Source organism: Cellulosimicrobium cellulans, assembly GCF_006539945.1.
GTDB lineage: Bacteria > Actinomycetota > Actinomycetes > Actinomycetales > Cellulomonadaceae > Cellulosimicrobium > Cellulosimicrobium cellulans.
This window is the reverse complement of sequence record NZ_BJNZ01000036.1, coordinates 1-44,229: the sequence shown is the minus strand read 5'-3', so window position 1 is coordinate 44,229 and position 44,229 is coordinate 1. Positions and strand designations below refer to the sequence as shown.

26 protein-coding genes are annotated in these 44,229 nt (G+C 72.6%); 21 read left to right on the top strand and 5 right to left on the bottom strand.

Features of this window, described 5'->3' with window-relative positions:
* Positions 1-197: 197 nt before the first annotated feature.
* Entirely contained in the window at positions 198-779 is a 582-nt protein-coding gene (locus CCE02nite_RS18890) for a M15 family metallopeptidase (RefSeq protein WP_141391138.1), read from the top strand.
* 18 nt (positions 780-797) lie between these two features.
* Here CCE02nite_RS18890 and CCE02nite_RS18885 read toward each other — a convergent pair whose 3' ends face one another.
* Positions 798-1,751, bottom strand: coding sequence for an alpha/beta fold hydrolase (locus tag CCE02nite_RS18885; protein WP_255318978.1), 954 nt, complete (start codon positions 1,749-1,751; stop codon positions 798-800).
* Positions 1,752-1,862: 111 nt separating this feature from the next.
* Between CCE02nite_RS18885 and CCE02nite_RS18880 the strand changes: the two genes are divergently transcribed.
* Entirely contained in the window at positions 1,863-2,843 is a 981-nt protein-coding gene (locus CCE02nite_RS18880; RefSeq protein WP_141391137.1) for a helix-turn-helix transcriptional regulator, read from the top strand.
* A 74-nt stretch (positions 2,844-2,917) separates the two neighbouring features.
* Positions 2,918-5,341 carry an NAD-dependent DNA ligase LigA gene (ligA, locus tag CCE02nite_RS18875; protein ID WP_371861944.1) on the top strand — a complete coding sequence of 808 codons (2,424 nt, stop codon included), beginning with the start codon at positions 2,918-2,920 and terminating at the stop codon, positions 5,339-5,341.
* 34 nt (positions 5,342-5,375) lie between these two features.
* Here ligA and CCE02nite_RS18870 read toward each other — a convergent pair whose 3' ends face one another.
* The 3 genes from CCE02nite_RS18870 to CCE02nite_RS18860 all read right to left on the bottom strand — a co-directional run bounded on the left by CCE02nite_RS18870 (position 5,376) and on the right by CCE02nite_RS18860 (position 8,239).
* Complete coding sequence (locus CCE02nite_RS18870; RefSeq protein ID WP_141391136.1) at positions 5,376-6,281, bottom strand: dihydrodipicolinate synthase family protein; 906 nt, start codon at positions 6,279-6,281, stop codon at positions 5,376-5,378.
* Between the two features lie 40 nt (positions 6,282-6,321).
* Complete coding sequence (locus tag CCE02nite_RS18865) at positions 6,322-6,987, bottom strand: ThuA domain-containing protein (RefSeq protein WP_141391135.1); 666 nt, start codon at positions 6,985-6,987, stop codon at positions 6,322-6,324.
* Positions 6,988-7,057: 70 nt separating this feature from the next.
* Positions 7,058-8,239: an ROK family transcriptional regulator gene (locus CCE02nite_RS18860; protein ID WP_141391134.1), complete on the bottom strand. Its 1,182-nt coding sequence runs from the start codon at positions 8,237-8,239 to the stop codon at positions 7,058-7,060.
* Positions 8,240-8,647: 408 nt separating this feature from the next.
* On the opposite strand from CCE02nite_RS18860, the gene CCE02nite_RS18855 reads away from it, so the two are divergent.
* The 16 genes from CCE02nite_RS18855 (at position 8,648) to CCE02nite_RS18780 (ending at position 40,650) form a co-directional block, all read left to right on the top strand.
* Entirely contained in the window at positions 8,648-10,168 is a 1,521-nt protein-coding gene (locus tag CCE02nite_RS18855) for a sugar ABC transporter ATP-binding protein (RefSeq protein WP_174774937.1), read from the top strand.
* Positions 10,165-11,205: an ABC transporter permease gene (locus CCE02nite_RS18850; protein ID WP_371861943.1), complete on the top strand. Its 1,041-nt coding sequence runs from the start codon at positions 10,165-10,167 to the stop codon at positions 11,203-11,205. The genes CCE02nite_RS18855 and CCE02nite_RS18850 overlap by 4 nt, the downstream gene beginning before the upstream one ends.
* Before the next feature lie 104 nt (positions 11,206-11,309).
* The gene (locus CCE02nite_RS18845) at positions 11,310-12,377 is read left to right on the top strand and encodes a substrate-binding domain-containing protein (protein WP_141391133.1); all 1,068 of its coding nucleotides are present in this window, start codon (positions 11,310-11,312) and stop codon (positions 12,375-12,377) included.
* A gap of 134 nt (positions 12,378-12,511) precedes the next feature.
* Positions 12,512-13,684 carry a Gfo/Idh/MocA family protein gene (locus tag CCE02nite_RS18840; RefSeq protein ID WP_141391132.1) on the top strand — a complete coding sequence of 391 codons (1,173 nt, stop codon included), beginning with the start codon at positions 12,512-12,514 and terminating at the stop codon, positions 13,682-13,684.
* A gap of 280 nt (positions 13,685-13,964) precedes the next feature.
* Positions 13,965-18,947, top strand: a complete 4,983-nt coding sequence (locus CCE02nite_RS18835; protein ID WP_141391131.1) for a ThuA domain-containing protein — start codon at positions 13,965-13,967, stop codon at positions 18,945-18,947.
* Between the two features lie 254 nt (positions 18,948-19,201).
* Positions 19,202-19,930 carry an LPXTG cell wall anchor domain-containing protein gene (locus CCE02nite_RS18830; RefSeq protein WP_170227381.1) on the top strand — a complete coding sequence of 243 codons (729 nt, stop codon included), beginning with the start codon at positions 19,202-19,204 and terminating at the stop codon, positions 19,928-19,930.
* 40 nt (positions 19,931-19,970) lie between these two features.
* On the top strand, positions 19,971-20,972 hold the full coding sequence (locus tag CCE02nite_RS18825; RefSeq protein WP_053369958.1) for a sugar phosphate isomerase/epimerase family protein: 1,002 nt from the start codon (positions 19,971-19,973) through the stop codon (positions 20,970-20,972).
* A gap of 270 nt (positions 20,973-21,242) precedes the next feature.
* Positions 21,243-22,490 carry a Gfo/Idh/MocA family protein gene (locus CCE02nite_RS18820; protein WP_141391130.1) on the top strand — a complete coding sequence of 416 codons (1,248 nt, stop codon included), beginning with the start codon at positions 21,243-21,245 and terminating at the stop codon, positions 22,488-22,490.
* Positions 22,487-24,160 (top strand): sugar ABC transporter ATP-binding protein, encoded by a 1,674-nt coding sequence (locus CCE02nite_RS18815; RefSeq protein WP_141391129.1) that lies wholly within the window; start codon positions 22,487-22,489, stop codon positions 24,158-24,160. The genes CCE02nite_RS18820 and CCE02nite_RS18815 overlap by 4 nt, the downstream gene beginning before the upstream one ends.
* The gene (locus CCE02nite_RS18810; protein ID WP_047234093.1) at positions 24,157-25,203 is read left to right on the top strand and encodes an ABC transporter permease; all 1,047 of its coding nucleotides are present in this window, start codon (positions 24,157-24,159) and stop codon (positions 25,201-25,203) included. The genes CCE02nite_RS18815 and CCE02nite_RS18810 overlap by 4 nt, the downstream gene beginning before the upstream one ends.
* Positions 25,200-26,282, top strand: coding sequence for an ABC transporter permease (locus CCE02nite_RS18805; RefSeq protein ID WP_141391128.1), 1,083 nt, complete (start codon positions 25,200-25,202; stop codon positions 26,280-26,282). Before CCE02nite_RS18810 ends, CCE02nite_RS18805 begins: the two co-directional genes overlap by 4 nt.
* 129 nt (positions 26,283-26,411) lie before the next feature.
* A complete protein-coding gene (locus CCE02nite_RS18800) occupies positions 26,412-27,641 on the top strand; it encodes a substrate-binding domain-containing protein (protein WP_141391127.1) in 1,230 nt (409 codons plus the stop codon).
* A 226-nt stretch (positions 27,642-27,867) separates the two neighbouring features.
* Positions 27,868-28,767 (top strand): sugar phosphate isomerase/epimerase family protein, encoded by a 900-nt coding sequence (locus CCE02nite_RS18795; RefSeq protein WP_255318977.1) that lies wholly within the window; start codon positions 27,868-27,870, stop codon positions 28,765-28,767.
* 106 nt (positions 28,768-28,873) lie between these two features.
* Complete coding sequence (locus CCE02nite_RS18790; RefSeq protein ID WP_170227380.1) at positions 28,874-34,456, top strand: ThuA domain-containing protein; 5,583 nt, start codon at positions 28,874-28,876, stop codon at positions 34,454-34,456.
* A gap of 320 nt (positions 34,457-34,776) precedes the next feature.
* Positions 34,777-35,457, top strand: a complete 681-nt coding sequence (locus CCE02nite_RS18785; RefSeq protein ID WP_141391125.1) for a hypothetical protein — start codon at positions 34,777-34,779, stop codon at positions 35,455-35,457.
* Between the two features lie 201 nt (positions 35,458-35,658).
* The gene (locus CCE02nite_RS18780; protein WP_141391124.1) at positions 35,659-40,650 is read left to right on the top strand and encodes a ThuA domain-containing protein; all 4,992 of its coding nucleotides are present in this window, start codon (positions 35,659-35,661) and stop codon (positions 40,648-40,650) included.
* 81 nt (positions 40,651-40,731) lie between these two features.
* Here the strand turns inward: CCE02nite_RS18780 and CCE02nite_RS18775 are convergent, their stop codons facing one another.
* On the bottom strand, positions 40,732-41,337 hold the full coding sequence (locus tag CCE02nite_RS18775) for a GNAT family N-acetyltransferase (protein WP_141391123.1): 606 nt from the start codon (positions 41,335-41,337) through the stop codon (positions 40,732-40,734).
* An 82-nt stretch (positions 41,338-41,419) separates the two neighbouring features.
* Between CCE02nite_RS18775 and CCE02nite_RS18770 the strand changes: the two genes are divergently transcribed.
* Both CCE02nite_RS18770 and CCE02nite_RS18765 read left to right on the top strand, forming a co-directional pair.
* The gene (locus tag CCE02nite_RS18770) at positions 41,420-42,220 is read left to right on the top strand and encodes a LamB/YcsF family protein (protein WP_218027165.1); all 801 of its coding nucleotides are present in this window, start codon (positions 41,420-41,422) and stop codon (positions 42,218-42,220) included.
* Entirely contained in the window at positions 42,217-43,887 is a 1,671-nt protein-coding gene (locus tag CCE02nite_RS18765; protein WP_255318976.1) for a 5-oxoprolinase subunit B/C family protein, read from the top strand. Before CCE02nite_RS18770 ends, CCE02nite_RS18765 begins: the two co-directional genes overlap by 4 nt.
* Positions 43,888-44,229: the final 342 nt, after the last annotated feature.

The window sequence follows — 44,229 nt, the reverse complement described above, 5'->3', positions numbered from 1 at the left end:
CCCGACCACGGTAGCCGGGGCCCGACCCGCGCGGCACCGCCCGGGGTGGGAGGGCCCGCCGCGGGCCCTCCGCCCTGGGGCGGAACGGCGTCGGGCCGGGGGCGGACCCCGCGCCGCGCGAGTGCGCCGGACGGCGGGGCCGAGGAGTCGCCGTCGGGCCGATGTGACGACGGCCCGCGGCGGGCGAGCCTCGGAGCATGACCACGACACCCCTGCGTCCCGCCCGCCCCGCCCGCCACGTCCCGGGTCGCCCCGGTCCCCGCCGCGTCGCCCGCGCCGTGGTCGGCGTCCTCGTCGTCGGCGCGCTCGGCGCGGTGGGGGCGTTCACGTATCTCACCGTGACGACGCGCGACGGCGGCGCCGTCGCCGACCCGTCGCCCACGCTGCGCCCGCAGACCGCGACCGGCCTCGACCCGGAGCTCGAGCGCCGCTTCGACGCGGCACGCGCCGCCGCGGACGCCGACGGCGTCGAGCTCACCCTCACGTCCGGGTGGCGCACCGCGGCCGAGCAGCAGGAGCTCGTGGACGCGGCGCTGGACCGCTACGGCTCGGCCGAGGAGGCGCACCGGTGGGTGCTCCCGCCCGAGTCGTCCGAGCACGTCGCGGGCCTCGCGATCGACGTCGGGCCGACCGACGGCGCGCTGTGGCTCGAGCAGCACGGCGCGGAGTTCGGGCTGTGCCGCACGTACGCGAACGAGCTGTGGCACTTCGAGGCGGCGACCGAGCCCGGCGGCGCCTGCCCGCCGATGCACGACGACGCGTCCCACGGCTGGGGGTGACCGCCCGTCGGCCGGGTGTCACGACCTGACTGCGGCCTCCTGTCGATGGAGCCAGGCGAGGACGAGGCGGCTGGTCTCCTCCGGGAGCTCCTGCTGGATCCAGTGGCCGCAGTCGAGCTCCACGACCTCGACGTGCGGGACGAACGCCTCGAGGTTCGGCGCCCTCATGACCGTGTCCCGGGCGCCGTAGACCATCAGGGCGTCCTGGCGGACGATCGGGTCGACCTCCTTCATCAGCTCCCAGTTGCGGTCCACGTTGCGGTACCAGTTCACGCTCGGGGTGAAGCCCGACGCCTCGAAAGCGTCGACGAACACCGCCAGCTCGGCGTCGCTCAGCACCGGCTCGCCGCGCGGCGTCTCGGCGTGGGCGAGGTCGAGGAGCCACGTCCCCGACGCCGGCTCGGCCGCGGGCTCGTCCTTGCGGTACAGGTTGCGCAGGAACCGGCGGGCGTTCGCGTCGAACAGGGCGTCCGCCACGCCGTGCCGGCGGTTGAAGTGGACGAAGTACGAGTCGCTGCCGACCACCGCCTCGATGAACGCGAGGGGCGGCACCTCGCCGCGCTCCATGTACGGCACGCTGAGCGCGACCACCTGGTGCACGCGGGTCGGGTGCAGCACGGCAGCGCTCCACACCACGTTCGCGCCCCAGTCGTGGCCCACGAACGTCGCGTCCTCGTACCCGTAGTGGTCCAGGAGCCCGACGAGGTCGCCGGTCAGGTGCACGACGTCGTAGTCGGAGACCTCGGCGGGGCGGGACGACCTGCCGAAGCCGCGCTGGTTGGGGGCGATGACGTGGTAGCCCGCGGCGGCGAGCGCGGCCATCTGGTGGCGCCACGAGAAGGCCAGCTCCGGCCAGCCGTGGCACAGGACGACGGGTCGGCCGGCGTTCTCCTGCCCTGCCTCGAAGACCTCGAGCTCGATCCCGTTGACGGCGACCATGCTCGGCTCGGGAAAGTCGGTGGCGTGTGACACGGTGTTGTCCTCTCAGCGACGTGCCGATGCGCGCGGGTCGGCGATCGGTCGACGCGACCGTAGAGACCGTCGCGGACAGGAGATGTCCTCGATGCGCGGGAGGCTGGGGCCATGTCGACGGATCCCACCGGGCGTGCGCTCACGCTGCTCTCGCTGCTCCAGACCCACCGGTTCTGGCCCTGCGGGGAGCTCGCCGGGCGGCTCGACGTGACCGAGCGGACGGTGCGCCGCGACGTGGACCGTCTCCGGGGGCTCGGCTATCCGGTCGCCGCCACCTCGGGCAGGTACGGCGGCTATCGCCTCGAGTCCGGCGCGCACCTGCCGCCGCTCGTGGTCGACGACGACGAGGCCGTGGCACTCGCCGTCGGGCTCGGCTGTGCGGCTGCCGCCGCCGTCGACGGCATGGAGGAGACGTCGCTGCGTGCCTTCGCCAAGGTTGAGAGCCTGCTGCCGCACCGGCTGCGCAGGCGGGTGGCGGCGCTGCACTCCAGCGTCAGGCCCGTCTCGTCGCCGACCGACCAGGACCTGGTCGACCCGGAGTCGCTCAGCGTGCTCGCGGCCGCGTGCCGCGACCATGAGCTCGTGCGGTTCCCCTACCGCGCCGGCGACGGCACCCTCACCCGGCGCCTGGTCGAGCCGCACCAGCTCGTCGCCGCCGACCGCCGCTGGTACCTCGTCGCGTGGGACCGGGGGCGCGACGACTGGCGGACCTTCCGGCTCGACCGGCTCGACCGGCCTGCACGTCCGCAGGCGACCGGGGGCCGCTTCGCGCCCCGCGCGATCCCCCGTGGTGGCGCAGCGGCGTTCGTCGCGGACGTGATCGGGGCGGGCCCGCGCGGGCGGGTCGCCACCGTCGTCCTCGACGCCGGACTCGACGACCTCGCCGGGGTGCTCCGGTGGGTGGACCACGACGTGGTCGACGCCGCGTCGGGGGCCGTGGTGGTCCGGATCCGTGGCGAGGACGTCGGGCGGCTGGCCATGACGGTCGCACGGTTGGCTCTCAGCGCGCCCGTGCGCGTCGTCGAGCCCGACGACGTCGCGGACGCCGTCGAGCGCCTCGGGGCCCACCTCGCACATCGACGTCGGCCCTGAGCACGACGCCCTCGCGGTCGCCGCGCCCGTCGGCGGGGGCGGCGGATGTCGGCGGTCCGCGCGATGATGTGCGGGTGAGCGAGAGCACCCCCGCGACGTCCGCCCCGACCACCCCGACCGTGACGGACCAGGAGGTCCCCACGGCCACGTCCGCCGCCGCGCTCGACGAGGCCGCCGCGCAGCGGCGGTGGGCCGAGCTCGTCGCCCAGGTCGAGGCCGACCAGCGCGCGTACTACGAGGAGGACCAGCCCGTCTCCTCGGACGCCGAGTACGACGCCCGGATGCACGAGCTCCAGGCGCTCGAGGCCGCGCACCCCGCGCTCCAGTCGCCCGAGTCGCCGACGCAGCGCGTCGGGGGCCGGGCCGCGGCGGGCTTCGCGACGGTCCAGCACCTCGAGCCGATGCTGTCGCTCGACAACGCGTTCAGCGAGGAGGACCTCGCGGCGTGGGCCGCGCGCGTGCACCGCGACCTCGGGGTCTCCGCCGACGCGGAGGTGGACTACCTGTGCGAGGTGAAGATCGACGGCCTCGCGATCGCGCTGCTCTACGAGAAGGGCCGGCTCGTCCGGGCGGCCACGCGCGGGGACGGGCGCACCGGCGAGGACGTGTCCGCCAACGTGCGGACGATCGTGAGCATCCCGCAGCGCCTCGGCGGCGACCCGGCGACCCACCCCGACGTCATCGAGATCCGCGGCGAGGTCTTCATGGGCGTCGCCGACTTCGCGGCGCTCAACGAGAAGCTCGTCGCCGCCGGGCAGGACCCGTACGCCAACCCGCGCAACACCGCGGCCGGGTCGCTGCGGCAGAAGGACCCCGCGGTCACGGCGAGCCGCAACCTGCGCATGTACGCGCACGGCGTCGGCGCGCTCCAGTGGGAGGCGGGTGAGCACGCCGAGCTCGCGCGGCAGTCCGACGCGTACGCCCTGTTCGAGCAGTGGGGCGTGCCCGTCTCGCCGCACAACCGGGTGGTGCGCGGCCTCGACGAGGTCATGGACCGCATCGCGTACTTCGGCGAGCACCGCCACGACATCGAGCACGAGCTCGACGGGATCGTCGTCAAGGTCGACGAGCTCGCCCTCCAGCGTCGACTCGGTGCCACGAGCCGCGCGCCCCGGTGGGCCATCGCCTACAAGTACCCGCCCGAGGAGGTCAACACGCGCCTGCTCGCGATCCAGGTCGGGGTGGGGCGCACGGGCCGCGCGACCCCGTACGCCGTCATGGAGCCCGTCAAGGTCGCCGGCAGCACGGTGCGCCAGGCGACCCTGCACAACCAGGACGTGGTCCGCGCCAAGGGCGTGCGCATCGGCGACATGGTGGTGCTGCGCAAGGCCGGCGACGTCATCCCCGAGATCCTCGGCCCCGTCGCGGCGCTCGCGGACGACGGATACCCGCGCGAGGACTTCGTCATGCCGGCCGAGTGCCCCGAGTGCGGCACGCCCCTGCGCCCCATGAAGGAGGGCGACGTCGACCTGCGCTGCCCCAACGCCGAGTCGTGCCCGGCGCAGGTACGCGGCCGCGTCGAGCACGTCGGCTCGCGCGGGGGGCTGGACGTCGAGGTGCTGGGCGAGGTCACGGCGGCCGCGCTCACGCAGCCGCTCGAGCCCGCCGAGCCACCGCTGCGGACCGAGGCCGGGCTGTTCGACCTGAGCGTCGAGCAGCTCGTCCCGATCCGCGTCGTCGTGCGGGACTCCGAGACGGGCCTGCCGCGCGAGTACGACGGCACGGGCGAGCCCGCCGAGATCACGATGCCGGACGGCTCGACCGCGACCGTGAAGTCCGTGTGGCCGTTCCGGAAGAAGCGCAAGCTCTCGAAGGCCGCCGAGCGCGAGGCGATCGAGGCGGGCGAGCCGCTCTTCGAGGCGTCGACGAACGCGACGAAGCTCGTGGAGGAGCTCGAGCTCGCCAAGACGAAGGACCTCTGGCGCATCCTCGTGAGCCTCAACATCCGGCACGTCGGACCGGTCGCGGCCCGTGCCCTGGCGGACTGGTTCGGCTCGCTCGACGCGATCCGGGCCGCGTCGCGCGACGAGCTCGCGGCGGTCGAGGGCGTGGGCCCGGTGATCGCGGACCAGGTCGTCGAGTGGTTCACGGTCGGCTGGCACGTCGAGATCGTCGACCGCTGGCGTGCCGCGGGCGTACGGTTCGACATCCCCGGCCACCCAGGACCCGGCGCGCGCCAGGAGCCGACGGGCCCGCTCGCGGGCCTGACCGTCGTCGTCACGGGCTCGCTCGAGGGCTTCAGCCGCGACGGCGCCAAGGAGGCGGTGATCGCCGCGGGCGGCAAGGCGTCGGGCTCGGTATCCAAGAAGACCGACTTCGTGGTCGTCGGCGCGAACGCGGGCTCGAAGGAGACGAAGGCTCGTGACCTCGGCCTCCCGATCCTCGACGAGGAGGGTTTCGTCGCGCTGCTCGCCGGTGGCCCGGACGCCGTGGCCGACCGGGTCGGTGACGACGTGCCCGGCGCGGACGACCACGCGGAGTCCGGCGCGGACGACTGAGTCGTCCGACACGTCACAGCGCCGCGGGAAGGGGTCAGGGCGTCGGCGCGCGTCGCGCCACGACCTCGCGCAGCCGCGCGACGCCGTCGGGCGGGACGGGCAGGGACGGGCCGCGCGGGGGAGCGGTCGGTACGCCGAGCAGGTTCGCGAGCGCGTGGAACCCGCTCACCGGCCGCAGTCCGGCGAGGACCTCCGTGAGGTCACGCAGCCAGGTGACGACGTGCGCGCCGGGCTCTGCCCCTGAGGCTCGGGCGCGTCGGAGCGCCACGTACTCCTCGGGGACGAGCGCGGCGAGCCCCGTGTGCCAGGCGTCGGCCGCCTCCGCGCCGCCGACGATCGCCGGGTCGCCGCTGAGCCCGACGCTCACGCCGAGCCCCTCGGTCGCCGCCCGGAGCGCGGCGACCCGGCCCGCCGGCCGCGCGGGCGTCGACGCCGGGTCCTTGACGGCCGCGACGGTCGTGGTGCGCGCGAGTCGGGCGAGCGCCCCGGGCGTGACGTCGTACGCGGTCTGCACGCTCCGGTTGTAGTAGCAGACCGGCAGGTCGACGGCCGACGCGACGGCCTCGAACACCGCCACGACCTCGTCCTCGTCGAGCGGGAGGTAGGAGAACGGCGCGAGCACGAGCCCGTCCGCCCCGGCGTCCCGCGCCGCGCGGGCGCGCGCGACGACCTCGCGCGTGGACGTGCCGCTCACGGCGACGTGCACGGGGACGCGCGGCGCACCGGCCGCGGGGCCTCCCGCGACGGCGGCACGCACGACGGCGTCGCGCTCGTCGGGCGCGAGCGTCACCCCCGCACCCGACGACGCGAGGACGACGACGCCGTCGACCCCTGCGCGCGCGGCACCGCCCACGAGGGCGGCCAGCACGTCGAGGTCGGGTGCGTCGGCGGGGGTGAGCGGCGTGATCGGGTAGGCGAGGAGGCCGTGGAACGAGGTCACGCGCCGAGTGTAGGGAACGGGGTGCGGCGCGCGCCGTGGGTCAGCGGCTCGCCCAGAGGATCCCGCGCTCCACGATCGTGCGGACGGGCGGGACCTCGAGGTCGGCGAGCTGGTGGCCCGCCGCGCACACGAAGATGCGGCCGGCGCCCCAGCGGCGCGTCCACACGGCGGGGGAGATCACGGGCTCGTGCCACGGGTCGCCGTCACGCGGGACGATCGTCGTCGTCGCGAGGACCTCGTTATACGAGTCGGCGAGCACCCAGTACTGCTCGGAGTGCAGCGCGATGGAGTCGATGCCCGCGACGATCGGGTGGTCCGCGTGCTCGGGGGCGATGTCGATGGTGTGGTCGATGAGGTCGTGCGCATGCGCCGCGAACTGCCCGCCCACCATCTGCAGGTAGTCGGTTGCGAGCCGGAACGAGTCCACGATCCCGCCGTGCCAGCCGGCGAACCCGGTGCCGTTCGCGATCGCGGTGCGCAGCCCGCGCATCTCGTCCGGGAGGATCTCGCCCATCGTCCAGCACTGCACGACGAGGTCCAGGCTCGCCATGAACTCTTCGTCGGCGTACGACTCCAACGATCCCTCGAGCGTCACGTCGTAGCCGGACGCCTCCAGGAACGGGACGAACAGCTCCGCCGCCTCCTCGGGTGCGTGCCCGGGCCAACCGCCCCGGACCACGAGCGCTCGACGGTCCCGCTCGGTCATGACTCCTCCTCGTGCCTCGTCACACTCGTCGCGCCCGCATCTCGCGGGCAGCGGCCCCCGGCGACCGCGCTCAGGCGATGAGCGCGTCGATCGCTGCGGGCGAGAGTACGTGATCCACGGCCATGGCGCTCGCACCGAGCACGCCGGCCTGGCCCCGTGCCTGCGAGGTGACGATGCGCAGGTGCTGCGTCGCGAGGGGGAGCGACCGCTGGTACACGATCTCGCGGATGCCCGCGATGAGGTGCTCGCCCGCCTCGGCGACGATGCCGCCGATGACGATGAGCGAGGGGTTGAGCAAGCTCACGCACGCCGCGAGCACGGAGCCGATGTCGCGTCCGGCCTGGCGCACGGCCTGGCTCGCGGCGAGGTCGCCGCCGCGCACGAGCGCGACGACGTCGGAGCTGTTCGTCGCGTCGAGACCCGCGGCGGCGAGCGCGGCGGCGACCGCCTGGCCGCTCGCGACGGCCTCGAGGCACCCGACGTTCCCGCAGCGGCACGGGACGTCGGCCGCGCTCGGGACGGCGACGTGGCCGATGTCGCCGGCGGCGCCCTGCGCGCCGCGCCGCAGCTCGCCGTCGGCGATGATGCCGGAGCCGATGCCGGTGGCGACCTTGACGAACAGCATGTCGGTGACGGCGGGCCACGCGGTACGGTGCTCGCCGAGCGCCATGATGTTCACGTCGTTGTCCACCAGGACGGACGCGTTGAACCGCTTCTGGAGGATCCCCGGAACGTCGACGTCGTCCCATGCGGGCATGATCGGCGGGTTGATGGGGCGGCCCGACGAGTGCTCGACGGGACCGGGCAGGCCGACGCCGACGCTCACGAGGTCGTCGAGGCTGCGCCCCGTCGTCGCGACGAGTTTCTCGCCCATGTCCGCGACCCACGACAGCACGACCTCCGGCCCGTCCGCGATCGCGAGCGCGGCGTCGGTCTCGGCGAGCACGTTGGACGCGAGGTCGGTCACGGCCAGGCGCGCGTGCGTCGCGCCGAGGTCGACGGCGAGGACGATGCGTGCCTCAGGGCTGAAGGCGAAGGTCACGGGCGGTCGCCCGCCGGTCGAGCTCGCCTCTCCCGCGGGGGCGATGAGGCCCGCCGACATGAGGAGGTCGATCCGGGCGGCGATGGTGGATCGCGCCTGCCCCGTGATCGCTGCGAGGTCCGCGCGCGTGCGCGGCTGACCGTCCCGGAGCAGCTGGAACATGTCGCCGGCGCCGGTCGGGCGCGGCGCGAACTTCAGCAGTTCCTCCATGGGCACAGTGAATCACGGAGCCTCTCGTCGGTCGTCCGTACGTGGCGGACGAGTCATCGGCTTTTGCTTGACGATCGCCAAAAGGTACCCTACTGTCCCCTCCCAAGGCGACACGGACGTCGTCGGAAGTTGTGGAGACCCGAGGACGGGCCTCCCGTCCGGGCGAAACTGCCCCACGCGCTCGCGCAGACCCCCGCACCCAGGCCGACATCCCGGTGGTTCGGCTCGTCAGCCGGCCATCGTCCCCCGTGTCCACCTGCCGGAGGAATCACGGTCCGCCCGTCGCGTGGGAGCGTTCCCTCGCCCCCACACCGCGTGTCCACTTTTGCTGGTAACGAAGTTGTAACAGCGGCAAAAGACCGCGATCTTATGATTGACCGTCGTCAAAAGGTCCGCTAGGTTCACCGCATGGTCACCGCAGACCCTCCCCAGCCGCTCCTGCAGATGCAGGGCATCGTCAAGGTCTTCCCGGGGGCTCGAGCGCTCGACGGCGTCGATCTCGAGATCCTCCCCGGTGAGGTCCACTGTCTCCTCGGGCAGAACGGCGCCGGCAAGTCCACCCTCATCAAGGTGCTCGCCGGTGCTCACCAGCCGACGGAAGGGCAGATCCTGCTCGACGGCGAGCCCATCACCATCTCCGACCCCGTCGCCGCGCTGCGGCACGGCGTCGCGACCATGTACCAGGAGCTCGACGTCGTCGACGGCCTGACCGTCGCGGAGAACGTCTACCTCGGGCACGAGCTCTCGACGCTCGGGTTCTCTCAGCGCCGCGAGGCCGTCCGCAAGACGCGAGAGCTGCTCAAGCGGCTCGGCCACGCGGAGATCTCGCCGACCAAGGAGGTCGAGCACCTCTCAGCGGCGGGCAAGCAGATCGTCTCCATGGCGCGGGCGCTCTCGCACGACGCGCGCGTCATCATCATGGACGAGCCATCGGCGGTCCTCGACTCCGAGGAGGTCGCCAACCTCTTCCGCGTGGTCAAGGAGCTCACCCGGGCCGGGGTCGCGGTGGTCTACATCTCGCACCGGCTCGAGGAGATCCGCGAGATCGGCGACCGCATCACCGTCCTCAAGGACGGTCGGACCGTCGCGCAGAACCTTGCGGTCTCCGAGACGCCGACGGCGCAGCTCATCACGCTCATGACCGGGCGCTCCGTCGAGTACGTGTTCCCCGTCACGGACGGGCCGGCGGACGACGCCCCGGTCGTGCTCGACGTCGCGGGCCTCGGCCTGCGCGGCGTGTTCGAGGACGTGTCGCTCCAGGTGCGCGCCGGAGAGATCGTCGGCCTCGCCGGTCTCGTGGGCGCGGGCCGCTCGGAGATCATCGAGACGATCTACGGCGCGCGTCGAGCGACCGCGGGCTCGGTGACGGTGGACTCCAAGAAGCTCCGCGCCGGCTCCGTGGCCGCCGCGGTGGACGCCGGTATCGGTCTCGCGCCCGAGGAGCGCAAGAGCCAGGGACTGCTGCTCGACGAGCCGGTCTACCGCAACGTCACGCTGTCGACGTTCGCCCGCTTCGCGCGTGGCGGCTTCCTCGACGAGCGGGCCGAGCGCCGCGCCGCCAAGGAGCAGGCCGACTCGCTCGAGCTGCGCCCCGCGGGCGTCGACCGCGCGATCCGTACCCTCTCGGGCGGCAACCAGCAGAAGGCGATGCTCGCCCGCTGGCTCGTCCACGGCTGCCGCGTCCTGCTCCTCGACGAGCCGACGCGCGGCGTCGACGTCGGCGCGCGCGCCGAGATCTACGCCCTCATCCGCAGGCTCGCCGACGAGGGCGCCGCCGTCGTCGTCGTGTCCAGCGAGATCCCCGAAGTCCTCGGCCTCGCCGACCGCGTCCTCGTCGTCTCCGAGGGTCGTGTCGTCCACGAGGGGCCCTCGAGCTCCATCGACGAGCACCAGGTGCTCGACATGGTCATGGAAGGAAGTGTCGCGTGAGCGAGCAGCAGGTGTCGGCGTCGGTGCCGATGAAGAAGCCGGGCGCCGACGAGTCGTCCCGAGTCGAGAACGCCGCGAGCGAACGCCGTAAGGGTGGGTTCATGTCCGGCCCCGCAGGCCGGAACATCGGCCTCGTCGTCGCTCTGCTCCTCCTGTGCGTCGTGGGCTTCGCGACGGGCGGCGAGCGGTTCGCGAGCGTCAGCAACCTCATGACCATCCTCAGCCTGGGCGCGGTCCTCGGGGTGGTGAGCATCGGCATGACGTTCGTCATCACGACGGGCGGCATCGACCTGTCCGTGGGTTCCGTGCTCGGGCTGGCCTCGGTCTGGGCGACGACGCTGGCGACGCAGTCCTACGGCTGGGCCGTCATGGTGATCTGCGCGCTCGCCGTCGGCGTGGGTGCCGGTCTCATCAACGGCCTCATCATCGCCTACGGCAAGGTCGTGGCGTTCATCGCGACCCTCGCGATGCTGGTCGCCGCACGTGGCCTCGCCGAGCTCATCGCCCAGAAGCGCACCCAGGTCGTCAAGGACTCCGCGTTCCTCGACCTGTTCAAGGGCAACCTCCTCGGCGTCCCGAAGATCGTCTGGATCTTCGCCATCGTCGCCGTGCTCGGCTGGTTCCTCCTCAACCGCACGACGTTCGGGCGCCGCACGGTGGCCGTCGGCGGCAACCCCGAGGCGGCCCGCCTGGCCGGCATCAAGGTGCAGCGGCACCTCGTGTACGTGTACGCGTTGTCCGGCCTCACCGCCGGCATCGCGGCCATCATGATCCTCGCCCGCACCAGCGCTGGCTCCTCGACCAACGGCACGCTCCTCGAGCTCGACGCGATCGCCGCGGTCGTCGTCGGTGGCACGCTCCTCGCCGGCGGTCGCGGCACGATCGTCGGCACCGTCCTGGGCGTCCTCATCTTCACGACGCTCACCAACGTCTTCATCATCAACAACGTCGACAGCTCGGTCCAGGCCATCGCCAAGGGCGTGATCATCGTCGGCGCGGTGCTGCTCCAGCAGCGCCTGGCGCGGCGGACCACATAGCCGCGCGACCCCAGCACCCCGGTCCCACCGCAGCTCCGCACCATCCGGAGCAGCACCCCATCCCCCCGCAGTTCCTCCCGCAGGACAGCATCGAAGGAGATCCCATGTCCGCACGCACCACCCTCCGTCGTCGGTTCGCGATCGCGACCGTCTCCGCCGCGTCGATCGCCCTGATCGCCACGGCTTGCACGTCGAACACCCCAACCACCGAGAACACCGCGGAGGGCGACGGCGGAGGCAGCAGCAACGAGGCCGTCTCCGACAACGACGCCCCCGGCGACCCGATCGTGATCGGCTTCTCAGCCCCCGCCGCCGACCACGGCTGGATGGGCGCCATCACGAGCGCGGCGGAGGCCGAGGCCGGGAAGTACGAGGACGTCGAGCTCCGTGTCGCCGACGGCACGAACGACGTGAACGTCCAGATCAGCCAGATCGAGGGCTTCATCAACGACGGCGTCGACGCGATCGTGCTGCTGCCGTTCGACGGTGCCGCGCTCACCGACGTCGCGACGCAGGCCATGGAGGCCGGGATCCCGGTCATCAACGTCGACCGTGAGTTCTCCAGCCCCTTCGCCGCCCGCACGACGGTGCTCGGCGACAACTACGGCATGGGCGTGAGCGCCGGTCAGTACATCTGCGAGCAGCTGGGCGACAACCCGGACGCCGTGGTCGCCGAGATCGCCGGCATCGACTCGCTGCCCCTCACGCAGGACCGCAGCCAGGGCTTCGCGGACGCGCTGTCCGACTGCGGCCTCGACGTCGACAACCGCGTCGCCGCGGACTTCACCGTCCAGGGCGGCGAGGCCGCGACGGCGAACCTCCTCCAGGCCGCGCCGCAGATCGACGCGATCTGGAACCACGACGACGACCAGGGCGTCGGCGTCCTCTCCGCGATCGAGAACGCGGGCCGCGACGAGTTCTTCATGGTCGGTGGCGCCGGCTCGGCGAACGTGATGGAGCACATCAAGGCCGGTGACTCGGTCCTCCAGGCGACGGTCATCTACCCGTCGACCCAGGCCGCGGACGGCATCAAGCTCGCCCGCCTCGTCGCGCACGAGAAGAACATGAGCGACCTCGCGTCGTCCGGCGTGCCGCGTACCGTCCAGCTGTTCGCGCCGGTCGTGACGAAGGACAACGTCGACCAGTACCTGCCCACGGCGTTCCAGTCCTGACGGACCGCTGACGCCCGTCGTCAGCACGCAGCAGGAAAGCACGCGGACCACGCCCACGGTCCGCCCGGGAGATCCCGGCCGGACCGTGGGCGTGCTCACGTCACGCGCACAAGAAGGCGCACGGAAGGAACGTCATGGCAGGAAACGACGGCGCGCAGCTCGGCGTCGGCATGGTCGGGTACTCGTTCATGGGGGCAGCGCACTCGCAGGCATGGCGGACCGCCCCCCGGTTCTTCGACCTCCCCCTCGACCCGCGCATGCGGGTGCTCGGCGGCCGCAACCCGGAGGCGCTGGCCGCCGCCGCCCAGCGGCTCGGCTGGGAGTCCACGGAGACGAGCTGGCAGGCGCTCGTCGCGCGGGACGACGTCGACCTCGTCGACGTGTGCACGCCCGGCGACACGCATGCGGAGATCGCGATCGCGGCGCTCGAGGCCGGCAAGCACGTGCTGTGCGAGAAGCCGCTCGCGAACACGGTCGCCGAGGCCGAGAAGATGGTCGCGGTCGCCGAGGCCGCGGCCGCACGCGGCCAGGTCGCGATGGTGGGCTTCACCTACCGCCGCGTGCCGGCCATCCAGCTCGCGCGCCAGCTCGTCGCCGACGGGCGCATCGGGACCGTTCGCCACGTCCGCGCGCAGTACCTCCAGGACTGGATCGCGGACGAGAACGCGCCGCTGTCGTGGCGGCTCGACAAGTCGAAGGCCGGCAGTGGGGCGCTCGGCGACATCGGCGCCCACGTCATCGACCTCGCGCAGTTCATCACCGGCGAGAAGATCACGAGCGTCTCGGGGCTCCTCGAGACCTTCGTGACGGAGCGTCCGGTCGCGACGGAGTTCGCGGGGCTGTCCGGCCAGGGCGGTACCGAGCGCGGGCCCGTCACCGTGGACGACGCGGCGGTGTTCCTCGCCCGGCTGTCCGGCGGGGGCATCGGGACGTTCGAGGCGACGCGCTTCGCCTACGGCCGCAAGAACGCGATCCGCCTCGAGATCAACGGATCCAAGGGCTCGGTCGCGTTCGACTTCGAGGACATGAACGTCCTGCACTTCTTCGACGCCGCGGACGACGCGGTCGTCGCCGGCTTCCGGCGCATCGTCGTGACGGAGCCGGAGCACGCGTACGTCGCGCACTGGTGGCCCGCGGGCCACGGGCTCGGGTACGAGCACGCGTTCACGCACCAGGCGGTCGACCTCGTGGAGGGGATCGCCGCCGGGACGCACCCGGCACCGACCTTCGCGGACGGCCTCGTGGTGCAGCGCGTGCTCGACGCGGTCGAGCGGAGCGCGGCATCCGGAGGCTGGGTTCAGCCGTAGTATCGAGTCCGGGTCGGCCCGTGGGGCGGAGGGTCGACCCGGACACCGGACCGACGGTGTCGGCCGTCGCAGCGCAGCGCGGCCGACCGGAACCGGCTCGGAAGGAAAGGAGGATGGGCGCGCAACGATGGCGCACATTTAGTACGACGGGCAATCAAAATTGTCGGTCGAAGATCCCGGGACGGCGGCCGGCCGATGGCGGCACCCGGCGGAGCGCAGCACTGATTCCCCATCTCGACGAGGAGACCTTGTGAGAAACGTGCTAGGAGGATCGCTCGCCATGAGGCGGACGGTCGCGGCGGCTGCCGCGGCAGCGGTCGCTCTCCCCCTGACCATGGCGGCGGCGACGTCGGCGACGGCCGCAACGGTGCCCACGGGCGTCGCGGCGGCGCCCATCGTCACGGCCGCTGACGCCGTCCCGTTCGACGTGCTCGTCTTCAGCAAGACCGGTGGCTTCCGCCACGGGTCGATCCCCGCGGGCATCGCGGCGATCCAGCAGCTCGGGGAAGAGAACGACTTCACGGTGACTGCCACCGAGGACGCGGGAGCGTTCACGGACGACAACCTCGCGCAGTACGAAGCCGTCGTGTGGCTGTCCACGACCGGCGACGTCCTCAACGACGACCAGCAGGCCGCGTTCGAGCGCTACATCCAGAACGGGGGCGGGTACGCGGGCATCCACGCGGCGTCCGACACCGAGTACGACTGGCCCTGGTACGGCGGGCTGGTCGGCGCGTACTTCAGCGCTCACCCCCAGAACCAGGACGCGACCGTCAAGGTCGAGGACCACGTCCACGAGTCGACGGCGCACCTGCCCTCGCGGTGGGAGCGGTTCGACGAGTGGTACAACTTCCGCACCAACCCCCGCGACACGGTGCACGTGCTCGCGAGCCTCGACGAGACCACGTACAACGCGGGCAGCGGCGCGATGGGCGCCGAGCACCCGACCGCATGGTGCCAGGTCTACGAAGGCGGCCGGTCCTGGTACACCGGCGGTGGCCACACCGACGAGTCGTACGCCGACCCGGACTTCCTCCAGCACCTGCTGGGCGGCATCCAGACGGCCGCGGGCGCCGTGGCGTCGGACTGCGCCGCGACGCAGTCCGCGAGCTACGAGCAGATCGCGCTCGACGAAGAGACGCGCAACCCGATGGTCCTGGACGTCGCGGCCGACGGCACGGTGTTCTACGCCGAGCGTGACGGCCGCGTGCAGGTCATCGACCCGTCGACCAACACGACGCACACCGCGACCACCCTCCCGGTGACCACCGCCAACGAGGACGGCCTGCTCGGGCTCGTGCTCGACCCGGACTTCTCGGAGAACGGGTGGGTCTACACCTACTGGGCTCCGGCGAACGTCGGCTCCGACGGCCCGCACAACCGGATCTCGCGGTTCGACTTCGACCCGGCCACGGGCACGATCGACCAGGCCACCGAGAAGAAGGTCCTCACCGTCACGACGCAGCGCAACACGTGCTGCCACGCCGGCGGTGACATGGTCTTCGACGAGGACGGCAACCTGATCCTCGCGACGGGCGACAACACCAACCCGTTCGAGTCGGGCGGCTACTCGCCCCACGACGAGCGCGCCGGTCGTCAGGACTACGACGCCCAGCGTTCGTCGGCCAACACCAACGACCTGCGCGGCAAGGTCCTGCGCATCCACCCGGAGGCCGACGGCACGTACACGATCCCTGAGGGCAACCTGTTCGCCCCCGGGACCGAGAAGACGCGGCCCGAGATCTTCGCCATGGGCTTCCGCAACCCGTTCCGCATCGGTGTGGACCCCTACTCCGGCAACATCCTCGTGGGTGACTACGGCCCCGACGCGGGCAGCGCGAACCCGTCGCGCGGCCCGGGCAACACGGTCGAGTGGAACGTCGTCAGCGAGCCCGGCTTCTACGGGTGGCCGTACTGCACCGGGGCGAACGCGGACTACCTCAAGTACAACTTCGCGACCGGCCAGTCCGGCGCGGCGTTCAACTGCGACGCGGGCCCCGTCAACCAGTCCCCGAACAACACGGGCCTGACCCAGCTGCCCCCGGCCATCGAGGCCGAGGTCTGGTACAACTACGCCGGCAACCCGGACTTCCCCGAGATCGGCGGGGGCGGCGCGCCCATGGGCGGCCCCGTCTACCAGTTCGACCCCGAGCTCGACTCCGACGTCCAGTGGCCCGAGTACTGGGACGGCAAGGCGTTCCTGGGTGAGTGGAACCAGGGCAAGCTGTACTCGATCCAGCTCGACGGCGAGAACCGCGACGACATCGTCGACATCAACCGCGTCATGCCGAAGATCTTCGACCCGAGCGCCGGCTTCGACCGGGCGATGGACTTCGACTTCGGTCCCGACGGCGCGCTCTACGTCGTCGACTGGGGCTCGGGCTTCGGCGGCGACAACGACTCGAGCGGCATCTACAAGGTCAACTACGTCAAGGGCAACCCGTCGCCGATCGCTCGTGCGAGCGCTGACGTGACGAGCGGCCACGCGCCGCTCACGGTGCAGTTCTCCTCGGAGGGCACGCGCCACCCGGCCGGGGACGAGCTGACCCTCCAGTGGACGTTCGGCGACGGCTCGGAGCCGTCGACCGAGGCGAACCCGGTGCACACGTACACGGAGAACGGCAGCTACACCGCCCAGCTCGTGGCGACGGACGCCCAGGGCCAGACGGGCGTGGCGAACGTGTCGGTCGTCGTCGGCAACGACGCGCCGACGATCTCCATCACGTTCCCCGACAACGGCGGGTTCTTCCAGTGGGGCGACCAGGTCCGGTACGAGATCGCGGTCGACGACCCCGACGGTGAGGTCGACTGCAGCCAGGTCGAGCTCTCGACGTCGCTCGGCCACGACTCGCACGCGCACCCGATGGACGTGCTCGGCGGGTGCGAGGGCGTCTTCCAGACGGCGCGCGACGAGGGCCACGGCATCGAGTCGAACATCTTCTGGGTGATCGAGGCGTCGTACACCGACGACGGTGGCGCCGCGGGCGCCCCGCTCACGGCGAACGACCTCCAGGTGCTCCAGCCCAAGCTGCTCCAGGCGGAGTTCTTCACGTCGACCGGGCGCCTCGCGGACTCGACGAGCACGGGCGACCCGGGCGTGGTGCGCGAGACGACGTCCGACACCGCCGGCGGTGGCCAGAACATCGGCTACATCGAGCCGGGCGACTGGTGGGCGTACGACCCGATCTCGCTCCACGGCGTGGACTCGATCGCGCTGCGCGCGGCCTCGCCGAGCAACGCGGTGGTCTCCGTCCGCTGGAACGCCGCGGACGGCCCGGAGATCGGGTCCGTCCAGGTCCCCGGCACCGGCGACTGGCAGGTCTACACGAACGCCTCGACCCAGCTGACCGACGTGCCCTCGGGCACCGGGACGCTCTACTTCGTCCTGACGTCCGGCCAGGCCAACGTCAACTGGATCGAGTTCGACGGCCGCGGCGTCACGGACAACGAGCGCCCGACCATCGACTCGTTCGAGGTCACCCCGACGACGGGCACCGCCCCGCTGACGGTGACCGCGACGGCGACCGCCTCCGACCCCGAGGACGACGCGATCACCTTCGCGTGGGACGCGGGACTCGGTGACGGGTTCGTCGACGGCTCCGACTCGTTCGAGGTCACGTACGACCAGCCGGGCACGTACCGGCTCCAGGTGCGGGCCTCCGACGAGCGTGGCGCGTACTCGGTCGAGTACACGACCGTGACCGTGAAGGCGTCGCAGACGGGACCGGGGATGTGCTTCTCGGGCCGGTCGGACGACTTCCTCGGCACGGACGTCGACGAGAACCGGTGGTCGGTGCTCAACCGCGACCAGAACCTGGTCGTGCGGGACGGCAACCTCGTCATCCCGACGACGGCGACCGACTTCTACAGCACGGACAACACCACGGTGCCGAACCTGGTGCTCCAGGACCTGCCGGACGGGCCGTTCACGGCCACGGCCAAGCTCACGCTGCCGGCTCGCCAGCAGTACCAGCAGGCCGGTCTGGTCATCTGGGAGGACCAGGACAACTACGCGAAGATGGTGCTCCAGGGACGCTCGTCCGCGGCCGACCCGGCGACTCGCATCTTCCAGTTCATCCGTGAGGTGAACGCCGCCCCGAACGAGGTCAACGAGTCCAACTCGCCCGCCCTCGGCGCCGACTACCCCGACACGGTCTACGTGCGGTTCGTCAGCGACGGGGAGAACCTCCAGGCGGCGTACTCGGCCGACGGCGTCGACTTCACGACGATGCCGCAGACCAAGTCGATCGCCGACCTGGAGAACGCGAAGATCGGCCTCGCGTCGTTCAAGGGGAACAACACCGCGTCTCCGGTGATCGACGCCGAGTTCGACTGGTTCTCCATCACGCCCGACGACACGGCGTCCGCCCCCGGGCCGGACGACGAGTTCGACGGCACCGCCCTCGACGCGTGCCGCTGGTCGATCGTCCGTGAGGACCCGACCGGCTACCGCGTGGCGGACGGCGCGCTGGAGATCGACACGACGCCGACGGACATCTACGGGACCGACAACCGTCCTGTGCCGAACATCGTGCTCCAGGACCAGCCGGGCGAGGAGTGGACCATCGAGACCGTCGTCGACGGCTCGGCGCTCGACCGTCAGTACCAGCAGGGTGGTCTGCTCGTCTACGGCGACGACGACAACTACGTCAAGCTCGACTACGTGGTCGACAACCAGGCGGGCCAGGCCAAGAACGCCCGGATCGAGCTGCGCAGCGAGGTCGCCGGGGTCGTGCAGAACCCGCAGCCCCAGTCGTCGAGCCTCACCGGCGACGTGTGGCACCTGCGCCTGACCCGCTCCGGTGACACGTTCACCGGCGCGTACAGCGCCGACGGCGAGACCTGGACCACGTTCGACCAGAGCGTGACGAACGCTCCCGCGTCGGGCGCCCAGGTCGGGCTCTTCGCCCTCGGGGCTTCGGCCGACACCGGTGCGCCGGCGTCGTTCGGCCACTTCCGGGTGGTCGGCGACGAGGTCGAGCCGATCGCGGTGACCATCACCGCGGAGACGCGCTGCATGGCCGGCAAGGCGTTCGTCGCGGTCCGCGCGACGAACGACGACGCGGTCCCGGTCGCGATCACTCTCGAGACCCCGTACGGGTCGAAGGAGTTCGCGGACGTGGCGCCCGGCGCGAACGCCTACCAGTCGTTCGCGTCGCGTGCCGCGGGGATCGACGCCGGCAGCGTGACGGTGACCGCGACCGACGCCGAGGGGAGGACGTTCTCCGGGACGGCGGACTACGCCGCCCGGGCCTGCTCCTGACAGGTTCCGGCGGGCCGGTGCCCTGAGCACCGGCCCGCCGGGCACCGCGCTCGGCGTGCGGGCGCTCGGCGGACGGGCGGCCCATCGGCCGGGCCGACCGTACGCTGCCTGCACGACGAGCACGACGGGGACCTCCGGGTCTCCGGCCCCGGCGCCCGGGAACGGGCGCTCCGGCCCGGCGCCGGGGCACCCCGGGACCGACGACCACCGTCGGCCCCGGAGCCATCCACGGACCACGACGAGGTGATGACCCGATGTCCCGAACGTCTCCGCAGCCCAGCAGCACCAGCACCAGCACCCGATCCCGGGTCGGGGCGCGCGCTCTCCTCTCCGCGGCGCTCGGCGTGCTTCTCGGCGCCGTCGTCGCGCTGCTGGGCGTCGCGGCCCCCGCGGCCGCGCACGGCGGCGACGTCGTGATCTCCCTCGGCACCGACGGGGAGGGCGGCATCTCCGCCAACCTGACCTGGAAGCTCGACGGCCACCCGGTCGAGGAGGCGGCCGACGTCTCCGTGACCGCGGAGTCCGCCGACGGCGAGACCGTCGGACCTCTCACCCTCTCCTCGGCGTCGGAGGGCGTCGGCTGGTACACGTCCGAGCCCGGCGTCCTCGCCGAGGGCAACTGGACCCTCACCGCCACGATCACGCACCCGTCGGAGGCGACCGCGTCCGCGCAGGTCGACGTCGTGCCCCTGCCCGAGCCGGCCCCGGACGCGGACGACGAGGCCGCGGCCGGTGCGGAGGACGGTTCGGGCGACGAGGCGGACGAGGCTGCAGGAGACCCCGACGCCGCGGCAGACGGGTCCAGCACCGCGGACGACGAGTCGACCGGGAGCAGCGCGGGCGTGTGGATCGCGGTCGCCGTGGTCGCCGCGCTCCTCCTCGCCGGCGGCTACGTCGTCCTCCGCCGCCGGTCGCGCGCTGCGGCCGCCGACGAGTCGTCGGACGGTAAGCCCCGCTCCCTGACCAGCACGTCCGCCCGGTGACCCCGGGCACGAACCGAGAACGACCGAAGGAGACACGACCATGGCACGACCGATCACCCTCTTCACCGGGCAGTGGGCCGACCTGCCGTTCGAGGAGGTGGCGCGGCTCGCGTCCGGCTGGGGCTACGACGGCCTGGAGATCGCCTGCTGGGGTGACCACCTCGACCCGTGGCGCTGGGACGACGACGAGTACGTCCAGGGCAAGCTCGACCTCCTCGCCAAGTACGACCTCAAGGTCTACGCGATCTCGAACCACCTCAAGGGCCAGGCCGTCTGCGACGACCCGATCGACCAGCGCCACCGCGACATCCTCCCGGACGTGGTGTGGGGCGACGGCGACCCCGAGGGCGTGCGCCAGCGCGCCGCCGAGGAGATGAAGCACACCGCGCGGCTCGCCGCGAAGCTGGGTGTGAAGACGGTCGTGGGCTTCACGGGCTCGGCGATCTGGAAGTACGTGGCGATGTTCCCGCCGGTCTCCCAGGAGGCGATCGATGCCGGCTACCAGGACTTCGCCGACCGCTGGAACCCGATCCTCGACGTCTTCGACGAGGTCGGGGTGAAGTTCGCCCACGAGGTGCACCCGAGCGAGATCGCGTACGACTACTGGACGACCGTCCGCACGCTCGAGGCGATCGGGCACCGCGAGGCGTTCGGCCTCAACTGGGACCCGAGCCACATGGTGTGGCAGGACCTCGACCCGGTGAGCTTCCTGTGGGACTTCAAGGACCGCATCTACCACGTGGACTGCAAGGACACGAAGAAGCGGATGCACAACGGCCGCAACGGTCGCATGGGCTCGCACCTGGCGTGGGCGGACCCGCGCCGCGGCTGGGACTTCATCTCCACGGGCCACGGCGACGTGCCGTGGGAGGACGCCTTCCGCATGCTCAACACCATCGGCTACGAGGGTCCCATCTCCGTGGAGTGGGAGGACGCCGGCATGGACCGCCTGGTCGGCGCGCCGGAGGCCCTCGAGTTCGTCAAGAAGTACGCCTTCGACGCCCCGGACGCCGCGTTCGACGCCGCGTTCTCGACCAAGTAGCACGCGCAGGCTCCCGTCGGCCGGCTCTGCCGGCCGACGGGTGGGGGAGAGCAGTCCGACACGCCACCGCCCCCGGCCCCTCGACGGCCGGGGGCGGTGGCGTGCCTGCGTCCGACCGCGCACACGCCACCGCGCGGCTCGTGCCGCCGTCGCCGCACGCTGCCGGATGTGAGCCTTCACATTTGTTTTGCGGCTTGGGTTATACAACCGTGACGAGCAGTGTTCGTCTTTTGCTTGACCCTCGACAGAAGTACCCCTACGTTGTCATCCATGCGAGCCGACGACGTCGCGCAGGACGTGCGTACCCCGGTGCTGGACCCGGGCACGCCCCTCCCGGGAGCGACCACCACAGGGGCCCCTGCCGCCCGGAGCACCTTCCCCGCCAGCGCCCCCGACGAGGGCGGTCTCCCCGCCGTCGGATACCGCGCGGGGATCCTCGGCGCCGGCTTCATGGGCGGCGTCCACGCTCGTGCCGTGCGCACCGGCGGGGGGCGGGTCGTGAGCGTCGCGGCCGCGGACCTCGAGATCGCCCGCGCGGCGGCGCCGGGCCTCGGGGCCGAGCGCGCCGTCGCCAGCGCGGAGGAGCTGCTCGCCGACCCCGAGGTCGACGTCGTCCACGTGTGCACGCCCAACCACCTGCACGTCCCCCTCGCCCGCGCCGTGCTCGCGGCGGGCAAGCACGTGGTGTGCGAGAAGCCGCTCGCGACCGACGTCGAGGGCGCGGTCGAGCTCGCGGGGCTGGCCGCCGAGGCGCGCGCCGCCGACGGGCGGGTCGCGGTCGTGCCGTTCACCTACCGCTTCCACGCGATGGTGCGCGAGGCGCGCGAGCGCGTGCGCCAGGGCGAGGTCGGCACCATCTCGCTCGTGCACGGCTCGTACCTCCAGGACTGGCTCCTGCGGGAGTCGGACGACAACTGGCGCGTCGACCCCGCGCTCGGCGGCGCGAGCCGGGCCTTCGGCGACATCGGCTCCCACTTCTGCGACCTGCTCGAGTTCACCACCGGGCACCGCATCGCCCGGCTCGTGGCGCAGTCGGCCACCGTCAACCCGCGTCGCCGCGGGGCGGACGGCGTCGTGCACGAGGTGGCGACCGAGGACGCCGTCACGCTCCAGTACGCGACGGACGGCGGGGCGCTCGGGACCGCGGTCATCTCCCAGGTGTCGGCGGGCCGCAAGAACCGGCTGTACCTGGAGATCTCGGGCTCGGAGTCGACGCTGTCGTTCGACCAGGAGCAGCCCGAGACGCTGTGGGAGGGCCGCCGCGACGTGTCGCGCCTCCTCGTGCGCGACCCCGAGGCGCTCTCCCCGGCCGCCGCCCGCTACTCGCGACTGCCCGCCGGGCACGCGCAGGGCTACCAGGACTGCTTCGACGCGCTCGTCGCCGACACGGCGACGGCGATCCGCGGCAACGTCCCGGACGGCCTGCCCACGTTCGACGACGGCCTGCGCGCCGCCCGCCTCGCCGCGGCCGTGGCCGAGTCGGTGCGCTCGGGCGGCTGGGTGGAGGTGCCGGCATGACCGCGACGACCACGCGCGAGCCCCGGCCGCCGGCGGCGGGGGAGGGCGGCGACGAGCCGATCCTGCGCCTGCGCGGCATCGGCAAGGAGTTCTTCGGCAACTCGGTGCTGCGCGACATCGACCTCGACGTGCGGCCGGGCGAGGTCCACGCGCTCGTGGGCGAGAACGGCGCCGGCAAGTCGACGCTCATGAAGATCATCGCGGGCGTGCACCGGCCCGACGCGGGCACGATCGAGCTCGACGGCGAGACCACGACGTTCGCGTCGCCGCTGGCCGCGCAGCACGCGGGCGTGTCGACCGTCTTCCAGGAGTTCAACCTCCTGCCGGAGCGCTCGGTCGCGGAGAACGTCTATCTCGGTCGGGAGCCGCGCCGCGCGGGTCTCGTCGACCGCCGCCGCATGCACGCGGACACGACGGCGCTGCTCGCCGACCTGGGCCTCACCGGCCTCGCGTCGTGGACGCGCGTCGGTTCGCTCTCGGTCGCGCAGCAGCAGATCGTCGAGATCGTCAAGGCCGTGTCCTACGACGCGCGCATCATCTCGATGGACGAGCCGACGGCCGCCCTCGCCGACCAGGAGGTCGAGCTGCTCTACGAGCTCGTCCACCGGCTCAAGGAGCGTGGCGTCGCGATCCTCTACGTGTCGCACCGCCTCAAGGAGATCTTCGATCTCTGCGACACCATCACGGTGCTCAAGGACGGCAACCACGTCCTGACGACCCCGACGGCGGACATCGACCCCGACCGGCTCGTGCGCACGATGGTCGGCCGCGACTTCGCGGGGTACTTCCCCGACAAGGACCCGTCGATCGTCCCGGGCGAGGTGCGGCTCGTGCTCGAGGGCGTCGGCAACACCCAGGTCGACGACGTGTCGCTCGAGGTCCGGGCGGGCGAGATCGTCGCGCTCGCCGGCCTCCAGGGCTCGGGCCGCACCGAGATCGCGCACGGCATCTTCGGCATCGCGGGCTTCACGCGCGGCCGCGTGCTCGTCGGCGGCAAGCCGGTGGACGTGCGCTCGCCGCGCCAGGCGGTGCGTGCCGGGCTCGCGCTCGTGACCGAGGACCGCAAGGCGGAGGGCCTCGCCCTCGGTCAGTCGATCCTCGCGAACGCGCGGCTCGTGCTCGACGCCGTCGTGCCCGGCCAGGCGGACCGGCGCGCGAAGCGCATCCCCGGCATCCTCTCTTCGCTCGAGCTCGTCGCGAGCTCGCAGGAGGCCGAGGTCCAGTACCTGTCCGGTGGCAACCAGCAGAAGGTCGTCCTCGCGAAGTGGCTGGTCACGGACCCGCAGGTGATCGTGCTCGACGAGCCGACCCGCGGCATCGACGTCGGCGCCAAGCGCGCCGTCTACGACCTCATGCGCGAGCTCACCGCGAGCGGCGTCGCCGTCCTGTTCATCTCGTCCGAGCTTCCCGAGGTCGTCGCCATGGCCGACCGCGTGCTCGTCATGCGCGACGGACGCCTCGCCGGCGAGCTCCCCGCCGGCAGCGACGAGGAGACCGTGATGGCCCTCGCCACCGGCGCGGGAGAGGACACGTCGGGCGAGCACGTCCAGGTCGACCTCGGCGCCCTCGCGGACGCGGACGACCTTCCCGGCGCCGAGCCCGCCGCCGCACCCGACGGACCGCCGGCGTCCGCCCAGCACCCCACCGACGGCCCGCAGGAGGACCGATGAGCACCGCGGTCGCGACCGCCGCCCCCACCGCGCGCCGCGCCCCCGCGCGCCGGCGCCGCCTGGGGTCGACGGAGATCGTCTATCTCGCCCTCGTCGGGATCCTCGTGATCGCCGGCGTCCTCGTCGCCGTCGGCGGCGGCAACCTGTTCAGCACCGCGAACACGGCGTACATGCTCACGCAGACGAGCCTGCTCGGGTTCGTCGCGATCGGGCAGACGTTCGCGATCCTGTGCAAGTCGCTCGACCTGTCCGTCGGGTACGTCGTGGCGCTCAGCTCGATCGTCGGCGCGACGACCATGGCGGGCGACCCCTCGCGCGTCTGGCTCGGCGTCCTCGCGGCGGTGGGCGTCGCGGCGGTCGTCGGGCTCGTCAACGGGCTCGTCATCGCGAAGCTGCGCGTCAATGCCTTCATCGCGACGCTCGGCGTCGGCCTCATCATCAAGGGCTACCTCGACACGCAGTTCAAGGGCCCGGCGGGGGAGGTGCCCGCCTCGTTCCAGATGTTCGGGTACACGCGCGTCGGCCCGGTGCCGGTCTCGACGATCGTCATGCTGCTCGTCGCGGCCGTGGGCGTCGTCCTGCTGACGCGCACCCGGCCCGGGTACCACATGTTCGCCGTCGGCGGGAACACCGACGTCGCGCGGCTCTCGGGCATCCGGACCGACCGGACGCTCATCCTCGCGCACGTGCTGTGCTCGGTCTGCGCGGGTGTCGCCGGCCTCCTCATCGCCGCGCGCTTCGGCACCGGCAACGCGCTCGTCTACTCCTACGGGCTCGACCTCGACTCGATCGCCGCCGTCGTGCTCGGCGGGACGCTCCTCATGGGCGGGCGCGGCTCGATCGTCGGGACGGTGGGCGGCGTCCTCATCCTCGCGGTGCTCGACACGGTGTTCAACGTCCTCGACGTCGACCCGTTCTTCAAGGACGTCCTGCGCGGCGTCATCATCATCGCCGCGGTCGCCCTGTATGCCCGGCGTCAGATCGACCCGGCGAGCAGCCGGGCCCGCTTCCGCCCGACCCGCACCGGAGGTGCGTCCGCATGACCACCGACACCACGCGCCGGACGATCCCGGCGCGCGCACCGCGGGCCGGCTGGCTCGAGCGCCTCACCGCGGGCGGGAGCTGGACCGTGTTCGCGCTGCTCGTGCTCGTCTTCGTGGTCATCCTCGTGATGAACCCGTCGTTCGGCGAGCCCATGTCGCTCATGGCCTTCGTCAAGAAGGCGGCGCCGCTCGTCATCCTCGCGATCGGTCAGTACTTCGTCATCGTCTCGGGCGAGTTCGACCTCTCGGTCGGCTCCCTCGTCGGCGCCCAGGTCGTCATCGCGGCGAAGCTCATGGACGGCGAGGACTCGATGACCTGGCCCGTCATGGCCCTCATGATCGTCTTCGGCCTCGCGGTCGGGCTCGTCAACGGCCTCGTGACGACGCTCCTCAAGGTGCCGTCGTTCATCACGACGCTCGGCATGATGCTCGTGCTGTACGGCGCGATCCGGCTCTGGACGGGTGGCGCCCCCACGGGCGCGCTGACCGACGGCTTCCGGCAGTGGGGACGCGGGGGCATCCCCGACAACCCGGGCCAGTTCCAGGTGCCGTACGCGCTGCTGATCGTCGTGGTCCTCGGTGTCCTCGCCGCCCTGCTCATGCGCCGGCCGTTCGGTCGCACGCTCGTCGCCACGGGCGACAACGACGTGGCGGCCGGCTACGCCGGGAGCTCGGTCTGGTGGGTGCGCACGCGTGCGTTCCTCCTGTCGGGCTTCATGGCGACCGTCGCCGCGATCCTCATCGGCGGCTACGCGGGCGTCACCGCACAGGTCGGGCAGGGCCTGGAGTTCATGGCCATCACCGCCGTCGTGCTCGGGGGCGTCGTGCTCGGCGGCGGGCGGGGCACCGTGATCGCCGCGATGGCCGGCGCGCTCACGCTGGAGGCGCTGTTCACGCTGTTCAACCAGCTCAGCCTCCCGTCGACGATCCGTCCGGCGATCCAGGGCGTGATCATCATCGCGGCCGTCGCCTACGCCGCGCTGCCGCGCCGGTCGCGGCGCCGCGCGTCCACCCCCGACGTCCCGCCTGCCGCGGGCCCGACCACCGCACCGAAGGAGCCCGCCCCCGCGAACGCCTGAGCACCGGCGCCCCGGCGGTCTCCCGCCCGCGCGACCTCGACCACGCCCCGAAAGACCCCCTTCCGAGCTGTATCCCCTTCCCCCGCACGCTGCGGGACGACGACGTCTCACCCCCAAGGAGAGAAGGACATGCGACGTACACGAGCACTCCTGGCCGGCGCGGCGGTGGCCACGCTGTTCCTCACGGCCGCCTGCACGACCGACACCCCCACCGACACCGGCGAGGGTGGCGAGACCTCGGCCGAGGAGAGCCCCGCGGGCGAGGAGTCCGGCGGCGCCGACTCCGAGTGGTTCGTCCAGGCGGACTACGACCGTCAGCTCGCCCAGCGCGAGGTCGTGCCCGAGGGCCCGGCCGACCAGCCGTGGCTCCAGGCGATCGAGCCCGAGTACGTGGACACGGCCGAGTACGCGAGCGAGGGCGGCGGCAAGACGCTGTGCTTCTCGAACGCGTCGGTGTCCAACCCGTGGCGCGTGACCGGCTGGATCACGATGCAGCAGCAGGTCGACGTCCTCACCGAGGAGGGCGTGATCGGCGAGTTCCGCGTCTCGGACGCGGCGGACGACGACAACAAGCAGATCTCCGACATCCAGGCGTTCGTCGAGGCGGGCGACTGCGACGCGATCGTCATCTCGCCGTCGACGACGGCGACCCTGACGCCCGCGGTCGAGGCCGCGTGCGAGTCGGGCAAGCCGGTCATCGTGTTCGACCGCGGTGTGAACACCGACTGCATGGTCACGTTCATCCACCCGATCGGCGGCTACGCGTACGGCGCCGACGGCGCCGAGTTCCTCGTCGAGAACCTGGAGCCGGGCTCGAAGGTGCTCGCGCTGCGCATCCTCCCCGGCGTGGACGTGCTCGAGAACCGTTGGGCCGCGGCCGACAAGATCTTCTCGGAGTCCGAGCTCGAGGTCGTGGGCGCGGAGTTCACCGGCGGTGACGGCGCGAAGATCAAGGACATCGTCACGCAGTACCTCCAGCGTGGTGACGTGGACGGCATCTGGATGGACGCGGGCGACGGCGCCGTCGCGGCGGTCGAGGCGTTCGAGGACGCCGGCAAGCCCTACCCGGTCTTCATGGGCGAGGACGAGATGAGCTTCCTGCGCAAGTGGAAGGACACGGACATGACCGCCCTCGGCGCCGTGTACTCGAACTTCCAGTGGCGCACCCCGATCCTCGCGGCCCAGATGATCTGGGCCGGCGAGCAGGTGCCCTCGGAGTGGGTCCTGCCGCAGGCGCCGATCGACGCCGAGGAGCTCGACGCGTACCTCGAGGCGAACAAGGACATGCCGTCGCTGCACTACGCGAAGTTCGGTGGCGAGGACCTGCCGGGCTTCCCGGAGGCATGGACCGACCGCTGACCGGACCGCTGACCGGTCGTCCGCACCGGACCTGAGAGGGCCGGAGCACCACCCGGTCCGACCCTCGCGGTCGGGCCACCCAGGGGCCGCCCGGTCGCCGTCCGACCGGCCGGGTGCCCCGCCCGCCCGCCCGACGACGCGGCGCACCTCCCGTGCGGAGGTGCCCCGCGGCGTCGGGCACGCGGGCGGGACGGCCGAGCGCTCGGACCCGACGAGAGAGAGCGACGTGGCTCTTCCTTCCCCGACCCCGCCGCTGCGCCGTCGTGCGCTCGGCGTCAACACGTGGGTCTGGACCTCCCCGCTCACCGACGACGCCCTGCGCGGCATCGCGCCCCGTGTCGCGGGGTGGGGCTTCGACGTGCTCGAGCTGCCCGTGGAGAACCCGGGCGACTGGGACCCCGCGACCGCGGCGTCGGTCCTCGCCGACCACGGTCTCGACGCGAGCGTCTCGCTCGTCATGGGCGAGGGTCGCGAGCTGGTCGCCGCGGATGCCGCGACGGTGCGCGCCACGCAGGACTACCTGCGCCACGTCGTCGACGTCGCGCACGCGGTCGGCGCCCCGGTGATCGGCGGGCCGGCGTACGCGTCGGTCGGGCGCACGTGGCGCCTGAGCCCCGCGGAGCGCGAGGCGGCGTACGCCGAGCTCGCCGAGAACCTGGCCCCGGTCGTCGAGCACGCGACGGCGGCGGGCGTCGTCGTCGGTCTCGAGCCGCTGAACCGCTACGAGACGAGCCTCGTCAACACCGTCGACCAAGGGCTGGAGGTCGTGCGGCGCCTGCCCGCGGCCGGCATCGGCCTCATGCTCGACGTCTACCACATGAACATCGAGGAGACGGACCTGCCTGCGGCGGTCGCGCGCGCGGGCGAGCGCATCGTGCACGTCCAGGTGTGCGGCAACGACCGGGGCGCACCCGGCAACGACCACCTCGACTGGCCCGCCCTCCTCGCCGCGCTCGACGCGACCGGCTACGACGGACCCCTCGTCATCGAGTCCTTCACGGCCGACAACGCGACGATCGCCACGGCCGCCTCCATCTGGCGGCCGCTGGCGCCGACCCAGGACGCCATCGCCGTCGATGGCCTGGCCCACCTGAAGGGACTGATGCCCACGCCGGAGCACCCGTAGCCGTAGTCGATCCACGACCGCAGCGCCGGCACGCCGCGGGATGACGACCACCCTTCCCGGACGACGACGTCCGGGTCCGCACGTCATGCCCCTGGAGGCACCCACGATGACCGCACGACGCCCACGCAGGGCGAGGTCCGTCGCGGCTCTGACCATCGGAGCGCTCGCGTTCACGCTCGCGCCCGTCACGATGGCCAGCGCCGCCGACGACCCCGTCCCCGCGGACGAAGAGCACAAGGTGCTCATCTTCACCAAGACGACCCAGTTCCGGCACACCGAGGCGATCACGCAGGGCACCCCGGTGCTCGAGGCGGCGTTCGCCGAGGTCGGCATCGCGTCCGACCACACGGAGGACTCGACCGTCTTCAACGACGAGACCCTCGCGCAGTACGACGCCCTGGTCATGTTCCAGACGTCGGGCGACCCGTGGAACGCCGACGAGAAGGCGGCGCTCGAGCGCTACCAGCAGGCGGGCGGCGGCATCGTCGCGATCCACAACGCCACGGACATGCGCGGCAGCTACGGCTGGTGGGACGACATGATCGGGGCGCTCATGCCCGGTCACGCCGCCACCGGCACCAGCCCGGGCCTCCCGGGCACCGTCCGCGTCGAGGACCGTACGCACCCGTCGACCGAGCACCTGTCCCAGCGCTGGACGCGCGCGGACGAGTGGTACAACTTCTCGGCCAACGTCCGGGGCAGCGCGCACGTGCTCGCCACGATGGACGAGTCCACGTACGACGCGGGCGGCAACAAGATGGGCTACGACCACCCGATCTCGTGGTGCAAGCCCTACGACGGCGGTCGTGCCTGGATGACCGGCATGGGCCACTTCGGGGCGCACTACACGCAGGAACCCGACTTCGTGCAGCACGTCGTCGGCGGCGTGCAGTGGGCCGCGGGCCTCGTCGAGGGCGACTGCGGCGGCACCGACTGGGGCTCGTTCGAGAAGATCGCGCTCGACTCCAACACGAGCGCGCCGTTCGGCATGGACGTCGCGCCCGACGGCCGCGTGTTCTACACCGAGCTCGTGCGCGGGCAGATCCGCGTGTACGACCCGCGGACGCAGAACACCACGACCGCCATCACGATCCCCGTGTACTCGGGCGGAGAGGACGGCCTGCTCGGCATCGCGCTCGACAAGGACTTCGCCGAGAACGGGTACCTGTACCAGTACTACTCGCCGGCGAGCTCGAACGACTCCGACCCGGCGAACTTCTTCAGCCGCGTCTCGCGGTTCACCGTCTCCTCCGAGGGGCCCGGCTCCACGGTGATCGACCCGGCGTCGGAGAAGGTCCTGATGGAGATCCCGGCCGGGCGCCTGCCCGACGAGCCGGGTCACACGGGCGGCGGCCTCCTCGTCGACCACGAGACCGGTGACCTGTACATCGGCGTCGGCGACGACGTGAACCCGCACTCCGAGCCGTCGGGCGGCTACGCGCCGATCTCGGAGCGGGACGGCACGTGGCACGACGCGCGCGCGACGTCCGCGAACACGAACGACCTGCGCGGCAAGGTGCTGCGCATCCACCCGGAGGCCGACGGCACGTACTCGATCCCCGAGGGCAACCTGTTCGCCCCGGGCACCGAGAAGACGCTGCCGGAGATCTACGCGATGGGCTTCCGCAACCCGTTCCGGTTCACGATCGACGCGAAGACGGGCAACCTCGGCGTCGCCGACTACTCGCCCGACAACGGGTCGGACAACCCGGCCACCCGCGGACCGGCCGGCATCGCCGAGTGGAACCTCATCAAGGAGCCCGGCTTCTTCGGCTGGCCCCTGTGCATGGGCAACAACGAGCCGTTCCGCGACGTCGACTACCGGACGAGCCCCGTCACCGTGGGTGACTTCTTCGACTGCGACAACCCCGTCAACGACTCCGTGAAGAACACGGGCCTCACCGAGCTGCCCCCGGCCCAGCCGGCGGACCTGTGGTACGGCTACCAGCGCTCGTCCGTCCCCGGCGCGATCAACGCCGGCGGCGGCCTCGCGCCCATGGGCGGCCCGTTCTACCAGTTCGACCCGGAGCTCGACTCGGACACGAAGTTCCCGGCGTCGTACGACGGCAAGGCCTTCTTCTACGAGTGGGCCCGCAACAAGATGTACACGATCGACCTCAAGGACCCCGAGGCCGCGCCCGGCGCGACCGACGTCGAGAAGGTCAACCCGTTCCTCCCGCAGGAGCAGTTCCTCGCGCCGATCGACTCCAAGTTCGGCCCCGACGGCGCGATGTACGTGCTCGACTGGGGCGGCGGCTTCGGCCGTGACAACCCGAACTCGGGCCTGCACCGCATCGACTACCTGTCGGGCTCGCGCTCGCCGGTGTCGAAGCCGGTCGCGACGCCGGACTCCGGCATCGCGCCCCTCGAGGTGACGTTCGACGGTACGGGGAGCACCGACCCCGAGGGCGAGGAGCTCACGTACGCGTGGGACTTCGACGGTGACGGGACGACGGACTCCGAGTCCGCCGCGCCCAGCCACACGTACACCGAGAACGGCGTCTACGACGCTCGCCTCACGGTGACCGACCCCGCCGGCAAGGTGGGCACGGCGACCGTGCCGATCACGGTGGGCAACACGCGGCCCGAGGTCGACTTCGGCCTGCCGCCCACCGGCTCGTTCTTCAACTTCGGCGACGACATCACGTGGGACGTCTCGGTGACGGACGCGGAGGACTCGCCCGACGGCGAGGCGATCGACGACGAGCAGGTCATCATCCAGCCGGCGCTCGGGCACGACGCGCACGCGCACCCCGCCGAGCCGCTGCACGGCCGCACGGGCACCGTGGCGACGAGCCTCGGCGGCGGCCACGGCGAGGACATGAACGTCTTCTACGTGATCGACGCGCGCTACACCGACCGCGGCGGCGAGGGCGACGTGCCCGCGCTGACCGGCTCGGACACCACGCTCATCTTCCCGAAGAAGCGCGAGGCGGAGTTCCACGCGGCCTCCGACGGCACCACGACGATCCCGAGCCGGGACGTCGAGGGCGGCGGCTCCGTCATCACCGGGTCGAACGGTTCCTGGGCGTCGTACGACCCCGTGAGCCTCTACGGCGTGCAGGCGCTGAACCTGCGCGTCGCGGCGGCGGCCGAGGGCACGATCGAGCTGCGTCGCGACGCGGCCGACGGCGAGCTCCTCGGCACGGCCGAGATCCCGCAGACCGGGCTCGGCACGTTCACGGACGTGACCGTCGAGGTCACCGACCCGATGGAGCCGTTCACGCTCTACGTCGTCTTCCCGGGCGAGGGCGAGCGTCGCCTCAACTTCATCGAGGCCGACGGCAAGGGCGTCTCGGGCACGACCCGCCCCAAGGTCCGCATCACGTCCCCCGAGGCGGGCGTCCGCCTCGAGCAGGGCGAGATGACGGTCACCGCGGAGGCGGACGACGCCGAGAACACCGTGACGCAGGTCGAGTTCTTCGTCGACGGCGAGTCCCTCGGCGTCGACGACACGGCTCCGTACGAGGCCACGTGGAACCCCACGGCGGACAACTACTACGAGCTGACCGCCGTCGCCACGAACGACAAGGGCCTGTACACGCGCTCGCGCGTCGTCCTCGCCCAGGTCGGTGACCTCTTCGCGGGGATGAAGACCTTCACCAACGCGAACGGCACGTTCGAGCAGCTCGCCGAGGGCAAGTACCTCGTCACGTCGGGCGGCGCGAACATGTGGCAGGGCACCAACGAGTACTCGACGATCTACCGTGAGCAGGGCGCCGACGAGAACTGGTCGGCGACCGTGAAGATCAACAGCCAGGGCAACTCGAACGGGTCCGCCAAGGCCGGGATCATCGTCCGCAACGACGTCACGCAGACGGCGAACTCGCAGGGCTACGCGGCCCTGGGGATGCGCCCGAGCGGCGGCTTCGAGTGGCTGCGCGGCAACGCGAGCGGTCAGCTCGCGACGTCGAGCGCCGCGAGCTCGACGAGCTACCCCGCGTGGGTGCGGATCGTGCGCGACGGCGACCTCTACACGGCCTCCTGGAGCAAGGACGGCGAGAACTTCACGCAGATCGGCGAGCCGCAGGCCCTGCCGGGTGCGGCGTCCGTCCAGGACGTGGGTCTCTTCGTCACGGCGCACAGCACGACGGCGACGAGCGCGGTCGAGTTCCAGGACTTCGCGTTCGACGACGACCCGCAGACCGAGGAGCCCGGCGAGGAGACCCCGCCGCAGTGCCTCGCGGGCTCGTCCGACGAGTTCGAGGGCGACGCGCTCGACCCGCGGTGGACGGTCGTCCGCCAGGCCGAGGGCCAGCCGATCACCGTCGCCGACGGCCACGCCGTCCTGCCGGTCGTGCAGGGCGACATCAACGAGGCCGTGACCGGGCCGATCAGCTACCTCGGTCAGCCGGCACCCGCCGGGGCGTGGACGCTCGAGACCAAGCTCGACGTCCCGCTCGCCCGGCACTGGCAGCACGCCGGCCTCCTGGTCCACGTGACCGACGACGAGTACACCAAGCTCGCGTTCACGAAGAACCAGAACGGCAACCGTTTCCTCGAGTTCCAGACCGAGACCGGCGGGTCCCGCACGTGGCACGGCCAGACGAACGTCGCCGGGGACTTCCCGTCGGCGATCTACCTGCGCCTCGTCTCGGACGGCTCCGCCATCACGGCCGCGTACTCGGCGGACGGCCAGGCGTGGACGGCGCTCGCGGGCTCCGCGCCGGTCAAGCCCGACGCGACGTTCGGCGTCATGGCGGGCGGCGACACGGCGACCGCGAACACGGTCGCGAAGGTCGACTACGTCCACGTCACGGGGAGCGACCCGGACGACGGCGTGCGCGAGCCGAGCGACGAGTTCGAGGGCGACGCCCTCGACGGCTGCCGCTGGGACGCGATCGTCCGGTACGACGGGTCGAAGGTCGCCGTCGCCGACGGCGAGCTGCGCATCACGACCCAGCCGGGCGACATCAACGCCGGGAACAACGGCGACCCGCGCAACTTCGTCCTCCAGACCGCTCCGGAGGGTGACTGGGTCGTCGAGACGCGGTTCAAGGCGCCGCTCGTGCACCGGTGGCAGCTCGCGGGCCTCATCGCGTACGGCGACGACGACAACTACGTCAAGGCGGACGTGCTCGCGAAGAACGCCCCGGGTGCGGCGCTGAACCTCGGCGCCGAGCTCGTCTCGGAGAAGGGCGGCCAGTTCGGCAACGGCGGCAACCGCCAGCTCGAGCTCGCCGACTCGACCGAGTCGGGCTACTGGTACGTGCGCCTCGAGAAGTTGGGGAGCACGTACCAGGGCTGGGTCAGCGACGGCGGGGTGAACTGGACGCCGCTGGGCGACCCGGTCACCAACGACGCGGCGCTGACGAAGGTCGGTCTGATGGCGATCGGCCCGGACCAGGAGACGCCGGTCACGGTGGCGTTCGACTGGTTCCGTCTCACGACGGAGTCCGAGCCCGAGCCCACCGTCGACGTCGAGGTCACCGCCTCCGCCCGCTGCCTCGCGGGCAAGGCGTACCTCGCGCTCCGCGCGACGAACGCCGACGAGGCGCCCGTCGCGATCACCCTGACCACGCCGTTCGGCTCCAAGGAGTTCGGCGCGGTCGAGGTGGGGGCGAACGCCTACCAGTCGTTCGCGTCGCGTGCGGCGTCGTTCGACGCGGGCACGGCGACGGTCACGGCGACGCTCGGCGACGTCACGACCGAGATCGAGGTGCCGTACGACGCCGTGAGCTGCGGCTGACGGCGGGCCGGTGACGGGCGACCCGCTCCCGTCACCGGCCACCGCGCCGGCCCGGCCTCGTGGCCGGGCCGGCGCACACCGAGCGGGACGACCAAGGACAGGAGCGACAGGTGGCGCAGCGCACCGCAGGACGGACGTCAGCGACTCGGACGCCCACGGCGAAAGACGCCCGGAAGGGCTCCGGCCGTACGGGCGGCCCGACGACGACGTCCGCGCGCTCCCGTCCCGCAGACCGGGGCGGTGCCGGCCGCCCCGAGCCCCGACCGCCGGCGCGCGTCCGCGCGCGCCGGTGGTTCGCGGGTCTCGACCCCTGGCGCCGGGTGCTCCTTGCCCTCGCCGCGCTCGCCGTCGTCGCGGTGGTGGTCGCGCTCGTCGTGGCGCTCACGCGCGAGGCGCCGGCCGCGACCGACGACGGGTTCGCCGTCGACCCCGCGCGCGTCGCCGAGCTCGAGGCGGCCGAGGAGGCGCGCGACGCCGACAACCTCGTCGCCTCGATCGAGCACGCCCAGCACGTGCAGACCGAGCTCGTCCCCGTCCTGCACGGGCTGCACGCGGTGCTCCCCGTCGACGGCTCGACCGCCGTCCCGGCCGACCCGGCCGAGATCGCGGAGTGGCGAGCGACCGTCGACGGTCTCGTGGCCGAGACCGAGTCGCTCCAGAGCGGCTCCTCCGAGCACAACATCGTCCGCAACGGGATGCTCACCTCGCTCGAGCTCGTCGGCGACACGCTCGACGCCGTCGGCCTCGCGGCCGCCGAGGACACGAGCGACCCGACGGCTGCGTCCGACCTCTACGCCCTCGCCGGCGACCTGCGCACGCGCGCCGTCGACGCGTGGGGTCTCGCCGCGATCCAGCTCGACCTCCGCTCGACCGCCGGTGGGCAGGGCCACGTCCACGTGTTCCTGCCCGTGCACCCGGACGACTCGCTCGACGGCGGCACGGACCTCGGGCACGAGGGCGGTTCCGCGGACGAGGACGCGCACGAGGACCACGACCACTGACCGACGGCGGCCCCACAAAGGGGCCGCCCCACCGACCTCCCGGTCGGGCGCCCTCCGGGGTGCAGGCCGAGCCCGACCGGGACCTGACCGGAGCCCCGCGCGACGACGCGCGGTCCCGACGACGCACCACGAGGAAGGAGCGTAGGACCTGCGGACCGGCAACGGCGCCGAGCCGCACCGATCAGTTCTCAAGGAGGAGAAGTGACAGCACGACCTTCGAGAGGTCGGCGCCAGGGGGTCGCGGCGGTCACCGCCGCGGCCCTCGTCGCGCCGGCGCTCACCCTCGCGACGGCGGCCCCCGCCGCCGCGCACGACGAGTTCTCCGTCATGGTCTTCAGCAAGACCGCCGGGTTCCGGCACGGCTCGATCCCCGCGGGCGTCGCGGCGATCCAGCAGCTCGGCACCGACCACCACTTCGCGGTGACCCCGACCGAGGACGCGGGAGCCTTCACGGACGAGAACCTCGCCCGCTACGACGCCGTCGTCTGGCTGTCCACCACGGGCGACGTCCTGAACGACGAGCAGCAGGGCGCGTTCGAGCGGTACATCGCGGCCGGCGGCGGGTACGCCGGCGTCCACGCCGCGTCCGACACCGAGTACGACTGGCCCTGGTACGGCGAGCTCGTCGGCGCGTACTTCGACAGCCACCCGCAGAACCAGGACGCGACGGTCGTCGTCGCCGACGACGAGCACCCCTCGACCGCCCACCTGCCGGCCTCCTGGGACCGGTACGACGAGTGGTACAACTACCGCGAGAACCCGCGCGGCCAGGTCCACGTGCTCGCGAGCCTCGACGAGTCCTCGTACTCCCCGGGGTCGGGCGCCATGGGCGCCGACCACCCGATCGCGTGGTGCCAGGAGTACGACGGCGGCCGGTCCTGGTACACCGGCGGCGGCCACACCGACGAGTCGTACACCGACCCGGCGTTCGTCCAGCACCTGCTCGGCGGCATCCAGACCGCCGCGGGCGCCGTCGACGCCGACTGCGGCGCGACCGTCGACGCCTCGTTCGAGCAGGTGACGCTCGCCAAGGGCGCGGCCAAGACGGGCGAGCCGATCGCCATGGCCGTCCTGCCCGACGGCGACGTCCTGCACACCTCGCGCGACGGGCGCGTCTGGTACACGACCGCGGACGCCACGACGGCGCTCGCGGGCACCGTCCCGGTGTACACGCACGACGAGGACGGCCTCCAGGGCGTCGCGATCGACCCGGGCTTCGCCCAGAACCGCTGGGTGTACCTCTACTACGCGCCCAAGCTCGACACCCCGCCGGGCGACGCCCCCGAGACGTCGGCCGACCCGGCCGCGTTCGAGGCGTTCGAGGGGTACAACCAGCTCTCGCGGTTCCGGCTCACGGAGCAGAACCTGCTGGACCTCGCGAGCGAGCAGAAGATCCTCGAGGTCCCGGCCGACCGCGGCCTGTGCTGCCACGCGGGCGGCGAGATCGACTTCGACGCCGAGGGCAACCTCTACCTGTCGACGGGCGACGACACGAACCCCTTCGCGTCGGACGGCTACGCGCCGATCGACGAGCGGGCGACCCGCAACCCCGCGTTCGACGCGCGCCGCAGCTCCGGGAACACGAACGACCTGCGGGGCAAGCTCCTGCGCATCACGGTCGCCGAGGACGGCTCGTACACCGTGCCCGAGGGCAACCTCTTCCCGGAGGGTGAGTACGAGGCCGGCAAGACCCGGCCCGAGATCTACGCGATGGGCTTCCGCAACCCGTTCCGCTTCGCCGTCGACAAGGCGACGGGCGAGGTCCACCTCGGCGACTACGGCCCCGACGCGGGCGGCGCGAACGCCAACCGCGGCCCCGGCGGCACGGTCGAGTTCAACGTCATCGCCGAGGCGGGCAACTACGGCTGGCCGTTCTGCATCGGCGACAACCTCGCGTACAACGACTACGACTTCGAGACGAAGGTCTCGGGGCCGAAGTTCGACTGCGCGGCGCCGAAGAACACGAGCCCGCACAACACGGGTCTGGTCGACCTCCCGCCCGCCGTGCCGGCGTGGCAGCCGTACGACGGCGGGTCCGTGCCCGCGTTCGGGACGGGCGGCGAGTCCCCGATGGGCGCCGTCGTCTACGACTACGACCCCGAGCTCGAGTCGGAGACCAAGTTCCCCGCGTACTACGACGGCAAGCCGCTGCTCTACGAGTGGGACCGTGCGTGGATCAAGGAGGCGATCCGCGCCGAGGACGGCAGCCCCGCGGGCTTCGTCCCGGCGCTGGAGTTCATGGACCTGCGCCGGCCGATGAACCTCGAGTTCGGACCGGACGGCTCGCTCTACGTGCTGGACTACGGCGGCGGCTACTTCGGGGGCGACGCGCTCTCGGCCGTCTACCGGATCGACTACGTGCGCGGGGGGCGCTCGCCCGTCGCGCAGATCGACGCCTCGCCGACGAACGGTCAGGCGCCGCTCGCGGTGTCCTTCGACGGCACCGGGTCCTCGCACCCGGACGGCAAGGAGTTCACGTACGCCTGGGATCTCGACGGTGACGGCGAGACCGACGCCACCGACGCCCAGGTCTCGCGGACGTTCACCGAGAACGGCCGGCACGAGGTGCGGCTCACCGTGACCGACGCCGACGGCAAGCAGGGCGTCGCGACCACGACCATCACCGTGGGCAACACCGCGCCCGAGGTCACGCTCGAGCTCCCGGCCGACGGCCAGTTCTTCGACTTCGGCGACCAGGTCCCGTTCCGGGTCACGGTCACCGACGCGGAGGACGGCGCGCAGGTCGACTGCAGCCGCGTCGTCGTCGAGTACATCCTCGGCCACGACAACCACGGCCACCCGCTGTCCAGCGCCACGGGCTGCGAGGGCGTCCTCACGACCGCCAAGGACGAGGGGCACGGCCTCGACGCGAACATCTTCGGCGTGGTCAACGCGACCTACACCGACGGCGGGGGCGCCGACGGCGTGCCCGCGCTCACGTCCGACGACGAGGCCGTCCTGCACACGCGCACCAAGCAGGCCGAGTACTTCACCGACAGCCAGGGCGTCCAGGTCGTCGCGAAGGAGGTCTCCGAGGGCGGCAAGCAGGTCGGGTACATCGCGGCCGGCGACTGGTTCGCGTTCGACCGGATGAACCTCGCGGGCATCGACGCGATCTCCGCGCGGTACAGCTCGGGCGGCTCCGGCGGCGTGCTCGACGTGCGGGACGGCGCCGCGGACGGCCCGGTCCTCGCGACGCTCACGTTGTCGTCGACCGGGAGCTGGGAGACGCCGGCACGGACGCAGGCGGTCCCGGTCACCGACCCGGGCGGCACGCGCACGCTCTACTTCGTCGCGCGCTCGACGACGGGGGCGACGGGCGACATGTTCGACGTCGACTCGGTCACCTTCACGGGTCGGGGCGCGGCGAACAACGTGGCCCCGGTGGTCGCCTCCGTGACGGCCACGCCCACCACCGGCGACGCGCCGCTCGACGTCGCGTTCGCCGCCCAGGCGTCCGACGCCGACGGCGACGATCTCACCTACGCGTGGGAGTTCGGCGACGGCGGCACGGCGACGGGCGCGACCGCGCAGCACACGTACACCGCGGCCGGGACCTACACGGCCACGGTCACCGTGAGCGACCCGGCGGGCGCGCGCGCGACCGGGACCGTCGCGGTCTCCGTGTACGGGACGCTCGAGTGCGCCGAGCCGGACCCGCAGCGCGGGCCTGGGGACGAGTTCGAGGGCGAGGCGCTCGACGGCTGCCGCTGGGACGTCGTCGACCTCCGCCCCGACCTCGCCCAGGTGCGTGACGGGAAGTGGGTCGTGCGCACGACCGACGCCGACTTCGCGGGCACCGGGAACCAGCGCGTCCCGAACATCATCACGACGGACCAGCCGGGCGACTCCTGGACGGTCGAGACGAAGATGACGGCCGCGTTCGCGAACCAGTACCAGCAGGGCGGCCTCATCGTGCGCGCCTCGGAGTCCGACTACGTCAAGCTCGCCGTGGTCCAGCACCCCGGCAGCCTGCGCGTCGAGCTCCGCAGCGAGATCGGCGACGTCGTGCAGTCCACGAACGGCGACGTCCTCGACATCGCGAAGCCCGTCTACGGCGAGTACCTGCTGCGGCTGTCGCGCGACGGCGACTCGTTCACCGGGTCGTACTCGCTCGACAACGGGCAGACCTGGGTCCCGACCACGCGCGCCGTCACGCACGCGGGGCTCGGCGACGCGGGCGTCGGCGTGTTCGCGCTCGGCAAGGGCGCGGGTGCGAACCAGATCGACGTCGCGTTCGACCACGTGCGCGAGGTCGACGGCAGCGGCGTCCCCGTGTGCGAGGACGTCACGGCGAGCGACACGTTCGACGGCAGCGGCTCCGGCCTCGGCCTCGACCCGTGCCGCTGGTACGTCGTCGACGCCGACCCGTCGCGGCTCGCCGTCGCCGACGGCGCGCTGCAGCTCACCACGACCGACGACGACGTGTACGGCGCGACGAACTCCACCGTGCCGAACATCGTCCGCTCGAAGGTCGTGACGGGCGACGAGTGGACCGTCGAGACGACGGTGCGCGCCGACCTCACGCAGAACTACCACCAGGGCGGCCTCATGGTCTACAAGGACCAGGCCAACTACGTGAAGGTCGGCGTGATCCACAACGGCGGCACCGCCGGGACGGTCGGCTTCGAGCTCCGCAGCGAGAAGGGGGACGTCGTGCTGCAGCCGCAGCCCGGCGTCAGCGCCCTGCCCCGCGAGGCGGACGGGACGTACCACGTGCGCCTCGCCCGGTCCGGCGACACGTTCGTCGGCTCGTGGTCGCTCGACGGCGAGCAGTGGACCGCGTTCGCCGCCGTGACGAACGACCAGCTCGACGGGATCGGCGTCGGGCCGTTCGCGCTCGGCAAGAACCAGACCCAGCCCACGGTCGTCGCGTTCGAGGACTTCGTCCTCGAGGGCGAGGTGGTCGAGCAGCCGCTCGACGTCACGACCGAGGTCCAGGTCCGGTGCCTCGCCGGCAAGGCGTACGTCGCGGTGCGCGCGGCGAACGCCGACGACGTGCCGCTCGACGTCACGCTGACGACGCCGTTCGGCACCAAGGCGTTCACCGGCGTCCAGCCGGGCGCCTCGGCGTACCAGTCGTTCGCGGCCCGGGCGACGTCCGTCGAGGCGGGCGTCGTGGGGATCGCGGCGACCGGTGGCGGCCGCACGTTCGCGGCCGACGTCGCGTACGACGCCAGGAGCTGCGGCTGACACCGCAGCTCGGACAGCAGGCCGAGGGCCGGTCGGGGACGTCCCCGACCGGCCCTCGGTCGTGCGGGTGGTCGCGCCCCGTCAGGTCCGGGGGAGCGCCATGACCACGTCGGTGTGCGTCTCGCCGCCGACGACGTAGGTGCGTCCGCCGACGACGTCGAACCGGTGCTTGCGGTAGAACGCCTGCGCCCGCGCGTTGAGACCGTTCGTGCCGAGCCACACGGGCAGGCCGGGCCCGAGCCGCGCGGCCGCCTCGGCAGCCGCGGTCATGAGCACGCCCGCCACCCCCGTGCCCTGGGCCGCGGGGTGCACGTAGATCTTCGAGAGCTCGACCGCCTCGCCGGGCCCGACGGCCGCCGCGACGTCGGGGTCGTCGGGAACGCCGCGGACGAGGAGCGCGTACCCGAGGAGGCCCGAGGCGTCGTGCGCGCCGGGGACGTCGTCCGTGACGTCGTCGGGCACCGGCTCGACGAGGAGGAGCGCGTGCGCGGCGCTCGCGGCCCACACGCGGAACCGCTCGGACGAGAGCTGCGTCGCGACGTGCTCGGCGATCGCCTCGGGCGACGTGCCCGGCGGGCACGCGAGCGGGAACGTCAGGGCTGCGAGCCCGGCGAGCGCGGGTGCGTCCTCGGTCGTGGCGCGCCGGACGTGCACGGTCGTGGGCGTGGTCGGGAGGTCGTCGGGCATGCCCGCGAATCTACGCCCCGACGCTGAGGACGCGGTCGGCCCGCGCGCCCGGGCGCCGGCCCGTTCCGGGCATGATGGTCCGGTGACACGCATCGACCTCAACGCCGACCTCGGCGAGGGCTTCGGCCGCTGGACGCTCGCCGACGACGAGGCCCTGCTCGGCCTCGTGACCAGTGCGAACGTCGCGTGCGGGTTCCATGCCGGCGACGCGACGACGATGCGGACCGTCACGCGGGACGCCGTCGCCCGGGGCGTGCGCGTCGGCGCGCACGTGAGCTACCTCGACCTCGCGGGCTTCGGGCGCCGGTTCATGGAGGTCGACCCTGTCCAGCTCGCCGACGACCTGCTCTACCAGCTCGCGGCGCTCGACGGCTTCGCGCGCCTGGCGGGGGACCGGGTGCGCTACGTCAAGCCGCACGGCGCGCTCTACAACGCGATCGTCCACCACGAGGTGCAGGCCCGCGCCGTGGTCGACGCCGTCCGTGCCTACGACCCCGCGCTCCACGTGGTCGGCCTGTCGGGCTCGGAGGTGCTCCGCCTCGCGGACGCCGCGGGGGTGCCGACGGTGCGCGAGGCGTTCGCCGACCGGGGCTACCTCCCCACGGGCGAGCTGGTCCCGCGCGGCCTGCCGGGCGCCGTCGTGCACGACGCCGAGCAGGTCGCCCGACGCGTCGTGGAGCTCGCCACGTCGGGCACGGTGCCCGCCGCGGACGGCTCGTCCCTGCGGGTCGAGGCGGACTCGGTGTGCGTCCACTCCGACACCCCGGGCGCCGTCGGGCTGCTGAGCGCCGTCCGCGTCGCGCTCGCGGACGCCGGCGTCGAGGTGCGGTCGTTCGTCGCCGCCGGCGCCGTCGGCCCGGGCTCCGACGGCGCGGTGCCGTGACAGGAGCGGTCGGCGCCGTGCACCGGTTCGGCGAGACGGCGCTGCTCGTCGACCTGCCCGACCTGGCGGCCGTGCGGTCGTTGCACCGGGCGCTCACGACCGAGGCCCCGGCCGGCGTCGTCGACGTGGTCCCGGCCGCGCGGACCGTGCTCGTCCGGTGCGCTGCGCCCACGGCGGTCGCGGACGCCTGGGCCTGGGTCGAGGACGCACTGCTCCGGGCGCCGTCCGACGACGGACCGACGTCCGCCGGCTCCGTCGTCGAGATCCTGGTGCACTACGACGGCCCCGACCTGGAGGACGTCGCGCGCTGGGCGGGGGTGAGCGCGGAGGAGGTCGTCGCCCGGCACTCGGGACGGGAGTACGAGGCCGCGTTCGGCGGCTTCGCGCCGGGGTTCACCTACCTGGCCGGTGTCGACCCCCTCATCGCGGCACCTCGGCTCGCGACGCCGCGTACGCGCGTCCCCGCGGGGTCCGTCGCGCTCGCGGGCGAGCTCACCGCGGTCTACCCCGGCGAGTCCCCGGGTGGGTGGCGGCTCCTGGGCCTCACGAGCACGCGGATGTTCGACGTCGACCGCGACCCGCCCGCGCTCGTCGCCCCCGGTGCGCGGGTGCGGTTCGTGCCGTCCCGAGCCGGTGCCTCGGGGCTCGCGGTGCCCGCGGACGCGGGTCGGTGTGACGGCCGCGGCACCGCGGCGCCCGGCGCGACGACGGGGGAGGTTCTCCCGGGCCGGGGGGCGGGGGAGGGCCGCGACGGCCCGAGCGCGGGTGCGGGCTCCAGGACGACGACCACCGTCGAGGTGCTCGCGACGGGCCCGCTCGTGCTCGTCGAGGACGCGGGGCGCCCCGGTCTCGCGGCGATCGGCGTCGGACCGTCGGGGGCCGCCGACCGCACGTCCCACGCGCTCGCGAACCGTCTCGTCGGCAACCTGGCGAGCGCCGCGACGCTCGAGGTCGCCCTCGGCGGGCTCGCGCTCCGGTTCCGGGAGCGCGCGGTGGTCGCGCTCTGCGGGGCAGCGGTCCCCGCGACGATCGACGGGATGCCCGTGGGCATGAACGCACCTGTCCCGGTGCCGGCCGGCGGCGTCCTGCGGCTCGGGCGCGCGGCGCGAGGCCTGCGGACCTACGCCGCGGTGCGGGGCGGGGTGGGTCCGGACGCCGTCCTCGGGTCGCGGTCGCGCGACACCCTCGCGGGGATCGGCCCCGCGCCGCTGCGGCCGGGGGACGAGCTGACGGTCGGTGCCCCGGTGGCGGGTCGCTGGCCCGTCCCCGGCGTCGCGCCCGTGCGTCATGCTCCCGGGGAGCTGCGCCCCGGCGAGCGGGCGGGCGCGGTGCTCGAGGTCCTGCCCGGGCCGCGCGCCGACTGGTTCCTCCCGGGCGCGTGGCACGCGTTGCGTGCTCTGCGGACCGTGAGCGCGGACAGCGACCGGGTCGCGATCCGGCTGGACGGGCAGGTGGTCCCGCGCCGTGCGGGAGAGCTGCCCTCCGAGGGGCTCGTGCGCGGAGCGGTGCAGGTCCCGCCCGACGGTCGGCCGGTCGTCTTCCTGGCGGACCGCCCGGTCACCGGGGGCTACCCGGTCATCGGGGTCCTGCGTGCCGACGACGTCGACCGGGCGGCCCAGCTCCGGCCGGGGGACCGCGTGGTGCTGCGGGCCGCGCGGCCGTCGTGACGGGCCGGGACCTGACGTGGCGACTCTGCCTGACGCGAGGGAGGTCCGAGGTGCCCGGACCTGGGGAGGGATCGCGTGCGGACGCCCGACAGCCTGTGTGCCGGGTCACCCGGACCCGGCTTGACCCTGGCGCGACGGGCCGCGTAATGTTCTGGATGTCGGCCCGACAGGGAGGAACAGACACCGCCTCGAACGATCGAAGGTGGCTGGTCCCGGGGTCGAAACCCTTCCACCGCATGGCGTAGAATGTTCTCCTGCCCGCGACGAGGAAGACCACGGCGACTGGACCACGGCGAACAGCCGGGGTTGAGGAGCCGGGGAGGACCTGGTAAGGTTGAAGGG

Excerpts from the sequence above, each read along its gene's own strand:
- CCE02nite_RS18890 (WP_141391138.1), top strand. The coding sequence starts at position 198 with ATGACCACGACACCCCTGCGTCCCGCCCGCCCCGCCCGCCACGTCCCG.
- CCE02nite_RS18880 (WP_141391137.1), top strand. The coding sequence starts at position 1,863 with ATGTCGACGGATCCCACCGGGCGTGCGCTCACGCTGCTCTCGCTGCTC.
- CCE02nite_RS18865 (WP_141391135.1), bottom strand. The coding sequence starts at position 6,987 with ATGACCGAGCGGGACCGTCGAGCGCTCGTGGTCCGGGGCGGTTGGCCC.
- CCE02nite_RS18860 (WP_141391134.1), bottom strand. The coding sequence starts at position 8,239 with ATGGAGGAACTGCTGAAGTTCGCGCCGCGCCCGACCGGCGCCGGCGAC.
- CCE02nite_RS18855 (WP_174774937.1), top strand. The coding sequence starts at position 8,648 with ATGGTCACCGCAGACCCTCCCCAGCCGCTCCTGCAGATGCAGGGCATC.
- CCE02nite_RS18845 (WP_141391133.1), top strand. The coding sequence starts at position 11,310 with ATGTCCGCACGCACCACCCTCCGTCGTCGGTTCGCGATCGCGACCGTC.
- CCE02nite_RS18840 (WP_141391132.1), top strand. The coding sequence starts at position 12,512 with ATGGCAGGAAACGACGGCGCGCAGCTCGGCGTCGGCATGGTCGGGTAC.
- CCE02nite_RS18835 (WP_141391131.1), top strand. The coding sequence starts at position 13,965 with ATGAGGCGGACGGTCGCGGCGGCTGCCGCGGCAGCGGTCGCTCTCCCC.
- CCE02nite_RS18830 (WP_170227381.1), top strand. The coding sequence starts at position 19,202 with ATGTCCCGAACGTCTCCGCAGCCCAGCAGCACCAGCACCAGCACCCGA.
- CCE02nite_RS18825 (WP_053369958.1), top strand. The coding sequence starts at position 19,971 with ATGGCACGACCGATCACCCTCTTCACCGGGCAGTGGGCCGACCTGCCG.
- CCE02nite_RS18820 (WP_141391130.1), top strand. The coding sequence starts at position 21,243 with ATGCGAGCCGACGACGTCGCGCAGGACGTGCGTACCCCGGTGCTGGAC.
- CCE02nite_RS18815 (WP_141391129.1), top strand. The coding sequence starts at position 22,487 with ATGACCGCGACGACCACGCGCGAGCCCCGGCCGCCGGCGGCGGGGGAG.
- CCE02nite_RS18810 (WP_047234093.1), top strand. The coding sequence starts at position 24,157 with ATGAGCACCGCGGTCGCGACCGCCGCCCCCACCGCGCGCCGCGCCCCC.
- CCE02nite_RS18805 (WP_141391128.1), top strand. The coding sequence starts at position 25,200 with ATGACCACCGACACCACGCGCCGGACGATCCCGGCGCGCGCACCGCGG.
- CCE02nite_RS18800 (WP_141391127.1), top strand. The coding sequence starts at position 26,412 with ATGCGACGTACACGAGCACTCCTGGCCGGCGCGGCGGTGGCCACGCTG.
- CCE02nite_RS18790 (WP_170227380.1), top strand. The coding sequence starts at position 28,874 with ATGACCGCACGACGCCCACGCAGGGCGAGGTCCGTCGCGGCTCTGACC.
- CCE02nite_RS18775 (WP_141391123.1), bottom strand. The coding sequence starts at position 41,337 with ATGCCCGACGACCTCCCGACCACGCCCACGACCGTGCACGTCCGGCGC.